General features: G+C 70.1%; 47 protein-coding genes and 2 pseudogenes (1 of these 49 running past the window's edge). 25 read left to right on the top strand and 24 right to left on the bottom strand.

Annotation, left to right across the window (positions count from 1 at the left end):
• From hemC to IPI43_21155, 10 genes are all read right to left on the bottom strand, one after another.
• Nucleotides 1–172: the 5' portion of a hydroxymethylbilane synthase gene (hemC, locus tag IPI43_21200; GenBank protein MBK7776622.1), read on the bottom strand. Its footprint begins 818 nt before the window's first position; the window shows 172 of its 990 coding nt (coding positions 1–172); it begins with the start codon at nt 170–172; the stop codon falls past the left edge of the window.
• Nucleotides 169–1551, bottom strand: coding sequence for a glutamyl-tRNA reductase (locus IPI43_21195; GenBank protein ID MBK7776621.1), 1383 nt, complete (start codon nt 1549–1551; stop codon nt 169–171). Before IPI43_21195 ends, hemC begins: the two co-directional genes overlap by 4 nt.
• Nucleotides 1548–2357, bottom strand: coding sequence for a cytochrome c biogenesis protein CcsA (ccsA, locus tag IPI43_21190; GenBank protein ID MBK7776620.1), 810 nt, complete (start codon nt 2355–2357; stop codon nt 1548–1550). Before ccsA ends, IPI43_21195 begins: the two co-directional genes overlap by 4 nt.
• A 103-nt stretch (nt 2358–2460) precedes the next feature.
• Nucleotides 2461–4131 (bottom strand): hypothetical protein, encoded by a 1671-nt coding sequence (locus IPI43_21185; GenBank protein ID MBK7776619.1) that lies wholly within the window; start codon nt 4129–4131, stop codon nt 2461–2463.
• Nucleotides 4132–4170: 39 nt separating this feature from the next.
• A complete protein-coding gene (locus tag IPI43_21180) occupies nt 4171–4605 on the bottom strand; it encodes a hypothetical protein (protein MBK7776618.1) in 435 nt (144 codons plus the stop codon).
• A gap of 86 nt (nt 4606–4691) precedes the next feature.
• The gene (gene trxA / locus IPI43_21175) at nt 4692–5021 is read right to left on the bottom strand and encodes a thioredoxin (GenBank protein ID MBK7776617.1); all 330 of its coding nucleotides are present in this window, start codon (nt 5019–5021) and stop codon (nt 4692–4694) included.
• A gap of 131 nt (nt 5022–5152) precedes the next feature.
• Nucleotides 5153–5632, bottom strand: coding sequence for a dUTP diphosphatase (gene dut, locus IPI43_21170; GenBank protein ID MBK7776616.1), 480 nt, complete (start codon nt 5630–5632; stop codon nt 5153–5155).
• A 71-nt stretch (nt 5633–5703) separates the two neighbouring features.
• Nucleotides 5704–8121: a polyribonucleotide nucleotidyltransferase gene (gene pnp / locus IPI43_21165; GenBank protein ID MBK7776615.1), complete on the bottom strand. Its 2418-nt coding sequence runs from the start codon at nt 8119–8121 to the stop codon at nt 5704–5706.
• A gap of 194 nt (nt 8122–8315) precedes the next feature.
• Nucleotides 8316–8585, bottom strand: a complete 270-nt coding sequence (gene rpsO, locus IPI43_21160) for a 30S ribosomal protein S15 (protein ID MBK7776614.1) — start codon at nt 8583–8585, stop codon at nt 8316–8318.
• Nucleotides 8586–8720: 135 nt separating this feature from the next.
• Nucleotides 8721–9011, bottom strand: a complete 291-nt coding sequence (locus IPI43_21155; protein MBK7776613.1) for a winged helix-turn-helix transcriptional regulator — start codon at nt 9009–9011, stop codon at nt 8721–8723.
• Between the two features lie 126 nt (nt 9012–9137).
• Between IPI43_21155 and IPI43_21150 the strand changes: the two genes are divergently transcribed.
• The 6 genes from IPI43_21150 to IPI43_21125 all read left to right on the top strand — a co-directional run bounded on the left by IPI43_21150 (nt 9138) and on the right by IPI43_21125 (nt 19869).
• The gene (locus IPI43_21150) at nt 9138–11249 is read left to right on the top strand and encodes an ABC transporter ATP-binding protein (protein MBK7776612.1); all 2112 of its coding nucleotides are present in this window, start codon (nt 9138–9140) and stop codon (nt 11247–11249) included.
• Nucleotides 11246–12580, top strand: coding sequence for an HlyD family efflux transporter periplasmic adaptor subunit (locus IPI43_21145; protein ID MBK7776611.1), 1335 nt, complete (start codon nt 11246–11248; stop codon nt 12578–12580). The genes IPI43_21150 and IPI43_21145 overlap by 4 nt, the downstream gene beginning before the upstream one ends.
• A gap of 56 nt (nt 12581–12636) precedes the next feature.
• Nucleotides 12637–14031: a TolC family protein gene (locus IPI43_21140; protein ID MBK7776610.1), complete on the top strand. Its 1395-nt coding sequence runs from the start codon at nt 12637–12639 to the stop codon at nt 14029–14031.
• Nucleotides 14032–14077: 46 nt separating this feature from the next.
• A complete protein-coding gene (locus IPI43_21135; GenBank protein ID MBK7776609.1) occupies nt 14078–14935 on the top strand; it encodes an NAD(P)H-dependent oxidoreductase in 858 nt (285 codons plus the stop codon).
• Between the two features lie 20 nt (nt 14936–14955).
• Entirely contained in the window at nt 14956–19071 is a 4116-nt protein-coding gene (locus tag IPI43_21130; protein ID MBK7776608.1) for a DEAD/DEAH box helicase, read from the top strand.
• A gap of 114 nt (nt 19072–19185) precedes the next feature.
• The gene (locus IPI43_21125; GenBank protein MBK7776607.1) at nt 19186–19869 is read left to right on the top strand and encodes a hypothetical protein; all 684 of its coding nucleotides are present in this window, start codon (nt 19186–19188) and stop codon (nt 19867–19869) included.
• Here IPI43_21125 and IPI43_21120 read toward each other — a convergent pair.
• Nucleotides 19805–20416, bottom strand: coding sequence for a Crp/Fnr family transcriptional regulator (locus IPI43_21120; protein ID MBK7776606.1), 612 nt, complete (start codon nt 20414–20416; stop codon nt 19805–19807). The two genes, IPI43_21125 and IPI43_21120, sit on opposite strands and share 65 nt — an antisense overlap.
• An 80-nt stretch (nt 20417–20496) precedes the next feature.
• On the opposite strand from IPI43_21120, the gene IPI43_21115 reads away from it, so the two are divergent.
• Complete coding sequence (locus tag IPI43_21115; GenBank protein MBK7776605.1) at nt 20497–23028, top strand: cation-translocating P-type ATPase; 2532 nt, start codon at nt 20497–20499, stop codon at nt 23026–23028.
• 59 nt (nt 23029–23087) lie between these two features.
• On the opposite strand, the gene IPI43_21110 is transcribed toward IPI43_21115, so the two are convergent.
• The 3 genes from IPI43_21110 to IPI43_21100 all read right to left on the bottom strand — a co-directional run bounded on the left by IPI43_21110 (nt 23088) and on the right by IPI43_21100 (nt 25398).
• Nucleotides 23088–23546: a TerB family tellurite resistance protein gene (locus IPI43_21110; protein MBK7776604.1), complete on the bottom strand. Its 459-nt coding sequence runs from the start codon at nt 23544–23546 to the stop codon at nt 23088–23090.
• Between the two features lie 64 nt (nt 23547–23610).
• Nucleotides 23611–24279, bottom strand: coding sequence for a hypothetical protein (locus IPI43_21105; GenBank protein MBK7776603.1), 669 nt, complete (start codon nt 24277–24279; stop codon nt 23611–23613).
• A gap of 144 nt (nt 24280–24423) precedes the next feature.
• A complete protein-coding gene (locus IPI43_21100; protein MBK7776602.1) occupies nt 24424–25398 on the bottom strand; it encodes a universal stress protein in 975 nt (324 codons plus the stop codon).
• Nucleotides 25399–25475: 77 nt separating this feature from the next.
• Between IPI43_21100 and IPI43_21095 the strand changes: the two genes are divergently transcribed.
• Genes IPI43_21095 through IPI43_21085 form a run of 3 tightly spaced genes read left to right on the top strand, consistent with a single transcriptional unit; the run spans nt 25476 to nt 29542 of the window.
• Nucleotides 25476–26180 (top strand): hypothetical protein, encoded by a 705-nt coding sequence (locus IPI43_21095; GenBank protein ID MBK7776601.1) that lies wholly within the window; start codon nt 25476–25478, stop codon nt 26178–26180.
• 21 nt (nt 26181–26201) lie between these two features.
• A complete protein-coding gene (locus IPI43_21090; protein MBK7776600.1) occupies nt 26202–27881 on the top strand; it encodes a hypothetical protein in 1680 nt (559 codons plus the stop codon).
• On the top strand, nt 27878–29542 hold the full coding sequence (locus IPI43_21085) for a hypothetical protein (protein MBK7776599.1): 1665 nt from the start codon (nt 27878–27880) through the stop codon (nt 29540–29542). The genes IPI43_21090 and IPI43_21085 overlap by 4 nt, the downstream gene beginning before the upstream one ends.
• On the opposite strand, the gene argG is transcribed toward IPI43_21085, so the two are convergent.
• Nucleotides 29508–30857 (bottom strand): argininosuccinate synthase, encoded by a 1350-nt coding sequence (gene argG / locus IPI43_21080; protein MBK7776598.1) that lies wholly within the window; start codon nt 30855–30857, stop codon nt 29508–29510. The two genes, IPI43_21085 and argG, sit on opposite strands and share 35 nt — an antisense overlap.
• A 65-nt stretch (nt 30858–30922) precedes the next feature.
• Between argG and IPI43_21075 the strand changes: the two genes are divergently transcribed.
• Nucleotides 30923–31933 carry an ABC transporter ATP-binding protein gene (locus tag IPI43_21075; protein MBK7776597.1) on the top strand — a complete coding sequence of 337 codons (1011 nt, stop codon included), beginning with the start codon at nt 30923–30925 and terminating at the stop codon, nt 31931–31933.
• Nucleotides 31930–32955 (top strand): ABC transporter ATP-binding protein, encoded by a 1026-nt coding sequence (locus IPI43_21070; protein MBK7776596.1) that lies wholly within the window; start codon nt 31930–31932, stop codon nt 32953–32955. Before IPI43_21075 ends, IPI43_21070 begins: the two co-directional genes overlap by 4 nt.
• Before the next feature lie 19 nt (nt 32956–32974).
• Here IPI43_21070 and IPI43_21065 read toward each other — a convergent pair whose 3' ends face one another.
• Entirely contained in the window at nt 32975–33391 is a 417-nt protein-coding gene (locus IPI43_21065) for an SRPBCC domain-containing protein (GenBank protein MBK7776595.1), read from the bottom strand.
• A gap of 49 nt (nt 33392–33440) precedes the next feature.
• On the opposite strand from IPI43_21065, the pseudogene IPI43_21060 reads away from it, so the two are divergent.
• Nucleotides 33441–34431 (top strand): annotated as a pseudogene (locus IPI43_21060) (NAD(P)H-quinone oxidoreductase).
• Nucleotides 34432–34449: 18 nt separating this feature from the next.
• Here the strand turns inward: IPI43_21060 and IPI43_21055 are convergent.
• The 3 genes from IPI43_21055 to IPI43_21045 all read right to left on the bottom strand — a co-directional run bounded on the left by IPI43_21055 (nt 34450) and on the right by IPI43_21045 (nt 36516).
• Nucleotides 34450–35256 (bottom strand): MerR family transcriptional regulator, encoded by an 807-nt coding sequence (locus IPI43_21055; protein ID MBK7776594.1) that lies wholly within the window; start codon nt 35254–35256, stop codon nt 34450–34452.
• Between the two features lie 92 nt (nt 35257–35348).
• Entirely contained in the window at nt 35349–35678 is a 330-nt protein-coding gene (locus IPI43_21050) for a fatty acid desaturase (protein MBK7776593.1), read from the bottom strand.
• On the bottom strand, nt 35671–36516 hold the full coding sequence (locus tag IPI43_21045; GenBank protein MBK7776592.1) for a hypothetical protein: 846 nt from the start codon (nt 36514–36516) through the stop codon (nt 35671–35673). The genes IPI43_21050 and IPI43_21045 overlap by 8 nt, the downstream gene beginning before the upstream one ends.
• A gap of 166 nt (nt 36517–36682) precedes the next feature.
• On the opposite strand from IPI43_21045, the gene IPI43_21040 reads away from it, so the two are divergent.
• Genes IPI43_21040 through IPI43_21030 form a run of 3 tightly spaced genes read left to right on the top strand, consistent with a single transcriptional unit; the run spans nt 36683 to nt 38937 of the window.
• A complete protein-coding gene (locus IPI43_21040; GenBank protein MBK7776591.1) occupies nt 36683–37468 on the top strand; it encodes a hypothetical protein in 786 nt (261 codons plus the stop codon).
• 5 nt (nt 37469–37473) lie between these two features.
• On the top strand, nt 37474–37878 hold the full coding sequence (locus IPI43_21035) for a DoxX family protein (protein ID MBK7776590.1): 405 nt from the start codon (nt 37474–37476) through the stop codon (nt 37876–37878).
• Between the two features lie 3 nt (nt 37879–37881).
• Complete coding sequence (locus tag IPI43_21030; GenBank protein MBK7776589.1) at nt 37882–38937, top strand: metallophosphoesterase; 1056 nt, start codon at nt 37882–37884, stop codon at nt 38935–38937.
• Here the strand turns inward: IPI43_21030 and IPI43_21025 are convergent, their stop codons facing one another.
• A complete protein-coding gene (locus IPI43_21025; protein MBK7776588.1) occupies nt 38938–39249 on the bottom strand; it encodes a hypothetical protein in 312 nt (103 codons plus the stop codon). It abuts the gene before it with no gap.
• A gap of 240 nt (nt 39250–39489) precedes the next feature.
• Here IPI43_21025 and IPI43_21020 point away from each other — a divergent pair, with 240 nt between their 5' ends.
• The 3 genes from IPI43_21020 to ligA are packed head-to-tail and all read left to right on the top strand — an operon-like array spanning nt 39490 to nt 43444.
• Nucleotides 39490–40281: a hypothetical protein gene (locus IPI43_21020; protein ID MBK7776587.1), complete on the top strand. Its 792-nt coding sequence runs from the start codon at nt 39490–39492 to the stop codon at nt 40279–40281.
• Nucleotides 40282–40292: 11 nt separating this feature from the next.
• Entirely contained in the window at nt 40293–41312 is a 1020-nt protein-coding gene (gene corA / locus IPI43_21015; protein ID MBK7776586.1) for a magnesium/cobalt transporter CorA, read from the top strand.
• Nucleotides 41312–43444 (top strand): NAD-dependent DNA ligase LigA, encoded by a 2133-nt coding sequence (ligA, locus tag IPI43_21010; protein ID MBK7776585.1) that lies wholly within the window; start codon nt 41312–41314, stop codon nt 43442–43444. The genes corA and ligA overlap by 1 nt, the downstream gene beginning before the upstream one ends.
• Nucleotides 43445–43464: 20 nt before the next feature.
• On the opposite strand, the gene IPI43_21005 is transcribed toward ligA, so the two are convergent.
• Nucleotides 43465–44619, bottom strand: a complete 1155-nt coding sequence (locus IPI43_21005) for a pyridoxal phosphate-dependent aminotransferase (protein ID MBK7776584.1) — start codon at nt 44617–44619, stop codon at nt 43465–43467.
• Between the two features lie 895 nt (nt 44620–45514).
• Here IPI43_21005 and ltrA point away from each other — a divergent pair.
• Nucleotides 45515–46743 (top strand): annotated as a pseudogene (gene ltrA / locus IPI43_21000) (group II intron reverse transcriptase/maturase).
• A 207-nt stretch (nt 46744–46950) separates the two neighbouring features.
• Nucleotides 46951–48840 (top strand): propionyl-CoA synthetase, encoded by a 1890-nt coding sequence (locus tag IPI43_20995; protein ID MBK7776583.1) that lies wholly within the window; start codon nt 46951–46953, stop codon nt 48838–48840.
• Nucleotides 48841–48865: 25 nt separating this feature from the next.
• Here IPI43_20995 and IPI43_20990 read toward each other — a convergent pair whose 3' ends face one another.
• Nucleotides 48866–51049: a hypothetical protein gene (locus IPI43_20990; protein ID MBK7776582.1), complete on the bottom strand. Its 2184-nt coding sequence runs from the start codon at nt 51047–51049 to the stop codon at nt 48866–48868.
• 212 nt (nt 51050–51261) lie between these two features.
• On the bottom strand, nt 51262–51954 hold the full coding sequence (locus IPI43_20985) for a hypothetical protein (protein ID MBK7776581.1): 693 nt from the start codon (nt 51952–51954) through the stop codon (nt 51262–51264).
• A gap of 386 nt (nt 51955–52340) precedes the next feature.
• On the opposite strand from IPI43_20985, the gene IPI43_20980 reads away from it, so the two are divergent.
• Nucleotides 52341–53186: a hypothetical protein gene (locus IPI43_20980; GenBank protein MBK7776580.1), complete on the top strand. Its 846-nt coding sequence runs from the start codon at nt 52341–52343 to the stop codon at nt 53184–53186.
• Between the two features lie 23 nt (nt 53187–53209).
• Nucleotides 53210–54640, top strand: a complete 1431-nt coding sequence (locus IPI43_20975) for a PQQ-binding-like beta-propeller repeat protein (protein MBK7776579.1) — start codon at nt 53210–53212, stop codon at nt 54638–54640.
• 201 nt (nt 54641–54841) lie between these two features.
• Here the strand turns inward: IPI43_20975 and IPI43_20970 are convergent, their stop codons facing one another.
• Complete coding sequence (locus tag IPI43_20970; GenBank protein MBK7776578.1) at nt 54842–55024, bottom strand: hypothetical protein; 183 nt, start codon at nt 55022–55024, stop codon at nt 54842–54844.
• 329 nt (nt 55025–55353) lie between these two features.
• Between IPI43_20970 and IPI43_20965 the strand changes: the two genes are divergently transcribed.
• Together IPI43_20965 and IPI43_20960 are read left to right on the top strand one after the other, a co-directional pair.
• Nucleotides 55354–56007 carry a hypothetical protein gene (locus IPI43_20965; protein ID MBK7776577.1) on the top strand — a complete coding sequence of 218 codons (654 nt, stop codon included), beginning with the start codon at nt 55354–55356 and terminating at the stop codon, nt 56005–56007.
• A gap of 774 nt (nt 56008–56781) precedes the next feature.
• The gene (locus tag IPI43_20960) at nt 56782–57594 is read left to right on the top strand and encodes a crotonase/enoyl-CoA hydratase family protein (GenBank protein ID MBK7776576.1); all 813 of its coding nucleotides are present in this window, start codon (nt 56782–56784) and stop codon (nt 57592–57594) included.
• The last annotated feature ends 77 nt before the right edge of the window (nt 57595–57671 follow it).

Raw genomic sequence — 57671 nt, 5'->3', positions numbered from 1 at the left:
GCCCCTTGCCACCGATGGCGGCCAGCGGACGGTCGGTGACGCGGTCGCCCAGCGTGGTGACGTGCACCTCCTCGATCTCGACCTCGGGGTGGAGCGCCACGATGCGCGCGGTGAACGCCCGCATCTGCGTGAGCGCGAGGTTGCTGCGGCGGGTCGCCACGCGGAGCTTCATGCGCCGTGGGTCTTTCGAGTGGGGAGCGGTGGGGTGGCGGGCCGTTCGACGGATGTGCCCCGCGGTGCTTCGTGGGCCTTCTTGGGGTCAGCGGCCTCGACCGCAGCCTCCGCGGCTGGGCCGGAGCCCAGCTGAAAGAGCGCGCGCGCCGCGGCGATGAGCTGCTCGCCCTCGGGCTGGGTGGCGCCCGCCTTCAGCGTGGTGAGCGCGGGATGCAGCAGCTTGTTGACGATGGCCTCGCTCATGGCCTTGAGCGCGCGTTCGTCTTCCGCGCTGCTACCGGACAGACGCTGCGCGGTGCGGGCCACTTCCTCACGCACCACCTGCTGGAAGTGACTCCGCAGCTCCACGATGGTGGGCGTGAGCGCCAGCGAGCGGCGCCAGGCCTCGAACTCCGTGACCTCCGCCGTGACGATGGCCTCCGCCGCCTCGGCTTCCTGACGGCGCTGTGCCAGCCCCTCGTCCGCGACCTTCTGGAGGTCGTCCACGTCGTACAGGAAGACGTTGTCCATCTCGGCCACGCGAGGGTCCACGTCGCGCGGGACGGCGATGTCGATGATGAACAGGGGCCGGTGGCGCCGCGAGCGGCACACCTCGCGCATGAGCTCGCGCGTGAGCACGAAGCCCGTGGACGAGGTGGACGAGATGACCACGTCGGCCTGGACCAGCTCGCTGAGCAGCGCCTCGTAGTCGCGTGCCTCGCCGCCGCACGACGTGGCCAGCGCGTCGGCCTTCTCGCGGCTGCGGTTGACCACCACCAGACGGGCGCCGGTGGCGCTGAGGCTGCGGGCCGCCGTCTCGCCCATCTGGCCGGCGCCGAGCAGCAGCGCACGGCGCCCGCGGAGCTCGCCGAAGATCTTCTGCGCCAGCTCCACCGCCACCGAGCTGATGCTGACCGTGCCCTCGGCGATGCGCGTCTCGGTGCGCACCCGCTTGGCCACCGCGAACGCCCGCGTGAAGCAGCGCCCGAGCAGCATGCCCACGGTGCCCGCGTCGTTGGCCAGCTCGAAGGCGGTCTTCACCTGACCGAGGATCTGCGGCTCACCCACCACCAGCGAGTCGAGGCTGGCCGCCACGCGGAAGGCGTGGTGCGTGGCCTCCGCGCCACGGTGGTGATAGAGGCAGCCCTCCACGCCCTCGCCGCCCCGCTCGCGGAAGTGCGCCCGGGCACGCTCGAGCGCCTTGTGGGGCTCTGCGGCGTGGGCATACAGCTCCACGCGGTTGCACGTGGACAGCAGCAGCGCCTCGTGGAGCCCCGCCTCCGAGACCAGGGCCTGCAGCTCGGCGGGCACGTCGGCGTCGCCCGTGGCCAGGCGCTCGCGCAGCTCCACCGGGGCCGTGTGGTGCGACAACCCGATGACGATGAGGTCGCTGTTCACGACAGCGCGCCCCCGGACGCGCGCAGGACATAGAAGGCCAGCACGCTCACCGCGCAGAGGAAGCCCACGATGGTGCCGAGCGCCGCGCGCCGGCCACGCCAGCCGGACATGACACGCAGGCCGAGGATGGACGCGAACACCCACCAGGTGGCGATGCCCATGAGCGGCGCGGGCTCCAGCATGAGCCGCCCCGCGTGCTCGCGCGCCATCCACAACGCGCCCGTGACCACGCCCACGGTCAGCAGGGAGAACCCCACCAGCGAGGCGCGAAAGCTGAGCGAGTCCAGCACGTCCAGCGCGGGCAGCCGCTGGAACAAGCCGCCCAGCTCCTTGCGGCGCAGCATGCGCTCCTGCAGCACGTAGGCCAGCGCCGCCCCGAACGCGAGCGCGAAGGCGCTGACGCCCAGCACGTTCACACCGATGTGGAACGGCAGCAGGCGCGAGCGCACCTCGGGGGGCACCGACGACACGCTGTGGCCGAGCCCCGAAGCCAGGAAGAACAGCAGCGTGACCGGCGTGATGAAGGCCCCCAGCACCGTCACGGGGCGCTGGAGCGTGGTGGCGAGGAAGGCGCTGACGATGGCGAACGAGACCAGCGACAGCACGCGGTGGATGTCGCCCACCAGGCTGCTGCCAGCGGCCACGTCACCCACCAGGTAGGCCACGTGCAGCGCCACCGCCAGGCCCAGCGTGACGTTGGTGGCGCGCGTCAGGCCTTCGCGACCACGCGTCAGGTGCGCGAGGTAGAGCGCGCACGCGATGCCGTAGAGCACGGCGGTGGTGATGAAGAGACCGGGGATGAGCATCGCGGGGCGGGGTGCAGCAGCGGGCCTGTGCGTGCTGACCGATGAGACGAGTGTAGGTCCGAATGTCCGAAGGCGCCCGTTGCCCGCGCCTGGCAGCCCGCGTTCAGGGGGCGCCTTCGGGAGGCACGTGTTCGGGCGCGGGGGGCACATCTCCCGGCGCGGGAGCCAGAGCGGGCGCTTGCCCGGCTACGGGGTCGGCGTCTTGGAGCTGCTCGATGTGCTCGCGCACCCGCTCGTGCTGGTCTTGCTCGATGCGCCACTTCTTGAAGAGCGCGAACGCCAGGCTGGCGGCCACGATGACCACCGCCGCGAACAAGGCCGGGACGATCACATCGCGGCGACGTCGCTGGGCCTTGGGGCGCGCCGCAGCCGGGGCCTCGGCGCCGCTGGGCAGCCGCGTGATCAGCGTGGATGGACCCTGCAGGGTGCGCCGGGCGGGACCCGTGGGCTTGATGTCGGCGAAGGCGATCTTCATCGTGGCTTCGTCGCGCGGGCGCACGAGCGGGACGTCGTCGTCATCGTCATCGTCATCGTCATCGCCGGACGGGGCTGGCGGCGGTGGGGGTTCCGTATCCGCAGTGTCGCTGTCGTCGTCTGGGTCTTGGGCCTGCACGTCAGCGAGCTTCACCTGGCGAGTCTTGGCGTCCTCGTCCAGTTCGGGCAGGGCGTCGTCGGCGGGGTCTTCGTGGTCCACGGTCTGTTCCTCCGGCCCCCCGGTCTCGCTCATGGCGTTCAGGTCGTCGAGCGAGAGCTCGGCCGTCCCGCTCTGGTCACCGTCCGCGGGGCGCCGCGCGCTGCGCGCCTGCGCCGGCCTCGCCGCGAAGGCCCGCGTCGCGCCCGGGGGCTGGCTCGACTTGCTGGGGTGGCGCACCACGGCGGTGGCTTCGGCCACGCGGTCTTCTTCGCCCTCACCCAGCAGCGAAGAGCGCGCGACGTCTGGACGGCTGGGCAGCGCTGTCCCCGCCTGGCGGGCGAGAGCCTCGAGCAGCGGCGTGAGCGAGGGCGGCCGGCGCCGCGGATGGGCGGCGATGAGCTTGGCGATCTCGTCTCCCACGCCGCCGAGGCGCGCCGGCACGGAGGCGCCTGGCTCACAGGCGCGCTCTCCCGTGAGCGCCTGGTACGCGAGCTGGCCGGCCGCGAACAGGTCGGCGGAGTCGCGTGCGACACCCGTGAGGACCTCGGGGGCGAACTCGCGTCGCAGCCGGTCGTGGGCGCGCAGGATGGTGGCCAGCGGCCGCGGCGGTGCAGCGGCGATGAGGAACGCCCCGGTCAGGTGCACCGTGCCCATGCCGTCCACGAACACGCGCTCGAGGCGCACCTCCCCGTGGTGTCGCCCCGCCGGGCAGGCGTCTAGCGCGTCGGCGAGCTGCACCAAGATGGGCAGCAGCTCGTCGGCGTTCATGCGTGCCTCGGTGCGGCTCAACAGCATGGCACTGAGCGACGTGCCTGGGCTCTGGGGCTCCACCACGAAGAGCGTCGATCCCTGGTGCACATCCACGGCGCGCAGCCCCGCCAGGTGCGGCCCGTTCACCCCCACCATGGGCGAGAGCCTGCTGGCATAGGCGCGTGCCGTGTCGGCGTCGGGGGAGAGCGCAGGACTCGCGATGCGCACCCAGACCAGCCGGTCGTCCTCGTGGTCGCGGCACTCGTAAAGGGCGCTCAGGGGGTCTTGGTCGAGCTGACGCATGACCTCGTAGCGCTCGCCGATGACCGCGCCCGTGCGGAACGGTGCGTGGCCTTGCGGGGTGCTCTCTTGCGTGGTGCCGCCGTGCAACTGCGTTGACCTGGGGTGGAGGGTGTTCGTGAGCTGGGCTCAGCCCTTGGAGCTCAGGAAGAACTGCGCCAAGAGGTCGAGCTCTTGGGAAGGGGGGTTCCCGTCGCCGGCGGCAGCGCGCGTGGCGGCGGCCAGGTTGGCGCCGCCGAGGCTGGCCGAGCCGGCGTCGTCGTTCGGGATGGGCAGGCCCAGGAAGCCTTCGACCACCTCGTAGGCGTTGTCGCCCAGGATGACCGAACCCGCGCAGTGCTCACCGCCGAGGGCTACCACCTGGTCCAGCGTCTTGACCTTGCCGACCAGCTCACTCGAGTCACCGCCCTCGGCGACCTCCGACAGGAAGTGGAACGCCGTGTTGAGCTGGAAGCGATGACCGAGGCGCCGGATGGCCATGACGTCACCGTCGACGTCGACTGCGTCGTCGCCGAGCCACTGGTCCAGGGTCGCCTGGGACACGAACATGCGGTGCTCCGCCATGGCTGCGAGCCTACACCACACGCGAATACGGCGCGAGCCCCGAAAGGCCCGCGCCGCGTATGGATAACGGTTTTCGCGTCAGCGGATCAGAGCGAGCGCTCGATCAGCTCGGCGATCTTGCCCTTGGGGGCGGCGCCGACCTGCTGTGCGACCACCTGGCCGCCCTTGAAGACCAGCAGCGTGGGGACGCCTCGGATGCCGAAGCGCGACGCGGTGCCCGGGCTCTCGTCGATGTCCACTTTGGCCACCTTGGCGCGACCCACGTACTCGTCGGCCAGCTGCTCCACCAGGGGGGCGATCATCTTGCAGGGACCGCACCACGTGGCGGCGAAGTCGACGAGCACCGGGGTGTCGCTGTTGAGGACCGCCTCGTCGAAGTTGAGGTCGTTCGCGGCGACGATGTTCTTTCCAGCCATGGTGGGGATTCTCCTAGTGAGGTACTGAAGGGGACGGAGTAGATATCCGCGAGGCTCCTGTCAACTGGCGCGCCGCTCTGGCGCGTGGTCCGTGGGTCTCGGGGGATGTTGTCGTGACGCCCTCCGCGCCATTACGGGCGGTCTGGCCGACTGGCGGTGCCCGTGCTGCCGAAGCCGCCCTCGCCACGCGCCGTGTCGTGCGTCACCACCGTGCCGAGCAGCACCCGGGCGCGGGTCACGGGCGCGACCACCAGCTGGGCGATGCGCATTCCGTCCTCGAGCACGAGCGGCTCGCGGCCGTGATGGACCAGCAAGACCATCAACTCGCCGCGGTAGTCCTCGTCGATGGTGCCCGGCGCGTTCAGCACCGTGACCCCGTGCTTGGCGGCCAGACCCGAGCGCGGGCGCACCTGCCCCTCGTGTCCGGCGGGGAGCGCGATCCGCAAGCCGGTCGGGACCTTGGCGATCTCACCGGGCAGCAGCGTGCGCGGCTGAGCGTCTTCGAAGGCGCAGGCGAGGTCGAGGCCCGCGGCACCCTCGGTGGCATAGGCGGGGAGCTGGGCGTTCGGGCGCAGGCGCTCGACCGTGAGCGTGTGGGACGGGTTCGTCATGCCCCCCAATTGGCACCGGCCGGGCGCTCTCGCATCCCGGCCGGTGTCATCACTCGAAGTCGACGCTGGGCTCAGCCCTCGGAGCCGCCGCCAGCCGGCGTGCCGCCACCCTCGCCACCCTCGCCGCCTTCGCGACGACGACGACGACGGGGCTCGCCGCCTTCACCACCACCCTCGCGGGGCGGACGCTCGCCACCCTCACGGGGCGGACGGTCACCACCCTCGCGGCGCGGGCCACGGTCACCACCCTCGCGGCGCGGGCCACGGTCGCGATCGCCACCACCACGGGGCCCATCGCGGCGCGGGCCACGGTCGCGGTCACCGCCGCGGTCACCACCACGGTCGCGGTCACCACCACGGTCGCCGCGGTCACCACGGTCTTCACGGGGCGGACGCTCCACGTAGCCCTCGGGCTTCTCGAGGAGCTCCTTGCGCGACAGGCGGATGCGCCCCTCGCGGTCGATGGCCGAGATCTTCACCTCGACCTCGTCGCCGAGTTGCATGAGCGCCTCGACGTTGTCGACGTACTCCCACGCCATGTCGGTGATGTGGCAGAGGCCGTCCTTGCCCGGGGCGATCTCGATGAACGCGCCGTAGCGCTCGATGCGCTTGACGATACCCTTGTAGGTGGCGCCGACCTCGGGCTCCGTGGTCAGGCTCTCGATGATCGCGATGGCGCGCTTCACGGCCTCCGGATCGTCCGAAGAGATGTTCACCGTGCCGTCGTCCTCGACGTCGATGGCGACACCGGTCTGCTCGACGATCGCCTTGATCATCTTGCCGCCCGGTCCGATGATCGTGCGGATCTGATCCGGCTTCACCTTCAGCGAGGTGATGCGCGGCGCGTAGCGGCTGAGCTCGGGGCGCGAAGCCGGGAGCACCTTGGCCATCTCGCCCAGGATGTGCAGGCGAGCCTCGCGCGCCTGGTCCATGGCCTCGCTCATGATCTGCGTGGTGAGACCACCGATCTTGATGTCCATCTGGATGGCGGTGATGCCCTTGTCGGTGCCACAGACCTTGAAGTCCATGTCGCCGAGGTGATCCTCGTCACCGAGGATGTCCGTCAACACCGCGTAGTCGTTGTTGATCATGATGAGGCCCATGGCCACACCCGCGACCGGCGTGCGGAGCGGGATGCCCGCGTCCATCATCGCCAGGCTGCCGCCGCAGACGGTGGCCATCGACGACGAGCCGTTCGACTCCGTGATCTCCGACACGATGCGGATGGTGTACGGGAAGTCTTCCTTCGACGGGATGACGCTCTTGAGCGCGCGCTCGGCCAGGTTGCCGTGCCCGATCTCGCGACGACCCGGGCCGCGCATCATCTTCGCTTCGCCCACGGAGTAGGGAGGGAAGTTGTAGTGCAGCAGGAAGTTCTTCCAGACGTCCTCGGTGAGGCCGTCGATGCGCTGCTCGTCGCGGCGCGTGCCCAGCGTGGCGGTCACGATGGACTGCGTCTCGCCGCGGGTGAAGAGCGCGCTGCCGTGGACGCGCGGGAGCAGGGTGGCCTCGATGGAGATCGGACGGACCGTGCGCGTGTCGCGGCCGTCGACGCGGACCTTCTCGTACACCACCTGCTCGCGCATGGTGTTGAACTGGAGCTCCTCGTAGGCGTCCTTGATCTCTTGCTCGCGTCCCTCGAACTCGCTAGCCAGAGCCTTGACGGCGAGCTTCTTGCCAGCCTTGAACGCCGCGTAGCGCGCGAACTTCTCGCGTACGTTGCAGGCAGCCTTGATGGCATCGAGGGCTACATCACGCACGCGGGACGCGACGTTCTGGTCGGCCTCGGGCGCGGTGTACTCCAGCTTGGCCTTACCGACGGCCTCGCGGATGCGCTCCTGCAGCTCGAGCACGCCCTGCACGGAGTCCTTTCCGAACTGCAGCGCCTCGACCATCTCGGCCTCGGTCAGCTCGAGGGCCTCGCCCTCCACCATGACGATGGCGTCCTTGGTGGCCGCCACGATGATGTCGCAGGTGCTCTTCTCGAGGTCCTTGAACGTGGGGTTGGCGATGAGCTTGCCGTCGACCTTGCCGACGCGCACGCCCGCCACGGGGCCGGCCCACGGGATGGGGCTGAGCATCAGCGCGAGCGAGGCGCCGGTGAGGGCCAGCACGTCCGTGGGGTTGATGCGGTCCGCCGACATGACGGTGGCGATGATCTGGATCTCGGCGCGCCAGTGCTCGGGGAAGAGCGGGCGGCACGGGCGGTCGATGATGCGCGACGTCAGCGTCTCGTGGTCGCGCAGGCGGCCCTCGCGCTTGAAGAAGCCACCGGGGATCTTACCGGCGGCGTAGGTCTTCTCGACGTACTCGCAGGTGAGCGGGAGGAACGACACGCCGGGGCGGGCCTCGTCGGTGCCGCACACGGTCACGAGCAGGACGGACTCACCGCACGTTACGAAGACGGCGCCGCCGGCCTGCTTGGCGATACGACCGGTCTCGAACGTGACGGTCTTGTCGCCGATCTTGACGGATTCACGAATTATCACAGGGCACACTCCATCAGGAGCATCCGGGAACGACGAGAGCGGGGCTCGATCCTCGATTCCATGGCTCGACCCGGCTGCGGGAGCTTCGAGCCATCGAAGCGAAGAGCGAACGACCCACGATTCCGGTCGCGGAGATGCTCGGGGACCAAATTGAAAAACGGCGGCTCGGAACCATTCCCGAGCCGCCGCGTAGCTTACTTACGAATGCCGAGCGCGGTAATAATCTTGCGATAGCGCTCGATGTCGTGGCGCTTGACGTAATCAAGCAGGCCGCGACGCTGGGACACCATCTTCAGGAGCCCACGCCGACTGTGGTGGTCCTTCTTATGGGTCTGGAAGTGGTCCGTGAGGTACTGAATGCGGTCCGTGAGGAGCGCGATCTGGACTTCAGGGGAACCGGTGTCGTTTTCATGGGTGCGGAATTTGTTAATGATTTCCGCGCGGCGGTCAGTGGTCGAAGCCATCTTCATCGTCTCTCGGTGGCTTGCTGGCTCTAACAGCAGGGGCCCCCGTATCTGCAACGTAGGAAAAGAGCCGGGGGAGCATGCGAGGGGGGCGAGGGGGAGTCAAGGCAGCCAGCCCAGAAAGCCGAGTATCCGCTAGCCCGCGTCGATCAGCGCCACCAAATCCAGCACGCGGCGGTGCGCCTCGAGCGGATGCCGCAGGTGGGCTCCGCTGCTGATGGCGTAGTGCGTGCGCCGTCCGCGTCGCTCCCGCAGGAGCACCTCGCCGTCCTCGAGCTCCGTGAGGATGCGCTGCACTGCGCGGTCCGTGATCCCCACCTGGTCGGCGATGTCCCGCACCCGAGCGTCGGGGTTGCGAGCCACGCAGAGGAGTACATGGGCGTGATTGCTGAGGAAAGTCCAGCGGGCAGGAGCTTCTGAGGTCATCTCGAAACCCTCTCGGGCATTCAGGGGGCGGTGGGCCGGCAGCATGGCTCATCGATCCGTCCAAGTTTTCATGAAAAATATATCATGCATTGACATTCGTGCAACACATCTCATGATTGTTCGCTCATGAATGAGACCTCGGTGATCGACCCCCTCGTGGACCGGCTTCGCACGCTGCTCGGCCTCCCGCCCCATGCTGGCGAGGCCGTGCTCGCTCGCGAGGTCGCTGCAGCCCCATCGCCGAGCCCTGAGGCAGAGTCGAGCACGACCGAGGGCGAGCCGGTGGTCGACGAGCCGCCGCCACCCGAGCGCTCCGCTTTCGAGCAGCTGGTGGACCGAGTCGCGCGGGCTGGCCTCTCCCTCCAGACCTTCGAGGCGCCTCTGGACGTGGCGCTGCAGGGGGTCCGACGCGGTCGCCCCATGGCCACGGTCGGGCACGATGGCTCGCTCTGCCTTCTGCTGGAGAGGCTGGGGCCGCGGGTGCGCGTCGAGGATGAGCGGGGCCAGCGCGAGTGGCTGGGAGCACCTCAGCTGGCGGCCCGCCTCGGGCTGACCAGCGTCCACAGCGAGCACACCTGGCTCGCCGTGGATTCCCCACGCTCCCTGCCGCTCGAGCTCCACGATGACGAGTCGCCCTGGCGGGTGGCGTACGACCTCGTCCGGGAGGACCGCTCCGACCTGCTCGCCATCGCGGTATACGCCACCGGCGTGGGGTTGCTGTCGCTGGTGCTCCCGCTGACGGTGCAGGTGCTCGTCAACACGGTCGCGTTCGGCACGGTGGTTCAGCCCATCGTGTTGCTCACGCTGTTCCTCGCGGCAGGCCTCGTGTTCTCTGCGGTGCTCCAAGCCACGCAGGCGTTCATGGTGGAGGTCATCCAGCGCCGGCTGGTCGTGCGCGTGGTGTCGCGGCTCTCGGAGCGCTTGCGGCGTGTCAGCGCAGACGCGTTCCAGGCTCATCGGGGGTCGGAGCTGATGAACCGCTTCTTCGATGTCTTCGTGGCGCAGAAGGCCATCGCCTCGCTGGCCCTCGGGGGTATCGAGGCGGTGCTCGCGGTGGTGGCTGGGCTGGTGCTCCTGGCGGTCTACCACCCCCTGCTGCTGGGCTTCGGCGGGCTGATCGTGGCCGGGCTCTTCGTGGTGCTGCGCCTCATGGGGCGGGGCGCCACGTACACCGCCATTTACGAGTCCAAGGCCAAGTACGCGATCGCGGCTTGGCTCGAGGACATGGCCGTCCAGCGCAACCTCCTCAAGCTCGGCGGCGGGGGCGAGTTCGCGCAGCGGCGCCTCGACGCCCTCGCGGCGGCGTGGCTGGGCGCGCGCGATGCTCACTTCCGGATCGTCTTCCGGCAGTACATCGGCACGCTGGGGCTGCAGGTGATGGCGAGCGCCACGCTGTTGGGTCTCGGCGGTTGGTTGGTGGTCCAGCGCGAGCTCTCCGTCGGGCAGCTGGTGGCCGCGGAGCTCGTGGTGAACCTCGTGGTCGTGTCGCTCAGCAAGCTGGGCGGCAAGCTCGAGACCGCCTACGACCTGGTCGCGGCCGCCGACAAGCTGCACTTGCTGCTCGACCTCCCGCTCGAGCGCGAGGGCGGGTCGCTGCCCGCCCGTGCCCGTGGGGCAGCCAAGGTCGAGCTGCGCCGCGTGTCCACGCCTGGCGGCGAGCTCCGCGACCTGAGCCTGGTCCTCGAGCCCGGGCAGCGCCTCGTGGTGCGAGGTGGCGCCGAGCGGACACGCGCCCTGGTGGACCTGCTCTTCGGTCTGCGGGTGCAGGCTTCGGGTGTGGTTCGGCTGGATGGCGACGACGTGCGGGACCTCAGCTTGCAGGGCCTGCGCTCGCGTGTGCTCCTGGTGGCCGAGCCCGAGGTGCTGCCCACGAGCGTATCCGAGAACGTCGCCGCGGTCGGTCGAGCGCTCACGCCCCGCGACGTGTGGGGCATCCTCGAGCGGGTGGGTCTCTCGGAAAGGGTCGAGATGCTTCCCGAAGGACTCCAGACCATCCTCGGGGAAGGCGGCGCGCCCCTCACGCGGGAGGAGGCGCAGCGCTTGGTGATTGCCCGTGCGCTGGCTGCCCATCCCGCGCTGCTGGTGCTCGACGGCGCCCTCGACGGCCTCCCCAGGCGGCTGCAGCGGACGGTGCTCGCGTCCATCGCGCGGGACGTCACGCTGCTGGTCGTGACCCGTACGGACGACCTCGACGCGTACGTGGACGCTCACATCGAGCTGCCGGAGGAATACTCGTGAGAACGTCAGACGCCATCCCGTCGCAGAGCGACGCCAGTGTCACAGCGTTGCTCCCTGCGGCGCGTCTGCTGCCCGGGACGACCATGCCATTCCGGACCGCCAAGCGGCTCGCGGTGGCCTTCGCGGCCTTCTTGTTCTTCGCTGCGCTGGCGCCTTGGCGCCAGAACGTGTCCGGTACGGGTCAGGTCTACGCCTTCTCGCCCGACGAGCGGCCTCAGTCCATCGAGGCGACCATCTCGGGCATCGTCGTGGGGTGGCACGTGGTGGAGGGCCAGATGGTGCGCGAGGGCGATTTGCTCGTGGAGCTGGCCGACAATGACCCCGAGCGCGTGGCTCGGCTCGAGCTGCAGCGCGATGCTGCCGTGGTTCGCGTCGAGGCGTTCCTGGCTCAGGTGGAGGCCTTTCGAGAGCGGATGGACGCGCTGCGGAGGTCACAAGAGGCCCAGCTGAGCGCGGCTCGTGCGGAGGTGCGGGTGGTGCTCGACACCCTGGCCAGTCAGCGGGAACTCCTGGTGGCAGCCGAGGCCCGCGTGACCACCAACGACGTGCAGCAGGCCCGTGTGGCCACCTTGGCTGGCGAGGGGCTCGCGTCGCAGCGCGAGAGCGAGCTGGCGCAGCTGGGGTCCGCCGACGCGCAGGCGTCGTTGCGTGCGGCCCGCGCGCAGGTCAGCGCCACGCAGGCACGCCTGCGGTCCGCGCAGGCCGCGCTCGAGCGCACGCAGGCCACCACCGACGCCGACATCCAAGCAGCCAGCGCGTCGTTGAGCTCGGCGGACACCCAGGTGGCCTCCGCGCGCAGCGAGCTCGCGCAGGTGGAGTCGCGGCTGGCGCAGCAGTCGGCCCAGGCCATCCGAGCCCCACGGGACGGCGTGGTTCAGCGAATCCTCGTGCAGCAGGGCGGCGTTCAGGTGTCGCAGGGGACCGTGCTGGCGGACCTCGTGCCGCTGACCGAGTCGCGCTCCGTTCAGCTCTATGTGGACGGCAACGACGCCGCCCTGGTGACCCCTGGGCGCGAGGTGCGCCTCCAGTTCGAGGGGTGGCCCGCCGTCCAGTTTGCGGGCTGGCCGAGTGTGGCGGTGGGCAGCTTCGCCGGTCGCGTCGCGTTCGTGGACTCGGCGGACGACGGGAATGGAGACTTCCGCGTGGTGGTGGTGCCGGACGAAGGCGCCGAGCCCTGGCCCGCCCCCGTGTTCCTGCGCCAGGGCACGCGCGTGAAGGGCTGGCTCTTGCTGGACGAGGTCACGGTGGGCTTCGAGATCTGGCGGCAGCTCAACGGCTTCCCGCCGCGCTACCGCATGCCGCCCTCGTCGGCACAGGGGGGTGGAGCGTGAGCTCGACGCGCAGAGGAAGCTGTCCGCGGCGACGCGCACCGCTGCGCACGTGGCTCATGTACCTCGGGGTCTGGCTTTCCCTGCCGTCCGAGCAGGTGCTGGCACAAGCCGACGAGCAGCGTGCGCCGGTGATGCTCGAGCACGTGCTGCGCTCGACGGTGGCACACCACCCCAGCGTTCAGGCGGCCCTCGCGCGCGAAGACGTCGCCGAGGCCGAGCTGATGCGGGCTCGTGGTGCGTTCGACCCCGCGCTGAGCGTTCGTGGCGCGCTGCGTCACGGCGGCTACTACGAGCTCCGGCGCGTGGATGCCGAGCTTCGTGCGCCCACACCCTGGCTCGGCGCCGAGTTCTGGGCAGGGTATCGCTACGGGCGCGACGTGGACGACGAGACGCGCTACCCCGGCTACTACAGCGACCAGACGCTCGACCGCGGCGAGCTGCGCGCCGGGGTGCGGGTGCCGCTGTTGCGGGACCGTGCGCTCGACGACCGCCGCGCGGTCCGGGCCCGCGCGGAGCTGGCGGTGGACGGGGCCCAGCAGGTGCGGGCGCTCGCGCTGATCGAGCTCGAGCGGCGCGCGGCGGCCGCCTACTGGTCCTGGGTGGCGGCGGGGCGTGGGCAGCAGGTGTGTGAGGAGCTGCTGGTGCTGGCCGAGGTGCGCCTCGGCGCGGTGCGCGAGCGCGTGGCCTCCGGGATCATCCCCGAGGTCGACACCCTCGAGGCGGAGCGCGCGTGGCTGTCGCGCCAGGACTGCGTCATCCAGGCCCGGCGCAACGTGGAGGCCGCAGCCATCGTCCTCGGGCTCTTCCTGCGCTCGGACACCGGCGCCCCGGCGCCGCCCACGCCCGCGCGCCTGCCGCGCGACCTGCCGTTGCCTCCCGCGCCCGTCATGACCCAGCCTGATGTCGAGCGTGTGCTCGCGTGTCATCCCCGCATCGCGGCCCAGCGTGCCGTGATGGAGAGCCAGCGCGTGGCGCGCGACCTGGCCAGTCAGCGTCGTCAGCCGCGGCTGGACGCGCTCGCCGAGGTGTCTCGCGATCTGGGGCAGGGGGACGCGACACTCCCCGGGACCGTCCTCGAGGTGGGGGTCCAGCTGTCGGTGCCCTTGGCGCTGCGTGACGCCCGCGGGCAACATGCTGCGACCGAGGCTCAGCTGGCCGCCGAGCGCGAGCTGCTGCGCCTCGCCGAGGACGAGGTGCGCGCCGAGCTGAGCGACATCGCGAGCGCGTACCAGGCGGCCCTCGAGCGGCACGCGCTGCTGACGCGCCTCGAGCAGAACGCCGAGCAACTGGCGGCCGCCGAGCGACGGCAGCTCGAGCTCGGCGCCACATCTCTGCTCTTCGTGAACATCCGCGAGCAGGGTGTGGCCGAGGCCTCCCTGGCGCGGGTGCAGGCCGTGCGGGCGCTCTGGGAGCAGGCGCTCCGCTGGCAGGCCGCCACGCGCTGCGAGTGACGCCGCCTCCGTGTCGTCGCGCCCGGCATCTGCGATGCTCTCTGGCATGGCCGTCATCCGGATCGTGAGCATCTCAGGGAGCCTCCAGGCCCGCTCCAGCAACCTGTCGCTCGTGGACTCGCTGTCATCGCTCGCGGGCCCCGAGGTGGAGGTCACCCGCTGGGACGGGCTGCGTGGGCTGCCGCACTTCGACCTCGACGCCAACGAGGCGCCGCCTCCCGAGGTTTGCGCGTGGCGCGACGTGCTGCGAGCCGCGGACGCAGTGCTGATCGCGACGCCCGAGTATGGGCACAGCCTCCCTGGCGCGCTCAAGAACGGCATCGACTGGGTCTTCAGCTCGGGTGAGCTGTACCGGAAGCCGGTCGCGATCACCGCGGCCAGCACGGGCCCGGGGCGCGGGCGGCGCGGGATCGCCGCGCTGCATCAGACGCTGGGCGCCCTCGACGCGCTGGTGCTGGGGGGCGAGCCCATCGCGCGGGGGCCGGGCCCGGAGGAGGCCGCACGCGCGCTGCTGAGCCAGCTGGTGGCGGCGGCGCGGCACGTCCGCGCGGGGCACACGGAGCTGCCACCCGTGGTGCTGCCCGAAGCGATCGAAGCGCTGCTGCGCGGGACGCTGCTGCGCGCGCCCTTGGTGACTCGGCTGTGGGTGGGCGACGAATCGGCTTCAGCGACGGAGGCACAGGCCTGGCAGGCGCTCGCGGGGTTGCTCCATGACAGCCTGCAGGGTGCGCCGGCGAGCGGACCGGGCCTGGTGGTGGCGCGGCTCGATGGCCTGCTGGACGGCGACGCGCGGGTGCCGGGGACGCGGCTGCTCGAGGACCTGCTGGCCCGTGTGGATGCCACCCCCACTCTGGCCGTGCTGCTGGAGCAGCTGGGGCCACGCGCGCTCGCACACCTCGCGTAGCGGGCTATGGTTCGCGGCTCATGGCCACGAACGGAATGCCGGCGGACGATGGCGCGCAGCCCCCAGGCGGCTGGTCCATCGAGCTCCGCGAAGAAGACGTGGAGTTGCTGGCCGCGCTGATGAGCTTCCAATTCTCGCGAAAGAGGCTCTGCGAAGTGGCGCACCTGGTAGGGCTACGCACGGCAGACGGGAAGCGCCTCTCGGTGCAGGACCTGCGCCCGTTCCTCGAGCCCCTCATCTCCCGACGCGTGCTGCACGCCACCGGCATCGATGCTTCGCACATGTCCTTCGATCACGAGCGCACCTGGACGGTGCTGCGCGGCGCGAACGCGCGCGATCGACTGGGACTGCTGGCGAGCGCCATGTCCACGCAGGACACGGGGTACACCTATGCGCCGCGCAACGCGCTCCTCGAGCACCTCTCCGCGGCGGCGCCGGTGCAGGTCGCGCTCGCGCTGGGGAGGCTCGACTCCGCCAAGGAGTTGCTGCACCGCGCACTGCGCTATGAGCAGCGCAACAGCTATGTGGGCCCCTTCGTGCGCCACGTGCTCGGTCGCGAGCCCGAGGCGAGCTGGCTCGGGCTGGTCACGGCGCCCGTGCTCGCATCGTACATGGCCGAGCTGGTGGACGAGTCGCTGCGAACGCTGGTGCCCATCAGCCCTGCGGTGCTCGACGCTGCGCTGCGCTGCGACTCGCCCAGTCTGCGAGCGCGGGCCGCGCGCTTGGCGGTGCTTCGAGATCACCCTTTCGACATCGGAGAGGTGAAGCTCACCAAGCAGGCACGCGCGGACCATGACTTGGTGGAAGCGATGTTGCGCGGGGACCACGCGGGCGCGCTGCGCTTCGCGGACACGGTGAACGGCAAAGATCCCGCGAAGCAGCGCGCGCTCGAGCCGGACGTGCGCGCCGCGCTGATCTTTTGCTGGGTCATCGCCAGCGGCACGGACGGTGGCGCGTGGGCGCGACTGACCACGCGCTTGCTCGCCGAGAAGCAGGAGCGAAACCACGGGGCCATGCACGATGGGGTGGACGCCTTCGTGCACACCATCCAGTTCGGTCAGCCGCCTGCGCGCAGCTATCGGGACGACGCAGACACGCTCGGGCCAGCCTGGGTGGCCGATCTGTGCGCGGCGGTGCTGGGCTTCTGGCGCGCGGAGCTGGGCCCCGAGAACCTGCGGCCGCGGGCCAAGCCGAAGGTGCTCGAGCAGTGGCTCGCGCGCGCCGAACGGCACGGCTTCCCACGCGCCGCGCTGCTGCTCCAGCAGACCCTGCGCGCCGTGACCACGGGCCAGGCAGCCGAGGGGTCGCTCGCGGGGGCCTACCGCACCCGTGCGGGCTGGGAGCTGGCCCTCGAGGCACTGGCCGAGTTTGCGGGCGAAGACACCGCGATCCGAGCCGGTCGCGTGAGCCACGGAGCCGCTGAGCGGCTGCAGTGGCAGCTGCGCCTCGAACCGAAAGAAGGCTGGACCATTGGTGCGCTCTACTTCAAGTCGGGTACCACCCGGGTGGGACGCGAGGTGGCCATCGAGAAGCTGGTGACGGGCAGCCACCCGTACCTGCGTGACATCGACCGCGCCGTGCTGGCCCACGCCGAGGCCGACCCGTACAGCGGCTATGGGCGGCGCTCACGCATGACCCCCATGCTGCTCAAGCCCACGGCGCTGCTGGCGCTGGTGGGTCACGACTCCGTGGTCGACGCGGACGGCAAGCCGCTGCAGGTGCTGCGCGGGGAGGGAGAGCTGCGCGCCGAGGCGCTGGCGAGTGGGTCCACGCGTGTCTCGCTGCATCCGCCCGAGCTCGCGCAGAATGACCTGGTGGCCATCTTCCAGCCGCCGGACCAGGTGGTGATCTACGAGCGCACCCCCGAGCTTTCGCGGCTCGCGCACCTGCTCACCAGTGGCGCGCTCGAGGTGCCCCCGAGTGGCGCGAAGCGGCTCGGCGAGGTGCTGGGCCAAGTGGGGCGGCGCGTGCGCGTGGGCGCCGGCGAGGACGTGCAGCTGTCCGGCGAGCTGGTGCCGGCCGAGACGCGCCTCGCGTTCTTGTGCCGGTGGAGCGGCGAGCGCCTCGAGGTGCGCTTGCGCGCCGTGCCTCTCGGGCTCGAGGGTCCGCAGGCACTGCCGGGGCGCGGCCCGGCACAGATGGTGGCGGTGCTGGACGGGCGGCCGCTGCGCACGGAGCGCCACCTGGACGCCGAGCGGCGTGCGCGCGAGGCGCTCCTCATCGCCGCTCCCGGTGTGGGTGCGCTGCCCTGGGAAGACGACAACGTCACCCTCGAGGGATTGCCGGGCGCCTACGACTTCCTCACGGAGGTGGGCGCGCTTCCCGAGAAGGCGCGGCTGCTGGCCTGGCCCGACGGGAAGCGCTTGCCCGTGCCGCGCAGCGTGGGTGTCGAGGCCCTGCGCGTGCGCGTCAGCGGGTCGGGCGGCAAGCTGCTCTCCAGCATCGACGTCGAGGTGGACACCACGCTGGTGGTCGGCTTCCAGCAGCTGCTCGCGTCGCAAGCCACGGGGCGCTTCGTGCACGTGGACGACCACACCGTGCTGGCGCTCACCGAGGAGCTGCGCCGGCGGGTGGAGGGCTTCAGCGGCCTCGGCAAGCTGGGCAAGCAGGGCCTGGTGTCCGAGCCCGTGCTGCTGCCGCGCCTGATGGAGCTGAGCGAAGACGTGGGCACGCGCACGCTGGATGCGGCCAGCCAGAAGCGCGTGGCGGCGCTCGAGCAGGCGCTGGCCACCAACGTGAGCGTGCCCCGTGGCTTCGCGGCGGAGCTGCGCGACTACCAGCGCGAGGGCTTCGTATGGCTGGCGCGCCTGGGCGAGGCCGAGCTGGGCGCCTGCCTGGCCGACGACATGGGCCTCGGCAAGACGGTGCAGACGCTGGCGCTGCTGGCGCACCGCGCGAAGGCTGGACCGGCGCTGGTGCTCACGCCCACGTCGGTGGTGGGCACGTGGCTGAGTGAGACCCAGCGCTTTGCGCCGCGCTTGAACGTGACGCTGCTGGCCGAGAGTGGCGACCGCGCGGCCGTCATCGCGGCGGCGGGCCCGCACGACGTGCTGGTGGCGAGCTACGGTGTGCTGGTGACCGAGAGCGAGGCGCTCTCTGCGCGGCGCTTCGAGACCGTGGTCTTCGACGAGGCGCACGCCCTCAAGAACGCGGGCACGCAGCGCTCGCAGGCCGCCGCGCAGCTGAACGCGGGCTTTCGCGTGGCGCTCACGGGCACGCCCCTCGAGAACCACCTGGGCGAGCTGTGGAGCCTGATGCGCGCCGTGGTGCCCGGGCTGCTGGGCAGCGAGCGTGAGTTCAACCTCCGCTTCGTGGAGCCCATCGCGGGCGGCAAGCGCGACCGGCTGGCCGAGCTGCGCCTGCGGCTGCGCCCCTTCTTGCTGCGGCGCACCAAGGCCGAGGTGCTGGACGAACTGCCCGAGCGCAGCGAGACCACGCTGCTGGTGACGCCCACGCCGGCGGAGCGCGCCTACTACGAAGCCCTGCGCCGCAAGGTGGAGGAGCGCCTGGCCACGCAGCGTGACGCCCCCACGGGGAGCGCGCGCGTGGAGATCCTGGCCGAGATCATGCGCCTCCGGCAGGTGGCCGTGGACCCGCGCTTGTTGGACCCGAAGCACGGGCCGCCCGGCGCCAAGCTGGACGTGCTGGCCGAGCGCGTGCGCGCGCTGCACGAGGAGGGTCACCAGCCGCTGATCTTCACGCAGTTCCTCGGCAGCCTGGCGCGCATCGAAGAGCGCCTGGTGCAAGAGGGGCTCAAGGTGCTCACACTCGACGGCAGCTTGTCGGCCAAGGAGCGCACCAAGCGCGTGGCCGCATTCCAGGCCGGTGAGGCCGACGCCTTCGTGATGAGCCTGCACGCGGGCGGCACGGGCGTGACGCTCACGGCGGCGGACTACGTGTTCCACGTGGACCCGTGGTGGAACCCCGCCGTGGAAGACCAGGCCACGGGCCGGGCGCATCGCATCGGGCAGAAGCGCCCGGTGCACGTCTATCGGCTGGTCACCGCCGGCACCATCGAGGAGAAGATCCTGGCGCTGCACGGCAGCAAGAAGCGCATGGCGGGGGATCTGCTCGAGGGCCTCGACGACGCGAAGAAGCTGGACCTCGAGACCCTGCGTGGGCTGCTCAGCGCGTAGCGTCCCGTGCACCCGGGGCGTGCGTTCTAAACCTGGGTTCATGCGCTCGCCACGGCGAGCTGCGACCGTGATGCGATGCACGCCTCTCACGCTCCACACGCTGTCCTCCGCCATGTGTCCCTCGCCTCTGCGCTGCTCCTGACGACCCTGTGTGCGCTCACGCTCGCCACCGGCGTCAGCCAGCAGTGGTTCGAGTGGGTGCGCACGCCCGACGCGTACGCCACGCGGCTCCTGCACGACGCCATGACCCTGCGCGCCATCATCGCGCTCGACGACGTGTTCATCGCGGCGTACGTGGCCAGCGCGGTGCTATTCGTGCGCTTCCTGGGCGAGCCGGCGCGCGAGCCGCTGCACGCCGTCGCGGTGGGATTCAGCGTCGCTGCGGGCGTGCTCGACCTGACCGAGAACCACCACCTCCTGTCGTTGCTCACGCTGGTCGAGGCGGGGCTGCCCGTACCGGTCGAGGACATCGTGCTGCGCTCGCAGCTGAGCCAGCTGAAGTGGATGCTGGGGCACGTGGCGTTCGCCTTCCTCGGACTCACGCTCTCCCTCGAAACGCCGCTCGCGCGCCTGCTGCGCGTGGCGTTGGTGTACGTGCAGCTGCCGCTCGGGGCGCTGACCTGGGCGGCACCCTTCGGGCCGTGGCTGCCTGCGCTGGTGTGGCTGCGCTACGGCGCGCTCATCTCGGGCTTCGCGGCGGTGGCGTGGCTCGCGAGCCGGCCACCGCACGCCGTCAGCCCGCCGCGTCCGGCTTCACACGTCGCCGCCGCCGCAGCCGGCTCAGGTGCACCGGCGTGATGCCCAGGTACGACGCCACGTGCTTCGCGGCGACGCGCGCCTCGAGCCCCGGGTAGCGCGCTCGGAACGCGGCGTAGCGGGCGGCGGCGTCGAGGCCCAGCAGCTCGTACTCGCGCTCGGCCTTGATGCGCAGCAGCGCCTCGGTGGCCCGCGCGCGCACCTGTGCCCAGGCGGGGCTCTTGGCCGCCAGCGCCGCGCTCTCGGCGAAGTCCACCACCAGCAAGCGGCAGGGCTCCTCGGCCACGATGTAGGCCCGCGCAGGCGACTCCGAGAGCAGGTCCGCGAGTGACCCGCTGAGCTCGCCTTCGAGCACGAACGCCTTCGTGCGCTCGGAGCCATCGGCCAGCAGGAAGTGCTCGCGCAGGAGCCCCGTGACCACCACGGCGACGTCGCGAGCAGGCTCTCCCGCGCGCAGCAGGTGCTCACCCCGAGCGAGCTCGCGCACCCGCACGAGCACCAGGCCGGCGGCTATCTCGTCGTCCGACAAAGGCGCCACATGGCGCATGGCGCGCGCGTAGAGCTGGGCGTCGCGGGCCGAAGGCTTCATATGGGGACACAGCGTAGTGCAATCTTCTCAGAGGGGCGTACGTTCCGTGGGTGACCTCCCGCCCCGAACCCCGCGACTGGCTGCCTCAGAGCCCCACCACGCCCACCCGCGAGACGGGGCTGACCGCTGCGGAGGCCGCGGGGCGCCTCGCGAGCGACGGGCCCAACGCGCTGCCCACCGACGCCGCCTCTTCTTTCTGGAGCACGGTCTGGCACCTGCTGCGCGAGCCCATGCTGCTGCTGCTGCTCGCGGCGGCGGGCATCTACCTCGTGCTGGGTGACCGCTTCGAGGCGATCATGCTGTCGCTCTCCGTGTGCTTCGTGATCGGCATCGAGCTGGTGCAGGAGCGCAAGACCGCTCGCGCGCTGGATGCGCTGCGCGACCTGGCCAGCCCGCGAGCGCTCGTGCTGCGCGATGGCAAGCCACAGCGCATCGCCGGTCAGGACGTGGTGCGTGGCGACCGCATCCTCATCGCCGAGGGCGACCGTGTGCCGGCCGACGCGCGCTTGGTGGAGGCCTCCGGCATCAGCGTGGACGAGTCGCTGCTCACGGGGGAGTCGGTGCCCGTGCGCAAGCGTGTGGCGCTGTCCACCGACACCGAGGCGCGTCCGGGGGGCGACGACCTGCCCTTCCTCTATTCCGGCACGCTGGTGGTGAAAGGCCGCGGCGCGGCCGAGGTCTTCGCCACCGGTGCCCGCTCGGAGATCGGCCGCATCGGGACGGCGCTCCACGGGGTCACTGGCGAGCGCTCGCCGCTGCAGCTCGAGGTCGGCCGCATCGTGCGCATCATGGCGCTCGCGGCCGCCGTCCTCAGCATCGGGCTCGCCGTGCTCTATGCCGCACAGTCCGAGAGCGTCGTGGACGGTCTGCTGGTGGGGATCGCGCTGGCCATGGGCCTGTTGCCCGAGGAGCTGCCCATCGTGCTGGCGGTCTTCTTCGCGCTCGGCGCCCTGCGGCTCTCGAAGCACCGCGTGCTCACCCGCAACCTGGCCGCGCTCGAGACGCTGGGTGCCACCAGCGTGCTGTGCACGGACAAGACCGGCACGCTCACCGAGAACCGCATGCGCATCGCCGCGCTCTACGCCGCTGGCGAGGTGCACCGCGTGGGCGACGAGACCCTGCCCGAGTTTGTCCACGAGGTGGTGGAGCACGGCATCCTCGCGAGCCAGCGCGATCCGTTCGACCCCATGGAGATCGCGTTCCATCAGCTGGGGCAGACGGCACTGCGCGGGACCGAGCACCTGCACGCCACGTGGACCCTGGTGCGTGAGTACCCTCTGTCGCCCGAGCTCTTGAGCATGGCCCACGTCTGGCGCTCCCCGGACGAGACCAGCCTGATCGTCTCGGCCAAGGGCGCGCCCGAGGCCATCGTGGACCTCTGCCACCTGCCCGAAGCCGAGGTGCAGGCCGCGCGCGCCGCCGTGATGGCGCTCGGCAACGACGGACTGCGCGTGCTCGGCGTGGCCAGCGTGCGCTTCGACGATGGCGAGCTCCCGAGCGCGCAGCACGACTATCCCTTCACCTTCGTGGGCCTCGTGGGTCTCGAGGACCCGGTTCGTGCCTCGGTACCTGCGGCCATCGCCGACTGCCGTGCGGCCGGCATCCGAGTGGTCATGATCACGGGCGACTACCCCGCCACGGCCAGCGCCATCGGCCGGAAGGCGGGCCTGGCGTGCCCTGAAGACGTGCTCACCGGCGCCGACATCGAGCAGCTGGACGACGACGCGCTCGTGACCCGTCTGCGCAGCGCCGACGTGGTGGCGCGCGCCGTGCCCGAGCAGAAGCTCCGCATCGTCCGGGCGCTCGCGCGTGACGGTGGCGTGGTGGCCATGACCGGCGACGGCGTCAACGACGCGCCCGCGCTCGAGGCAGCGCACATCGGTATCGCCATGGGCGGCCGGGGCACGGACGTGGCGCGCGAGGCCGCTGACCTGGTGATCACCGACGACGACTTCGCGTCCATCGTGGCGGGCGTGCGCCTCGGGCGGCGCATCTTCGACAACCTCCAGAAGGCGGTGACGTACATCGTGGCGGTGCACGTGCCCGTCGCTGGGCTGTCGCTCATCCCCGCGCTGCTGGGCTGGCCGCTGGCGTTGCTGCCGCTGCACATCGTGTTCCTCGAGCTGATCATCGACCCGGCGTGCTCCGTGGCCTTCGAGGCCGAGGGCGACGAGGCGGACATCATGTCTCGTCCGCCGCGCCCCGCGACGTCGCGCCTGGCCGACCGCGGGCTCTTCTTGTTGGGGCTGGCGCAGGGCGTCTCGGTGCTCGCGGCCTGTCTGGCGGTGCTCTTCGTGGCGCGGCAGCAAGGGCTGGGCGAGGGCGCCACCCGAGCGCTCGCGTTCACTGCGCTGCTGGGCGGCAACATCGCGCTCATCGCCGTGAACCTCTCGCGGTACGTGCGTGGCGACCGCACGAAGCGGCCCACCAACCGCGTGGCCTTCCTGGTGGCCGGCCTGGCCACGGCGGGGCTCGTCGCGTCGCTCGTGTTCGCGCCGGTGCGGAGCGTCTTCCACTTCGATCCGGTGTTGCCGCTGCATGCCCTTGGCGCGTTCGCCGCCGGGGCCGTGTCGGTGGCCTGGTTCGAGGTCTGGAAGCGGGTGCGTCGGTAGGCTGCTCGAGCCTGCTCAGGCCGGCGCGGTGCGCGGTGCTCGCGCGGAGGCGACCGGCGTCACGCGGCGGCGCACCCGTCCGGGCGAGCCTCTGCGTCGAGGTGTTGCGCCGCGCGAATGAGCGCCTCCAGCTGCGTCCGTGTCGGGCGCCCCGCGGCGACGCGCGCCATGCCGAGCGCGAGGCGCTGGGCGCGCTGCGTGACATCGGGGCTCAGGTCCCAGAAGCCTTCGAAGTGGTTCAGCACCCGGAGCTCGCTCGGGTGAATGTGTCCGTCGACGGCGGCCACCCAGACCGCCAGCGTGTAGGCCACGGCGCGGATGGAGACGGGCGGCAGGGCGTCGTCGAACTCGGACAGAGGCACGCGCGCGATCCGCATCGCGACGTCGTCTACTCCCAAGAGGGAGGCGACCTGGTCGACGGCGCGTACCTGGGCGAACGACATGCGGCCGTCCGCCCAGAGGATGTCCAGCAGGGGTGAGAGCAGGTCGAAGGGGCGCGTGCGAACCGTAGCGGGCATGTTGAATCTCCTGTTCTGCGGATACTCGAGTCGTCGTTCGGGCTCGTCGTCGCCACCGACACTCTCAGAATGTCTCGTCGGCGGCTTCTGTTCCCCTCTGGGATGTCGCCGTCGCGCCGGCCGACGGAGGCGATGGCGCGTCCTCGCAGGCGTCCCGGGCATACTCCGACGCCACGGTGCGCCACACCAAAGGCACCAGCTCCCGCCGCGTGGGATCGTGTCGGAAGCACGTCGGCCCGATGCTCAGCTGGGGGTACCGTGCGGCCAGGTCGTCGACCAGGCGCTCGACCTCGTGCAGCCCCTCTCCCTCCGAGAACACGGGGAGCACACGCACGCGCTCCCGCTGCTCGATGAACCAAGCACCCGCGCCGCCGGCTTGCTTGCCATGGAAGAGGGATTCGAGCAGGTGCTTCCGGCGATGCTCTGCGGTGGCCCGGTGGCGGAGAATCATCATGTCGAAGGAGCAGAGGTTCCAGACTCCACCGAGTCCGACCGACTCCCGCAGGGTGAGCTCACCGCTCGGCCGTACCCCATCTTCGCGGCCCGCGAACGAGAGGTGCACGTCGACATCGTCGCACTCGATCACCCCGAGCACTTCGTCCGCTGGAGAGAGTCGTCGTGGTCGATACGAGAGGAACTCGTTCACCCCGTGGATGGCGCGGCCGAGGTTGACCGAGGTGCGAACGAACAGCAGCGATCCAGCCGTCTGTCGGGCTATCGCGAGAGGTTGCATACACCAGATATATGGGCCGCTCGCGTCGGTTGAAAAATAGATAATATCTAGCGGATCGTTCTGTTTGCGTGATGATCGCGTGCGCTGAGATGGACTCGCTTCCGCTCGTGGAGCACGCCGCTGGCTCCGGTCCCCAGAACCCTCTCAGCCCTCGGGGACGACGAGCACAGGCCGCACCGCGCGCCGGAGGCAGCGCTCGGTGGTGCTGCCCAAGACCAGGTGACCCAGCGCGGAGCGCCGATGAGCGCCGACGACCAGCGCCGACGCGTCTACCCGCCGCGCGAGGCCGGCGAGCTGAGCCTGCACGTCGTCCGTCCCGTCACACACGTGGACTTGTGTCTCGACGCCCGGGAAGCGCGCGGCCAGCTCTTCGAGCCGCGCGTGGGTGCTCCGCACGAGCGCCGTACGCAGCTTCTCGATGTCGTCGCCATAGGCGTCGAGGTCCACGACCGGTGGCGGCAGCACGTGGCCGAGGTGCAGCGTGGCACCTGCCCGAGCCACCAGGCCTGCGGCCAGTGCGAGCGCACGGTCCGCGGCGGGCGAGAAGTCGATACCCACCAACAGCGCCTGGAGCGGGGAGGGCGCGCGTTGGTCCTCGCGCGCGGGCACCACCCACACCGGCTGCGTGGCGTGGCGCACCACGCGGTCGGCGGTGCTGCCGAGCAAGCGCTCCCCCAAGACCCCGAGGGCCGCTTCGACCTCGCCCTGGGCGTGTGGCCCGACCACCACGAAGTCCGCGTCGTGCTCGTTGGCCGTGGACAGCACGCCTTCCCAGACGCGCCCGTCGCGCAGCGTGGCCTCGCACGAGAGCCCGCGCAGCGTGCAGCGCGCGCGCTCGGCTTCGAGGACCAGCGCCTTGTCGTCCGTGCGCTTTTGCAGGCGGGCACGCAGGCGCTCGAGGTAGGGCGCGATGGCGGGGTCCGTGTGCTCGGGCAGCGGCGCCTCGCCCGTCAGGTCCACCACGTGCAGCAGATGCAGCCGGGCGTCCAGCGAACACGCCAGCTCGATGGCGAGGTCCACGGCGGCGCGACCCGCCGGACCGAGATCCGTGGCCACCAGGATGTTCGCGGGCGTGAACTCGTCGCTCGGCATGTCAGCGTCGGGTGTCCATGCGGGCACGGTAGCATGACGTCTTCGCGCTGGCGTCACCCCCGCCGGGTGAGCGATACTCCCGCACGGGGGAACGAGGCCAACGGATGAGCAAGTTCTTGGAATTGATGGAGTCGAGCGCCGGGGGCGCACTGGCCAGGCAGCTGGCACTCGGGGACTACCTCGGGACGCACGAGTGGGAGCTGAACACGCAGACGGGGCGCGTGGACTTCGGCAAGAAGCGCGTGCACCCCATCCAGATCCTGGGCACCGAGAACCAGCGCGACGGCACGTGGATGTGGGCCTGGGCCAACACGGGAAGCGGGCTGCCCGACGCAGTGGTGGAGCTGAGCACCCGCTTGCGGGATCACGGCGCTGCGCAGGGCATCCCCGAGCTCAGCAAGGGCAAGTTCCGCATGGAGCACCTGGACGGCCACGCCATCGCGCTGGCCTGCTCCGCGCTGGTCGGCCGGCTGCCCTACTACCGCGGCCCCTATGACGGCGGCGCAGTGTTCTTCTATGTGCTGGCCACGCCCGCGGCCGTGAGCGCGCCCGTCACCGTGGCGCGCGCGTCCACCGTCATCCAGCAGCTGATCTCCGGCTTCGAGGTGCACCACGAGCGCGCCATCGCGGCGTTCCTGGTGGGAGAGGGCCTCTACGTGGAGGCCAACGAGAGCGGCCTGCTGGGGCGCTGGCCCCACGGGGACGAGATGCGAATCGACTTCGATCAGCAAGGCCGCGTCACACGAATCGACGCTCAGGCTTCGCAGCCGCCGCCCGCGAAGCAGCCCTGGTGGAAGCGCAAGGGCTGACGCATCATCGCATCGACCCATATGAACACTCCTCCTCGCTGCATCACCACGTTCCTGTTCACCGCTGCCTTCTCGGTCTCGTTGCTCCCCACGTTCGCTTGCGGCGGTGGTACCCCGGCTGCCTCCGCGGACGACCCCGAAGGCACGGCGGGTGACGAGGCGGAGGTGGGTCCCAGCGCCTGCGAGGGGTCCACGCTCATGGCCAGCGCGTCTCCCGAGCTCCCTCCAGTGGCCGATCCCCTGCGCTGCGAGGAGCTCAGCCCACCGCCGGTCGCCCCGCTGCCCACGGCGACGGTGTGTCGCGCCCTGGCCGCCGAAGAGCGCCCGGCGTGCACTGACCGTCTTCGGGCGCGCTCGCGCATGGCCCGCCCGCTGGCCGAGGGGCGCGCTGCCGTTCTGGCGTCCAACTGGCCCGAGGCCGTCGCCAAGCTGGAGGCCGCGCTCGCCATCGCCGACGGTGAGCCCGACGTGCTGGCCGAGCTGGGCTGGGCCCGCTTCCGCGCCGGTCAGTGGTGCGCGGCTACCCAGGACACGGAGGCGCTCGATGCGGAGCGGGAGAGCCCGAGTGACGGGGGCGCGCCGTCGCCGGTCGCCGTGCTGTGCACCCGGCAGGTGAGCCCCCATCAAGCGGTCGAAGAGCTCGAGCTGGCTGCAGGCGCCGCGCCGTCCGTCGAGCTGCGCGCCACCTGGGAGCACCAGCGCGCTCAGGTGTCCGCAGCGCTCGGCGAGGAGGCGGATGCCTGGGAGGCTGCGCGCCGGTCGCTGTGCGCGCGCGAGGACGCGGTGGTGCGCGAAGACGCGGCGGCCATGCTGTGGAGGACCGCGAATCACGTCGGGGCCAGCGCGCCCGCCGACGCCGTTGGTCTCTACCGCCAGGCCTTCCTGCTGGCCCCGACCGCCGAGCGCGAGGAGTTCCTCCGTGACCTGCTCGCTGTGCTCCGGCAGCGCTTCTCGCTCGATGCGGCCCCCCCCGTTCAGCCCCAGCAGTTCTTCCCGAGCGTCGAAGCCCTCTGCCAGGCGCTCGTGCTCCGTGACATGACCGAGCCGGTAGATCCGTCGGAGCTGCCCGAAGACCTGTGCGAGGTCAGCGACTGGGACGACGTCGGGCTCGCGCGCGGCGAGGAGGTGGACGTTCTCTTCCGCGCAGCGCGGCTGACGGTGCGCAACCCCGAGCTCTACGACGGCTTCGTGCAGACCAACTACCTCGTCGCTCGCTCGCCACGCGGAGTCAACGTGCTGCTCTACCTGGGGCAGGACCACGGTGACAGCCGGGTTCACAACGCGTTCGTCGGATCGGTGGCTTCTTCGTACAACTACGACAACCCCGACGCGCCGCTGGTGGTGACCTGGGACTCGGGCGAAGCGGAGGCCTACGACTGCGACTTCGTGTCTCGCGCCAGCACGACCGCGGCCGTGTGCGGGCTGGTGGAGGGCGCGCCGCGCTGCTTCGCCACGGCCGACCTCGGCCCCGCCGAGTACACCAGCGACTCGATGCTGCCCACCATTCAGGAGTCGCTCGGGAACTGCGACGAGGGGAGCTACGAGCCTCCGCCGCGCCGGCCCAGCGACTTCCGCGCCAGCTTCCAGCTGGAGGTCACCGAGCAGGAAATCGTCGCCACCCGCGGGAGCGACGGCGCCATGCTCTGCCTGCCCCTGCGCGAGACGCTCAGTCCTCTTCGCCAGCCCGTAGCCGGGCCGTGACGTCGTCGAGGCTGCGCACACGCGCGCTCGCCTCGGTGCTCGCCCTCGCGCTGCTGCCGTCCGCCGGTTGTGGAAGAGGCGGTTCTGCCACCGGTGGCGGGCACCCCGACGACACCGCTGGCAGCGAGGCCTCCGTGGTGCCGAGCGCGTGCGAAGGACAGGTGCTCATGACGAGTGCGGTGGAGGACTCTCCTCCACCCGAGGACCCTCTGCGTTGCGACGACTTCGTGAGCCGCGAGTACGAGGCGCTCCCCACCGCAGCGTGGTGCCGCAGCTTGCCGGCGGCGGCACGCGCGTCTTGCGGTCGACGCGTGCGGACGCGTGCTCGCCTGGCTCTCCCGCTGCGCGAAGCCCGCGAAGCGCGCCTGCTAGAGTCGTGGCCCCTGGCCCTCGACCGGTGGGAGGCAGTGCTCGAGATGGCTCCAGCGGAGCCGGACGTTCTCTACGAACTTGGCGAGTCGCGCTATCGCGCGTGGGAGTGGTGTGCCACGACCCAAGACGCTCCGGATCTCGAGATGCAGTTGGACGACGTGCGTGATGGCGAAGAGCGGCCTCCCATCGCGGTCTTGTGCGTGGAACGGGCGACGCTCGACCAAGCTATCGATGAGGTTCAGGTGGCTGTGGAGGTGGCGCCCACGATCGGTCAACAGGCGGCGTGGGGGCAACGGCTGGCGGAGCTTCTCGTGGCGAGAGGGGACGACAGCGCCGCGCTCGAAGCCGCGAGGGCCTCGCTGTGCGCCGTGGAGCACCCCGAGAGTCGCGAGATGGTCGCCGCGCTCCTCTGGAGAGAGGGTGATCGTGCTGGACCGAGCGCGCCCGAGGAGGCGGTTGGTCTCTACCGCCAAGCCATCCTGGTGGCGCCGACTCCCGCGCGTGAGGCCACCCTCCGCCTGCTCCTCTCCCAGCAGAGGGCGGTCTTCTCGTTGAGCCCGACCTCCGCCGTCACGCCCGAGGAGTTCTTCCCGACTACCCACGCGCTGTGCCAAGCACTCGTGGAGAGGCACGGTGGGCCCTCGGCCCCCAGCGCGCAGCGAGAGGAACCCTGCGAGTTCGGCGACTGGGCTCCGGTGGGGCTGCTACGCGGCGAGGACACGGAAGCGCAGTTTCGCGTCGCGCAGCTCCGGGTGATGACCCCCACCGACTACGACGGGTACTCCGGCGAATACTACCTCGTCGCTCGCTCGCCCCGGGGCGTGAACGTGTTGCTCCACCTCGGCGAGGAACACGGTGAAAGCCGCTCCCACAACGCGTTCGTCGGGATCCCCGCCATCGCCCTCATCGAGAGTGCCGACGCGCCGCTGGTCGTCACCTGGGTGTCTGGGGAGGCGGAAGCCGACGAGTGCGATTGGCAGCCTCGCGCCAGCACCACGGCAGCCATGTGCGGGCTGGTGGAGGGAGCGCCACGCTGCTTCGCCACCGCCGACCTCGGGCCCGCCGAGTACACCAGCGACTCGATGCTCGCCACGATGGAGCAATCGCTGGGAAACTGCGAGGACTGGGTCCCCGAGCCCAACGTCAGCCCAGGCGACTTCCGTCCTCGCTTCGCGCTGAACGTCACAGCGCAGGAGCTGGCGGCCACCCGCGAGAGCGACGGCGCCATGCTCTGCCTGCCCCTGCGCGAGACGCTCAGTCCTCTTCGCCAGCCAGCAGCCGGCCAATGACGTTGTCGGCGGCGGGGGCGCCCAGGCGCTTCACGCTGTCGAGGTGGTGCAGGAGGAACGCGCGGTTGTCCATCAAGCTGAGGTTCTGCATCTCGAGCGCGCCGATGCGGTCTTCCTGCGTGAAGTACGCCTGCTCCACCTTCTCCATGGAGAGCTTGTCCGGGCCGTAGGCCATGTACTCGGCCTGCGTGTCGAGGATCGTGTAGTCGTCGCCGCGGCGCAGCTCCACGGTGACGGTGCCCTTGACGCTGGGCGCGACCCAGCGGGTGAGGGCGTCCTTCAGCATCATGGCCTCGGGGTCGTACCACTTGCCCTCATAGAGCAGACGGCCCAAGCGGCGGCCCGACGTGAAGTACACGTCCAGCGTGTTCTCGTTGTGGATGGCCGAGAGCAGGCGCTCGTAGCCCAGGTGCACCAGCGCCATGCCGGGCGCCTCGTAGATGCCGCGGCTCTTCGCGTCGATCACGCGGTTCTCGATCTGGTCGCTCATGCCGAGACCGTGACGGCCGCCGATGCGGTTGCACTCGAGGAACAGCTCGAAGGTGGTCGCGAAGCGCTTGCCGTTGATGCTGACGGGCACGCCACCATCGAACTCGAGGGTGACGGTCTCGGCCTCGATGGCCACGTCCTTGTTCCAGGGCGCGACACCCATGATGGGCTGCACGATCTTCATGCTGGTGCTCAGCGACTCGAGGTCCTTCGCCTCGTGCGTGGCGCCCAGCACGTTGGCGTCCGTGCTGTAGGCCTTCTCGGTGCCCACGCGGTAGGGCAGGTTGTGCTTGAGCAGGTACTCGGACATCTCGGTGCGCCCGCCCAGCTCGGCCACGAACTTGGGGTCCAGCCACGGCTTGTAGATCTTCAGCGTGGGGTCGATGAAGATGCCGTAGCGGTAGAAGCGCTGGATGTCGTTGCCCTTGTGCGTGCTGCCATCACCGAAGACGTGCACGTCGTCTTCGCGCATGGCGCGCACGATGGCCGTGGTGGTGACGGCGCGCCCGAGCGGCGTGGTGTTGAAGTACTTCTTGCCGCCCACCGCGAGGTGGAACGCGCCGCACTGGATGGCCGTGATGCCCTCACGCACCATGGCGTCGCGGCAGTCCACCAAGCGGGCCGCCACGCAGCCGTGCTGCAGCGCCACGGGCGGGATGTCGTCCACGTTCGACTCGTCCGGCTGGGCGAGGTCCGCCGTGTAGGCGTGCACCGCGAGGCCCTGATGGGTGAGCCAGGCGACGGCGCAGCGCGTGTCGAGCCCGCCCGAGAAGGCGATGCCCAATTTGGTGCCAGGAGGAGGAAGCGTTCGGTAGATGCGGCTCATGATGGGGCGGCAAGATAGTACGAACCGGGCTCCCGCGCCCGGGTTCGGTGATATGGTGCGGGCCCGTGTCCGGTCCCCTGCTCGAGATCCGCGGTCTGACGACCGCCTTCCACACCGACGAAGGCTCGCTGCGCGCCGTGGACGACGTGTCGCTGGTCATCCCACGGGGCGCCACCGTGGGCGTGGTGGGCGAGAGCGGCTGCGGCAAGAGCGTCACGGCGCTGTCGGTCATGCGCTTGGTGCCGGAGCCCCCCGGCAAGCTCGAAGCGGGTGAGATCCTGTTCGAGGGGCGCGACCTCATGAAGCTCTCGGAGCGGGAGATGCGCGGCCTGCGCGGCAACGACATCGCCATGATCTTCCAGGAGCCCATGAGCTCGCTCAACCCGGTCTATCGCGTGGGCGCGCAGATCGGCGAGTCGCTGCGCCTGCACCGGAACATGTCGAAGAAGGACGCCGAGGCGCGCGCCGTCCAGCTCTTGAAGCAGGTGGGCATCCCGGCGCCCGAGCAGCGCGTGCGCGACTACCCACACTCGCTCAGCGGGGGCATGCGTCAGCGCGTCATGATCGCCATGGCGCTGGCGTGCGAGCCCAAGCTGCTCATCGCCGACGAGCCCACCACGGCGCTGGACGTCACCATCCAGGCGCAGATCCTCACGCTGCTGCGCGACCTCCAGCGCGACACTGGCATGTCCGTCATGCTCATCACGCACGACCTGGGCGTGGTGGCCGAGGTGGCGGACTTCGTGGTGGTGATGTACGCCGGCCGTGTGGTCGAGACGGCACGCACCGAGGAGCTCTTCGCCAACCCGCAGCACCCCTACACGCGTGGGCTCATGGGCAGCCTGCCGGGTGTGCGGAAGCGCAGCGAGTCGGCCACCGCCAAGCAGCAAGACGGCTCGCGGCGGCGCCTGGCCACCATCCGCGGCGTGGTGCCGGACCTGCGCGCGCTGCCCGCGGGCTGTCGCTTCCGCGACCGCTGCGACGTGGCCATCGCGGCCTGCGCCGCCGAGGAGCCCAGGCTGCTGGGCAAGGGCGAGCACCGCGCGGCCTGCTTCGTGGCGGAGCTGGGAACATGAGCGCACCTGCACCGAAGCCCGAGGGTGGTCCGGCGTCCGAGCCAGAGCGTGCCGGTCCCCTGGTCAGCGTCTCGCACGTCACCAAGCGCTTCACGGTGGAGCGTGACCTCTTGGGGCGTCCCACGCGTGAGGTGCGGGCCGTGGACGACGTCAGCCTCGAGATCGAGCGCGGCGAGACGCTGGGCCTGGTGGGCGAGAGCGGCTGCGGCAAGAGCACGCTCGGCCGCGTGATGCTCCGGCTGATCGACCCCACCGAGGGGCAGATCCTCTTCGAGGGCCGCGACATCGCGAAGCTGCCCGAGCGCGAGCTGCGGCCGCTGCGCCGCCGGATGCAGATCGTCTTCCAGGACCCGTACAGCTCCCTCAACCCGCGCATGACGGTGCGCGCCACGCTGGCCGAGGCGCTGCGCATCCACGGGCTGGTCAAGAACCGCGGCGAGGAGGAGGCCCGCGTGGCCAGCCTGCTCGAGCGCGTGGGGCTGCGGCCCGAGCACATGCGCCGCTACCCGCACGAGTTCAGCGGCGGGCAGCGGCAGCGCATCGGCATCGCGCGGGCGCTGGCTGTCGAGCCCAGCTTCATCGTGGCCGACGAGCCCATCAGCGCGCTCGACGTGTCCATCCAGGCGCAGGTGGTGAACCTGCTGGGAGACCTGCAGGACGAGCTGGGCCTCAGCTACCTGTTCATCGCTCACGACCTGAGCGTGGTGGAGTTCATCAGCGACCGGGTGGCCGTCATGTACCTCGGGCGCGTGGTGGAGGTGGCCACCTCCGACGAACTCTACGGCGCGCCGCGGCACCCCTACACGCAGGCGCTCCTCGCGTCGGCCCCGGTGCCGGACCCCACGCGCCGTCGCGAGCATCCGCCGCTCAAGGGCGACGTGCCGAGCCCCCTCGACCCGCCGACTGGCTGCACCTTCCACCCGCGCTGTCCGTTGGCCGAGCCGGGGCTCTGCGACAAGTCGCCACCGCCGCTGGTGTCGCTGGGCGCGAAGCACCAGGTGGCGTGCTTCAAGGCGACGTAGCCTCTGACCCCACGGCCCGTCAGCCCTCGGCGCGCAGCTTGAGCGACCGCGCGAACTCGTCGAACGACGGCTGCAGGTCGGGCATGCTGCGCTTGATCAGCCCGAGGAGCGGTCCCGAGAAGACCTCGCGCATGGCGAAGGACGTGGCGCCCCCCGCGGCGGGCGTGAGCGTGAAGGTGCGCACGCCACGGAAGAGGCCGAGGGGCATGCCGCCCTGCCACACCATGCGCTCGCACGGCACCAGCTCGCTCACCGTCACCGGAAACGCGCGCTCGGGGCTCACGGTCGCCACCACCTTGATCTTCTTGCCGAGCGCGATGTCCCCCTCCACGCGCACCACCGTGGGGTTCCAGTCGGGGTACTGGGCGGCGTCGGTCAGCAGGGCCCAGATGGCCTTGGGGGAGGCGTGGATCGTGGCGGCGGCGTGGTACTCCATGGCGCGGCGAGTCTAGCCGATGTGCGGTCCCCCGTGCTAGGCGTGCGCCATGAGCATCGACGCACGTGCGGTCCGTATTCGTGAGCATGGCGGCCCCGAGGTCCTCGAGGTCGGCGACATCGTCGTCCGAGATGCCGGCGCCGGCGAGATCCGCGTGGCCGTGGCGGCGGCGGGGCTCAACCGAGCCGACACGCTCCAGCGGCGTGGCTTCTATCCCGCTCCCCCGGGGGTGGCCGCCGACGTGCCGGGCCTCGAGTTCGCGGGTGAGGTGGAGCAGCTCGGCCCCGGCGTGACCGAGTGGAAGCTGGGGGACCGCGTCATGGGCATCGTGCCCGGAGCGGGCATGGCCACCCACGTGGTGACCCCCGCGCGCGAGGCGCTGCGCGTGCCGGCCTCGCTCTCGTTGACCGACGCGGCGGCCGTGCCCGAGGCGTTCTTGACGGCCTTCGATGCGCTCTTCGAGCTGGGCAGTCTGCGTCAGGGCGAGCTCGCGCTCATCCACTCCGTGGCGAGTGGCGTGGGCACGGCGGCCATCCAGCTCTGCCGGGCGGCGGGCGCGCGCTCCGCCGGCACCTCGCGCACCGCGGACAAGCTCGCGCGCTGCCAGGAGCTTGGCCTCGACCACGCGCTGCACTCACCGGACGGGCGCTTTGCTGCCGAGCTCGAGAAGCTCGCGGGCGGGGGCGCCGACGTCATCCTGGACACGGTGGGCGCGGCCTACCTGAACGAGAACGTGCGCGCGCTGGCCACTGCGCGGGCGGCTCATCGTCATCGGGCTCTTGGGCGGCGCCAAGGGCGAGTTCCCGCTGGGCGCGCTGCTGCCCAAGCGCGCGCGCGTGGAGGGCTCCGTGCTGCGCAGCCGTGCCCCCGAGGAGAAGGCCGCGCTGGCGCAGTCCTTCAGCAAGCACATCCTCGCGGGCTTCGACACGGGCGCGTATCGCCCGGTCATCGACGCCACGCTCCCCATGGCCGACATCGCCGAGGCCCACGCGCGCATGGACCGCAACGAGACCTTCGGGAAGCTGGTGATGGCTTGGTGATGGCCCGCGCCGGCTCGCTCAGCGCCTGCGCGATGGGCTGAACTTGAGCTTCTTCGGGTCCAGCGTGAGCCCCGACTCCACCAGCTTGCGCAGCGCCTCTTGCATGGTGCGCGAGAACAGCAGCGTGACCGCGTCTCGCGCCGGGGCGCGCACGGCGGCCACCGTCTCACGGATGGCGTCCGGCGTGGCCGAAGCCCCAAAGCCCCGGCCGGCGCGCGACACGAACAGCTGCACCAGCTCGCTGGTCAGCGCGCGTGCGTGCTTCTCGATGATGTCGCCGGCTTCCGCCGCTAGCGCAACGTCCACACCGGCGGCGTGCACCTGCTTCAGCACTTGCAGCATGCCAGGGCTCTGCACCAGGAAGCGGTCGCCGCGCCGCTCCACCAGCCCGAACTCGATGGTCAGCGCCAGCGTGCCCGTGGGCAGTCCGGCCAGCGCCTCGTTCAGCTCTTCGCTCGACAGCACCGTGGGCGCGTCCTCGGACCACGGCATGGTCAGCCGCTCCTCGAGGCCCAGCCACTCGCCGAGGTCGAGGTCGCCGCGCTCGATGCGGCTCATCAGGTCACGGATGGCGCGGATGCTCAGCCCGCGGTCCTTCAGCATGCCGATGACCTCGAGGCGGTCCACGTGCGCGGGCCCGTAGAAGGCGGTGCGCCCGCGGATCTCGGGGGCCATCAGCGCGCCCTTCGCCTGGTAGAAGCGGATGGTGCGGCTCGGCACGCGCGTGTGGGCGGCCAGCTCGTCGATGGTCATCCAGCTGGGCTGCGCGCTGTCGGCAGGGCCAGCGTGGGTGTCGGGGTTGGGGGAATCGGACCCAGCGTTCATGAGCTCATCGGCCTCTCTGACGTCGAGGCCGCCTGGGACCCCGAGCCCCCCGAGCAACGCGGGGGACTCGAAGACTACGCTCTCTCCGCGCATCACGCAGCCGCCCGCAGCGTCTCGACCGGCCCGCTCAGGCGGGCGATCTGGGCGAGCGCCTTCTTGAGCGTCCGCGGCCAGCTGTCCGTGTGGTAGCGCACGCCGTGCTCGGCACAGATGGCCTTCACCTCGGGGGCCACCTTGCGCAGGCGCTGCGTGGGCAGCTTGGGGAACAGGTGGTGCTCGATCTGCTTGTCGAGGGCGCCGCAGAACACCGACAGCACGTAGGGCACCTCGAAGTTGTTGCTGGCCTCGACCTGCATCTCGTACCAGTGGCCCTTGCCCTTCGGGCGCGTGCCCTCGGGGTAGGTGGCCGTGTGCTCACCCACGTGGCCGCAGTAGATGGTGGCCGGCGCTGTACACGTCGCGCATCATCTCGCTCAGCCAGTTGCCCAGCATGACCTTCCAGAAGAAGGGCCCCGCCAGCAGCGGGAACAGCACGTACTCCTTCGCGTAGTACGGCACGAACTTGCGCAGCACGCGCTTGGCCACGTCCTTCTTGGTGGCGGCGCTGCGGTCGTGCACGAAGTCGAACTCGCTCTCGCGACCGTTGCCCTGGAGCAGGTCCACCGCTCCCGTGAAGTGCAGGTTCATCAGCGCGCCGAAGTTCGGGAACAGCACGAACAGCGTGTAGAACAGCTGCAGCCGATGGGCGGGCGTCCATGGCGTATCCTCGGTGAGGCGCACGGGTCCGAAGTGGATGTCCGGGTCACGGCCCGCCACGTTGGTGGCCCCGTGGTGCCGGCCGTTGTGGCCGCGGTGCCAGGAGCGCTCGTCGATGGGCGTCTGCCAGGTGTAGCCCTCGGACTTGAAACCGTGGTCGCCCGGGATCTTGTCGAACGCGCCGTGCAGCACGGTGTGGCCCACCTCGGTGGCCTGCAGCTGCTTGTGCACCCAGAGGGCGCCGACCCCGAGGCCGAACGTGATGGGCTCGAAGCTGAAGTGGATGAGGGTGCGGCCGATGACCTCGGCGGTGCGCGAGATACGGTTCACGCGCCGGATGTAGAGGAGGTCTTCGTCGCCGACGGCGGCCTCTTCGCGCTCGCGGATGGCGTCGAGCGCGAGGGCCAGGCTCTCGTAGCGCTCGCGGTCGGTCTCGAACGAGCGGACCGTGCGGCTGTTGGTGGAGAGGGCGACCTGATCGTGGTGGGCCAGGGGAAGGTTCATGGGGACTCCTGTTGGCGGGCCGCGAGGGGCTCCGCTCGGAAGTGGGACGCGAACTGCGTCATCCAGTGATGTAGCAGTTATAAGCGTGACACTAGTTGGTGTCAAGGTTTGTTGTGTCACGTTGTGTTGAATTCGCGTTCGGGGGCTGCGCGGCTACACTGCCCCGATGCGCCGCGCCTCCGTCTTCGGGCTGATCTTCGCGCTCGGGGGAGCCTTCGGGTGCGCCCCGGGTGAGGACGTGCCCCCCCCCGCCATCATCGACACCGGCTTCGAGGGTGGGATCCCGCCGGGCCCAGGGGTGCCGCGTGATGCTGGGGGCGACCTCGGTGGCGATTTGGGTGACGAGGACGGCTGCCTGGCCGACCCCCTCGACGCGCGGGTGCTCTTCGTCATCGACCGCTCGGAGACCATGGGCGAGCTCGCCACGGGAGGCGACGGCCTCGCGTTCAACGTGATCGCGAGCCAAGCGGCCCTCCAGCTGCTCGAGCCGCTGCCGGTGTCATCGAGCGCGGGTCTGCTGCTCTTCCCCAGCCAGTCCTTCGACGACCCCGAGTGCGCTGATGTAGAGGCTCTGGCACAGCAGTTCCCCTTCCGCGACCCCGACATGATGGAGGGGCTGCTGATGGACCTGTGGAGCATGGAGAGCCTGATCCTGGGCAAGCCCCGGGCGCGGGCGCTGCAGCGTGCAGCGGAGGGCCTCGTAGAGATGGACCTCTCCGACGTGCTGGTGGTGCTCTTCACCGACAGCGCGGCCGTTTGTGTGAGCGGCACCGAGACGAACGGCCTGATGTCGCTCGTGACTCGCGGCGCTCGCGTGGAGCAGATCACGCTCGGCGCCACCTCGGTCGCCGCCACGCCGGCCACGCTGGCCATCTACAGCAGCGTGAGCGAGGTGCTGGCAGACCTCGAGCCCGAGCTCGACGCGGTGCGCCGCCGCTGCGAGGCGCCATGAGCAACATGGCCAAGCTCCGTTTGCCGCTCTTGGTCACCCTGGCCGCCGCGATGGTGGGCGTGGGTGTGCTGCACTTCGTCACCCCCGAGCCCTTCATGCGCATCGTCCCGCCTGCGCTCGGTGACGCACGCCTGCTGGTGTACGTGAGCGGCGTGTTCGAAGTGCTGGGCGGCGTGGGCCTCTTGCTGCCGCAGACGCGGCGAGCCGCAGCATGGGGCCTCATCCTGCTCTACCTCGCGGTCTTTCCGGCCAACATCTACATGGCGCTCGAGGGCGTGCAGATCGACCCGGCCAATCCGCTGCCGAGCTGGGCCGCGTGGGCCCGGCTGCCGTTCCAGGCGGTGTTCATCGCGTGGGCCTACTGGTTCACGCGCCCCGAGCCTGCGCCAGCGGCCACCGAAGCGAGCTGAGCGGTGTCACCCAGTCGGCCGATCGCGGCTCGCGTCTTCGCCGACATGCTGGCCGTGCTGCTGATGCTCGGCCTCGGCGCCTGTGGAGTGGACGCGTCGCCCGGCGGCGCCAGCACGCCCGTGGTGCCGGTGGCGCGCGCGGAGTCTGTCCCGGCCGGGGCGGGCGGTCACACCAGCGAGCGGCCAGAACGACGCAACGACCCCCGCCGCGTGGTGGCCATCGGCGACGTGCACGGCGACCTCGCCGCGGGGCTCGCAGCGCTGCGCAGCGCCGCGCTGATTGACCAGCAAGCCCACTGGAGCGGTGGCCAGACCGTCATGGTCCAGGTGGGTGATCTGCTCGACCGCGGCGATGGCGAGGCCGAGCTGATGGACTTGTTCGAGCGGCTGCGCGAGGAAGCCCGCGCAAGTGGTGGCGAGGTGCATCTGCTGCTGGGCAACCACGAGCTGATGAACGCCGCGGGGGACCTCACCTATGTGACGCGCGGCGGCTTCGCTCAGTTCGCCAACACGCCACCGCACCCGAGCCACGAAGCCGATGTGCTGCGCGCACCGCAGCTGGCGCACGGGCGGCTGCGTGCGTTCCTGCCCGGGGGTCCCTTCGCGGTACGACTAGCGACCTACGGGCTGACCTACCGCTCGGCGGACGCGATCTTCGTCCACGGCGGCATCCTCCCACAGCATCTCCGCGAGCTCGAGCGCATGGAGAGCGAGTCTCAGGCGTGGCTGCGCGACGAGCGTCGCATCCCCACCGATGTGGCGCTCCACCCGGACAGCCCTCTCTGGACGCGACGCTACTCGATCTCGCCCGGGGCGCGTGCCTGCGCCGAGGTGGCGCGCACGCTGGACGCCGAGGGCCTCTCGCGCATGGTGGTGGCGCACACGGTGCAGGACGACGGCATCACCTCGTACTGCAGCGGGCGGGTCATCGCCATCGACTGCGGCCTGAGCTCCTACTACGGTGGGCCGGTGCAGGTGCTGGAGCTGCGCGCGGGTGTGGTGCGGGTGCTGTCGGCGCGCGGCGCACCCCGCACGCTCCCTGCGGTCGACGCCCGCTGACTACGCAGCGCCTGCTCGTGTCCGCTGCTCGGCCTCTTTCTTGAGGGCCAGCGCCACGTCGTCGAAGCCGCGCTGCATAGCGCCGCCGAAGAGCCCGATGATGAGCGGCCGCAGCCGCCCCCCGATGTTGTCCTCGCACACGTAGCGGCAGCGGCGCTCGTCGAGGCGCACGATCTCTTGCGTGCGGTGGCCACGCCCCCAGTCGGCCTTGCCCATGTGCATGCCCCACGCCACGCGCCGGCGCAGGGGGCTCAGCTCGCTCACGAACTCACGCTGCCCGCGCGTGTAGTAGGGCATCAGGCGCACGCGCATGTCGATGGGCGCGCCGATCTCGAGCGTGGAGACAGCCCTGGGGGTGAAGGGGTTCCAGCGCGTATAGCCAGGGGAGGTCCGTCAGGATCCGGAACACGAGATCCGCGGGTGCGTCGATCTCGATCTCGCTCCGCACGATGGTTTCTTCGGGCGTCGTGGCCATATGCGATCTGCTATCACGAGCGTGAAGGTTCTCGGGGTAAGATCGTCCGTGCCTGCCAACCCTTCGGACCGCCCATCATGAACCGCCAACGCTTCATCCTCTTGTCTCTGACCCTCGCGAGCGCGCTCACCACTGGCTGCTATGGGTTCCTGCCCGGGCTCGAGGGGACTCAGCAGCAGGCGCCGCCCAGCGCACCGGGTGTCAGCGTGGCCGAGGTGCGCCTCGCGCAGATGCCCGACCGCCGCAAGCTCGGGGCGTACTACTGCGCCGAGCGCCTGGGCCGGTTCCTGTGCGGGTTCATCGGAGAGGTCCCCACGGCCGAGGAGCTCAACTTCCAGTTCGACCTGGAGCTGCTGCTCACCAACCGCAACCCCATCCCGCTGCCGGTGGTCTCCGCGCTGGTGGGCTTCACGGCCTACCCGGGCACCGAGGCCAACCAGACCCTCGGCAGCGTGTGCATGAGCTTCTGCGCCGACCCCAACAACTGCACGCAGTCGCTCGAGGCGTGTGACTCCACCGAGCCCGAGATCCGCACCCGCCAGGACTTCGCCATGGCGGCGGCCAACTTCCTCATCGCCACGGCGCTCGGCGAGCGGAGCTTCAGCGACCTGCGCATCCAGACCATCCCGGCGGGCAGCGAGCTGCGCTTCATCATCCGGCTGAGCCTGGACCCGCGGCAAATGATCGATCTTCTGCGCGAGGCCACTTTGAACTTGATCGAGCTGCTCCGAAACCGGCAAATTCCCGAATTCGTGATCCCCTACTCGATCGAAGGCTCCGTCTGGGTCTCGGTCGAAAACTTCGGACGCTTTGCGGCCAGCTTCGGCCCCTACGGAAACGAATGGCGACTGCGCGACGCCGTAAACTAACACTCTCCAGCTTGGAGATGGGCGGCACGGGCGACGCTCGCGAGAGCATCGTTCCGTCGTCGGTCAGCATCTACGCCATGCGCGAGGGGACGAAGCACCTGCTGCGGCCCCGCGTGGACGAGCTCGCCGCCCTCGTGGCGGACCCCAAGGTGAACCTCTGGGTGGACATCGAGGGCTCCACCGAAGCGCACATGGCCATGCTCCGGGATCTCATGCAGATCCACCCGCTGCTCATCGAAGACGCGTTCAAGGCGCAGGACACCCCGAAGATCGAAGTCCACGACGAGTACGCGTACTTCATCGTGCTCGGTCCCGAGGAGCCCGACCCGGTCCCGGGGGAGGTCACCCTGCGCGACCTCGACGTGTTCATCGCCGAGCGCTTCGTGGTCACGCACCACGAGGGCAACGTCTCCGCGGTGCCGCACGTGCGTCAGATGGTGGAGCGCTTCCCCGACCTGCTGGCGCAAGGGCCCGCCGTGGTCGCGCACCGCATCGTGGACTTCATGGTGGACCGCTTCATGGTGCGGATGAACACCCTCGGCGAACGCGTGGACGGGCTCGAACTGGCTGCCCTGCGCGCCACCACTCCGGCGGTGCTCGAGACCATCTTGGAAGCCAAGCACGACGTGCTGCACCTGGGCCGCTTGGTGCGGCACCAGAAAGAGGTGCTGCGCGCGCTCGCCACCGGCTCGGTGCGCTTCGTGCCCTCGGACGTCCGCCCCTTCTTTCGCGACATCTACGACCACTTCGTGAGCATCGCCGACCAGTCCGAGGCGTTCCGCGACGCCGTGAGCGACGCGCTCGACGCGTACCTCAGCATGCAGTCGCACCGCCTCAACGACGTCATGAAGGCGCTCACCATGATCTCCACGATCATGCTGCCCCTCATGTTCATCACTGGGCTCTACGGCATGAACTTCGACTACATGCCCGGGCTGCACCACGCGTACGGCTACCACGTGGCGCTGACCGTGATGGTCACCACGGCGTCCGGCATCTTCGTCTACTTCAAGCGCAGAAACTGGTGGTGATGGAACCGGGAGGCGTGGCCCAGCAGGCCGAGCAGGAGCTCGCGCTCCTGCGTGATCAGATCGCGCACCACGAGAAGCTCTACCGCAAGGGGACGCCCGAGATCCCGGACGGCGCCTTCGACGAGCTGTTCGACCGCTATCAAGAGCTGGCGGACTCGCTGGGTGTGCCCACGGAGGAGCGCATCGACCGCAGCCCCGGCGTGGACCACACGGACGGCTTCGAGACGGTGGCGCACCGCATGCCCATGCTGTCGCTCGAGAAGCTCACCCCCAACCGGCGCGACGCGGACGGACAGCCCGTGCCGTACGAGGTGCAGCTGGACGCGTGGTACCAGCGCCGCCTGAAGGACCTCGAGCTCGGCCCAGACGGCGCGCTGCCGCTCCTGGTGGAGCCCAAGATCGACGGCATCAGCGTGTCGTTGCTCTATGAGGGCGGCCGGCTGGTGCGGGCCGTGACACGCGGTGATGGACAGCGCGGCGACGTGATCACCGCGCAGGTGCTGGAGGCCAAGGCGGCTCCGGGTGCCCTGCGCGGCGTGACCGGCGGCACGCTCGAGGTGCGTGGCGAGCTGTACTGGCCGCGCGATGCGTTCGACGCGCACAACCAAAGCCTGCGGGACGCCGGCGAGAAGACCATCGCCAACCCGCGCAACGGCTGTGCCGGCATGATGAAGCGCAAAGACCCGGCGGGCCTCGGGGCCGTGGGCATCCGCGCGTTCCTCTACCAGGTCCCGTGGAGCGAGGGGGTGACGCTGCCCGGACGCCAGAGCGAGGTGGTGGCGTGGCTGGCCGACGTGGGCGCTGTGCCAGGCGCCGAGGCGCTGGTGCGGCTGTACCTGGACCAGCTGTTCGTGGCGCCGGACGCGCGCGCCGCCTATGCGTACTGCGCGGGCTACCACGAGCGCCGGCATGGGCTGCCCTTCGAGATCGACGGGATGGTCATCAAGGTGGACGAGCTCGCGCACTACCCGGCGCTCGGCGCCACCGGGCACCACCCCCACTGGGGCATCGCCTACAAGTTCCCGCCCGAGCGGCGCCCCACGCGACTGCGCGCCATCAGCGTGCAGGTGGGCAAGAGCGGCAAGCTCACGCCCGTGGCCGAGCTGGACCCGGTGCCGCTGGCCGGCACCACCGTGAGCCGCGCGTCGCTGCACAACTTCCCCGAGCTCGCCCGCAAAGACGTGCGCGTTGGCGACCTTGTGTTCGTGGAGAAGGCGGGCGACATCATCCCGCAGGTGGTGGGCGTGGACCTCGCGGCCCGTCCCGACGGCACCGTGCCCTTCGTGCCGCCCGCGCAGTGCCCCACCTGTGGGAGCGCGGTGGTCAGCGAGGAGATCTTCGTGTTCTGCCCCAACCCGGCGTGTGCCGACCAGGTGCTCGAGCGCCTCAAGCACTTCGCGGGGCGGCAGGCCATGGACATCGACGGCATGGGCGAGGCGCTGCTGGTGCAGGTCATCCAGCACGCGGGGGTGCACCGCCCGGACGACCTGTTCCGCCTCACAGCGCAGCAGCTGGCGGGCCTCGAGCGCATGGGCGACAAGAGCGCCAAGAACGTGGTGAAGGCGCTCGAGAATGCGAAGGGCCGCGGCCTCGCGCGCGTGCTCATCGGCCTGGCCATCCGGCACGTGGGCGTGACCATGGCGGAGGAGCTCACCAAGCACTGGCGCAGCGCGGAAGAGCTGCTCGCCTTCGCTGCACGCTACGTGGCGGGCGAGCCCGACGCGGTGGCCCACGTGGCCCCCGACAAGTCGAGCGAGCGCGGCGCCGTCGAGGGGCTCGGGCGCAAGTCTGCGGACAGCATCTTCGCTGAGCTCTCCGCGCCCAGCGTGCGCGCGGTGTTCGAGGGCCTCGCGGCCGCGGGGGTGTCCTTGGCCGCGCTCGAGACCGAGACGCGCGCCGTCGAAGGCGTGGCCGGCAAGACCTTCGTGCTCACGGGCACGCTGCCCACGCTCAAGCGCGCCGAGGCCGGGGCGCGCATCAAGGCCGCGGGCGGCAAGGTGGCGGGCTCGGTGTCGGCCAAGACCGACTACGTGGTGGCGGGCGAGGAAGCCGGCAGCAAGCTGGAGGCCGCGCAGAAGCTGGGCGTGGCCGTGCTGGACGAGGCCGGGTTGCTGGCCATGCTCGGCGAGTAGCTCGCGGCAGGCGCGCTCGGTCAGAGCGTGGGCAGCACGCGCGCCAAGCGCTCGAGGGCGCGGGTGATCTGCGTCTCCGACGTGGCGTAGCTGAAGCGCAGGTGGCCCTCCGCGATCACCCCGAAGTCGCGGCCCGGGCCCACCGCCACGTGCGCCTGCTCGAGGATGCGGAACGCGGTGGCGAGCGAGTCCGCGCCCAGGTGCCGTGCGTCGGCCAGGATGTAGAACGCCCCCGTCGGCGCCTGCGGGATGCCCAGCCCCAGCTCGCGCAGGCCCGCCAGCAGCACGTCGCGGCGGCGCTGGTAGATGCCGCGCATGTGCGCCACGTGGGGCGCGCCGTGCTCGAGCGCCGCGATGCCCGCGCTCTGCACGAAGTGCGTGGCGGAGATGAACTGACTCTGCTGCAGGCTCTGCAGGGCGCGCGAGGCCCACTCGGGCGCGATCAGGTAGCCCAGGCGAAAGCCCGTCATGGCGTAGCGCTTCGAGAAGCCGTCCAGCACGAAGGTGTCCGCGCTGAAGCCGAGCGGCGACGTCACGGACTGCCCGTCGAACAAGAGGCCGTCGTAGATCTCGTCGCTCAGGATGGGGAGCCCGAGCGCAGCCAGCGCCTCCACCGTCTCGCGCGGCTGCACGGCCCCCGTGGGGTTGGCCGGCGACGCTAGGAAGATGGCCTTGCTGCGTGGTGTGCGCGCGCGAGCCACGGCGTCCACGTCGATGCGGTAGCCGTCCTCGGCGAAGGTGGGCACGAAGACCGGCACGCCCCCGCAGGCGATCACCATGTTCGGGTAGCACGGGTAGTGCGGCGTGGGGATCAGCACCTCGTCGCCCGGGTTCACCAGCACCTGCAGCGCCATCAAGATGGCGGGCGACGTGCCCAGCGTGACCAACACGCGATCCGGATCCGTGGGCACCCCGCGCCGCGCCTGGGAGTCCCGCGCGATGGCCTCGCGCAGGCTGCGCAGGCCGCGGCTGTCGGTGTAGTGGGTGTCGCCACGACCGAGCGCGTCCATGGCGGCGCGCACGGCCTCGGGCGGCGCGTCGAAGTCCGGCTCGCCCACGCCCAGCTGGATCACGTCGTGGCCTTGTCGCGCGAGGGCCATGCCGCGCTCCATGACCTCCATGGCGAGGAAGGGCGCGATCTGCTGCGTGCGGGCGCTGAGCCGAGGGTCCGTCATGCGGCGCAGCGTGTCAGCGGGCTGCCGGGCGCGCTAGGAGCTGGGCACCCACGGCTTCAGCCTGATGATTCAAAGCATCTTGCTTGGGGCCCGATTCGCCTTGCTGCAAGGCTCTATGGGCACCCCCGGCTGGAAGCCGAGGGCAGCAAACCAGGCCTCGGCGACCTGAAAGTCCGCCCCTGCGGGTCGGACTAACTGAAGGTGAACTTGGGGGCCGTATGACCAAGGGTACCCGGACCCCGGGGCCTTGCTTGGTCAGGACCTGGTGATCGCTCTGCAGCGGGTGGCTTCCGTCCGGCTACCCTGGGTAGAGCAAACCCCGCTTCCAGCCACGTAGTCCCCCTCTCGGGGGACTTTTATGCCGTGCGCCCAGCATGGGCGCTGACCAGGAGGTGAAAGTCCTCCCCTTAGTAGTCCATAACGAAGGAAGTGAAGCGCAAGGGCGGAAGGGCGACCGACCGTCTGGAGGAAGCGTGGAACGCATCTGCGAGCCGATGAACAAGAACCGGATACGAGGCGATGCACCCTGGGGCGAGCAGCCGGCTACCTGCGAAGCCGCGATGGACAATGGGGTGTGGTGTAGATCCGGCGGTTGTGCAGAGAAGGTCAGCGTTCTTACCTGGGGAGATCTCGCCTCATGCCTGAAAGGGCGACGCGTTCACGACGCGGAGCGAGAAGTCAGCCGAGGTCGTAGTAGGCCGCGTCGCGAGACGCTGCCGAAGGGCCGAACGATGGGAAGGGCAGGACGCCCGGGAGTCTCGACGTAGCCATGGTCCAGAAGTCCAAGCAGTTGGAGCTTCCGTTCGAGGGTAGGGGTGAAGCCCCGAGAGCAGAGCGAAGCGGGCAAGCCACGTCGGCGACGACCGGAACCGAAGGCCCAGGAACGGACGCGATGATGGAGCGTGTGCTCGAGCACACGAACTTGCAGCGCGCGTTGAAGAGAGTGAGAGGGAACAAGGGGAGTCCCGGCATCGACGGGATGACGGTGGACAAGCTACCAGAGTGGCTGAGGGAACATTGGCCGCGTGTCCGCGAGGAACTCCTCGCGGGCACGTACCAACCGCATGCGGTGCGCCGCGTGATGATCCCAAAGCCCGGGGGCGGCGAGCGCATGCTCGGCATTCCCACGGTACTCGACCGCCTGATTCAGCAGGCCCTGTTGCAGGTCCTGCAGCCGCCGTTCGACGCGACCTTCTCGGAGCACAGCCACGGATTCCGCCCGAACCGAGGAGCACACGGCGCCATGCGCGAGGTGTGCGCCATCGTCGAGGGCGGGAAACGCTGGGTGGTGGACGTGGATCTGGAGAAGTTCTTCGACCGCGTGAACCACGACGTGCTCATGGGGAAGCTCGCGAAACGGATCGCGGACCGACGCGTGCTGAGGCTCATCCGCCGCTACCTGAACGCTGGCGTGATGGCGAACGGGGTCGTGGTGGAGCGGCGCGAGGGCACACCACAGGTGGCCCGTTGTCGCCCTTACTTGCGAACGTGCTCCTCGACGAAGTCGACAAGGAGTTGGAGCAGCGCGGCCACGCGTTCGTCCGCTATGCGGATGACCTGCGCGTGTTCGTGCGGACGGAGGTAGCCGGCGAGCGCGTCATGCGCTCGCTGGTGATGCTCTTCGGCCGGCTCCATCTCCGCGTCAACGAAGCGAAGAGTGCGGTGGCTCCGGCGGCCTCGCGACCATTCCTCAGCTTTACGCTGTCGATCCGTCACGATGCCAAGACGGAGCCACTGGTGGCGCCGAAGGCCCTTCAGACCATGAAGGATCGGGTGCGTCAGCTCACGCGTCGAACGCGTGGGCGCAGCCTCGCCGAAGTCGTCCAGTCTCTCGCCGTCTATCTGAACGGCTGGCTCGGTTACTTCCGGGTCGCCAGGACGAAGAAGCGGTTTCAGGAGATGGACGGGTGGATCCGCCACCGACTGCGGGCCTACCAGCTCAAACAATGGAAACGCGGCCCAACCGTGTTCCGAGAGCTGCGGGCCCGTGGGCTCAGCGCCACCGCTGCCGCGAGAGTGGCAGGCAACGCTAAGCGGTGGTGGCGGAACTCGGCTATGGCGATCAACGCCGCAATTCCTAATGCATTCTTCGACGGGCTGGGCCTCCCGCGCCTCGCCCCCTGACCTCAACTCATCGAACCGCCTGGTGCGGACCCGCATGCCAGGTGGTGTGGCAGGGGAGCCCGAGTCGACTACTCGGGCCCCCTATGCCGATTATCCAGACCTGGTTTGCTGCCCCCGGCTTCCAGCCGGGGGTGCCCATGTGCCTTGAAACATGTGCGATGGAACCGCTCGCCCTCGAACCCCTCGCAGGCGTGATAGACATCCCCCATGACCGCCACGCACCGCGAGGTCCACCAACGCTCCCTCCAGGACCCAGAGGCCTTCTGGCTCGAGCAGAGCCGCGCCATCACGTGGGTCACCCCGCCCACGCGCGCCCTCGATGCTGCGCGCGCGCCGTTCTACCGCTGGTTCCCGGACGGCGTGCTGAACACGGCCTACAACTGCCTCGACCGGCATGTGGAGGGTGGGCGCGCCGAGCAGCTGGCGCTGATCTACGACAGCCCCGTCACGGGCACGCAGCGCACGCTCACCTACCGCGCGCTGCGCGACGAGGTGGCGCTGTTCGCGGGGGCGCTGCGGGCCAACGGTGTGACGCCCGGCGACCGCGTGATCCTGTACATGCCCATGATCCCCGAGGCGGTGGTGGCCATGCTGGCCTGCGCGCGCCTCGGCGCCGTGCACTCGGTGGTGTTCGGGGGCTTCGCCGCCGCGGAGCTGGCCACGCGCATCGACGACGCGAAGCCCGTGCTGATGGTGTGCGCGTCGTGCGGCATCGAGCCCTCGCGCACGGTGGCCTACAAGCCGCTGCTCGACGAGGCCATCGCGCTGGCCTCGCACAAGCCCGCGCGCTGCATCGTGAAGCAGCGCCCGCAGCTGCTGGCCACGCTCCAGCCGGGGCGCGACGTGAGCTGGGACGACGCCATCGCGGCCCCGGGCGTGACGCCCGCGGAGTGCGTGCCGGTGAGCGCCACCGACCCGCTCTACATCCTCTACACGTCGGGGACCACCGGGAAGCCCAAGGGCGTGGTGCGCGACCAGGGTGGCCACGCGGTGGCGCTGCAGTACTCCATGCAGGCGGTCTATGGCGTGCAGCCGGGCGAGGTGTTCTGGGCGGCGTCCGACGTGGGCTGGGTGGTGGGCCACAGCTACATCGTCTACGGGCCACTGCTGAACGGGAACACCACGCTGCTGTTCGAGGGCAAGCCCGTGGGCACGCCCGACGCGGGCACCTTCTTCCGCGTGATCGCGGAGCACGGCGTGAAGAAGCTGTTCACGGCGCCCACCGCCTTTCGCGCCATCAAGAAGGACGACCCGGACGGCGTGCTGCTGAAGAAGTACGACTTGAGCCACTTCGAGGCGCTGTTCCTGGCGGGCGAGCGCAGCGACTCGGCCACGCTCGAGTGGGCCGAGCAGCACCTCGGGGTCCCGGTGATCGACCACTGGTGGCAGACCGAGACCGGCTGGCCCATCGTCTCCAACTGCCTGGGGATCGAGCGCCTGCCCGTGAAGCACGGCTCGCCCACGCTGCCCGTGCCGGGCTGGGACATTCGCGTGGTGGACGACGCGGCACACGACGTGCCGCCCTTCACCACGGGCGCGCTGGTGGCCAAGCTGCCGCTGCCGCCGGGCGCGCTGCCCACGCTGTGGAACGCCGACGAGCGCTTCGAGGCCGCCTACCTGGCGGACTACCCCGGCTTCTACAAGACCGCCGACGCGGGCTACGTGGACGACGAGGGCTACGTCTACGTGATGGCGCGCACCGACGACATCATCAACGTGGCGGGCCACCGGCTCTCCACGGGCCAGATGGAGGAGGTGCTCTCGCGGCACCCCGCGGTGGCCGAGTGCGCCGTGATCGGCGTGGCCGACGAGCTGAAGGGCGAGCTGCCCCTCGGGCTGCTGGTGCTGAAGGCGGGCGTCACGCTGAGCCACGCCGAGGTGGTGAAGCAGGTGGTCGCCGCCGTGCGCGAGACCATCGGCCCCGTCGCGGCGTTCAAGGATGCCGTGGTGGTGCAGCGCCTGCCCAAGACGCGCTCGGGCAAGATCCTGCGCGGCACCATGAAGAAGATCGCGGAGGGCCGGCCTGCGCCCGTGCCCGCCACCATCGAGGACCCGGCGGTGCTGGACGAGATCCGCGCGGTGCTCGCCTCGCGTTGAGCACCGCGCGGGTCGCAGCAGCCCGTCAGAGCGACATGATCCAGCTGTTGCCGGTGGAGATCTCGTACTCGTACATCTCACCCGCGCGACCCACCAGGTATAGGCGGTCCGGGTTGGTGGGGTGCAGCCCCACGGCGCCGTGGCCCACGTAGTTGCCGTTGCGCAGCGCGCCCGCGTGGCCCTGCTCCTGGCCCACGGGGTACTCGCCGGGCAGGAGGCCACCCGCCGTGATGCGGTAGACCTGATCGCGGTCGCCGTTGGTGAGGTCCACCGCGAAGCCCAGGAAGGGCGCCACCTGGCCCATGACCCACAGCAGGTCGCGCGACTCGTCCCAGAACATGTTGTTCTCGCCCATGGCGTGGTCGCCCTCGCCGAGGGAGCCCGCCACCGACACCGCGGTGCGGTTGCCGCTCACGATGTCGTAGGCCACCAGCGCCTCCTGGAGGATGTGCACCACGTAGACGTTGCCGCCGCGCACGTGCATGCCCGAGAGCGACGTGTACTGTGGGCTGAAGCCCGTCCCGATGTCGGGCAGCTGGGCCGCCCACGTGCGCGACACGATCCGGCAGGTGGAGCCGTCGGCCGCGATCTCCACCACGCCGATGCCGTCCGAGGGGTTGCGGAAGGCCAGGTAGAACTTGCCGGTGGCCTGGTCCATGGCGAACGCGCGGTGCTCGTACTGCACGGGGATGCGCCCGCTCGCGGTGGTGCTGATGGTGCGCGAGCCGTAGCACTGGCCGAAGGGCGACGTCGCACCGTTGCGCTGCTCCACGCGCCACACCAGCGTGCGTGCGCCGGTGGTGGGATGGACGCGAACGATCTCGACGTTCTCGAGCGTGCCGTTGCCATAGGCGTAGAGCATCCCGTCCGAGCCCAGCTCCACGTCTTGCACGTAGTTCAGGGAGGTGGTCTCGCGCGGCACGCCCGACACCATCCGCTGGCTCTGGTAGCCCGAGCCATAGGCCGTGTAGCCGCCCGCGGGCTCGCGGTAGTTGCCGCTCACGATGCGACGCTCACCGGTGGTGTAGTCGTAGGCCACGATCAGGCCGCCCGCGGTGTAGGTCGGGTCGGTGTACTGCATGGTGGCGAACAGCTCGCCGTGCGTGGGGGAGAGCACGCCGCCGTAGACGGTGGGCTGCATGGTGAGGAGGTGCGGCCCATCTCCCCAGCGGAAGCCCTGACCCCAGGCGTCCTCCACGGGCCAGCAGTTCAAGATGGAGCCCTCGCGGCTGGTGGGGTCGCTCTGGATGTCCTTGCGGCAGCGGCAGTCCATGTGCAGGTCGGTCTGTGCGTCGAGGAACATACCGAAGCTGCACGCCTTCAAGTAGAAGGGGCTGGTGGTGTCGGTCATGGAGTTCAGGCACTGGGGAATGCCGCTGCGCGCCGAGCACATCTCGCCGTCCGCGCAGGTCTCGATGATGGTGCTGGTGCGCGCGCCGCACGCGTCGGTCGCTTGGATCAAGCTCTCGCCCGTGAGGTAGGCCGGTGCGTCCACGTTGTTGCACGCCGTGCCGATGGGCTCGTCGCACACGTCCACGCACTGCCCGTTGTTGCAGACGTCCCCCATGGGGCAGGTCACCCCGACGTCGTCGGTGAGCTCGCCGCAGCCGTTGATCCAGCGTGTGGTCGACAGGTCGGCCGGATCGCAGCCGAGCGAAGCGTGGGCGGGCTCGCACGGGTCCACCACCTCGCGGCAGACGTTGGACTCGCAGGTCTCGTCGGCAGCGCACGTGGAGAACACGTCTTCGGTGAGGTTGCCACACCCGTCCACCCACACGCGCGAGCGGGAGTCTGCCGAGCACGCGATGGTGTTGCGCAGCGGGAAGCACGGGTGACGGCACTGCGGGTTGGTGTTGCCCGGGTCGATGGTGCACTGCTCGCCCGCGTTCACGTCGCAGGCCTCGAACACCGTGGTGAAGTCGCCACACGAGTTCACGTAGAACACCGCCGAGAGGTCGTCCTCGTTGCACGCCTTGTCCAGCGTGGTGGTGCAGCCGCCAATCGGCGTGCAGGTGGCCAGCGAGGTGGGCGTGCGCTGCGTGCACTCACGGCCCGTGTCACAGACGCTCCGAACACCCGTGACGTCCCCGCAGGAGTCGATCGCGAAGACCTGGCTGAGGTCGTTCGGGTCGCACCAGGTCGTGGCCGTCCCGTCGCACACGCCGCTGTCGGGGTTGGGGTTGGTGTCACCCGGGGGGGCGCACCCCATGGCCGAGAGCGTGAGCGAGATAAGGACAAGAGCGCGGAAAGTCATGTTCGTTCCCATCGTGCTGGCCGCAATTCGCGGACGCGTGTGGTCGAACCAACGTACGTGGTGGGCCCCAGCCCGGCTCCCTCGGTTGCTGTAGAGGAATTGCTACGCGGGAACGGGGGGCCTATCGGCGGCGGACTATCGCCGAATCCTGGCGCGTTCCCGATGCGCTACCGCAGCGACGCGCCGATCCGCAGCGTGCCAGCCAACGAGCGACTTGCGAGGCTCCATTCTTGTCGCTCGAAGTCCGGGTTGTTCGATTTCTGCGAGTCGAAGGCGAAGTTCGCGACGAGACCTCCACTCACGAACAGCGTGGCTCGTCGGCCACGGAAGAACTCGTAGCCCACGTCGGCGCTGGCTCCCACGCCGCGCGGTTCCCAGTTGTTCAGCATGGGCTTCCCCCTGACCCATGTGGCGCCCGCCCCCACGCGAAAGAACAGACCGGGCGCTGCGAGCGGCCGCAAGACCAGCGCCGGGCCCACCGTGACCGTGTGCAGCTCATGATCAACGCCGTTCCAGTTGGAGCAAGCGCGTGGTCGAGAGAAGTCGTACGTCGCGAAGCCACCGAGTTCCGCACGCCGACCCACGCGGTACCCGATCCCGAGGCGCGTGTTCGTACCCATCGCAGCGGGACAGGTGAGCACGTTGTCGTAGGTCGGAGAACTGGCGCTCTCGATGCGATACTCGGAGCGCCAGGCCGAGATGGAGAGGCCGGTCTCGATCGTGGTTCGGAGCGGGCTGTCTGGCGCGGGCTGAAGCTCGGCGGCCTCCTGTGCGAGGACGGGGATGGTCGAGAGGAGCAGGAGCAGCACGCTGACGCCGGCTGCTGTCGAGAAACGAATGACGGACTCGGTTGTGTTCATGCGGCGGTCGCATGGCAAGGTTCGTGCCGCGACAATCGCGCTCGATTCATGGAGGAAGCGCGCGATCGACTGGACCCCAATGTCGAAGTTGGCAAACGGCCCGGCGCGACACCGGCATTCTGTCAACGCGTCTAACGGCGTCGGCGCGCGGACGAGACGCTCGCGCGCATCTTGTGGTCGTCGTGACGGCCCGCTATTTTGAGGGCCAGCCACACCACCAAACGGGAACGAGACATGGCACCGAAATCGCGGATGATACGAACGGTCGGTGTCGCGCTCGGCGGCTTGCTCGGGCTGGCCGTCGCTTCCTGCGGAGGCTGCAACAGCGGCGGGAGTGACGGCGGCACGGGGGGGGACGGCGGCACGCGGGGGGACGGGACGACCTCGTGCAGTACACGCCCGACCCAGCGAACTGGGAAACGTTCGCCACCAAGCCCTTCGAGGGCGGGGGTAACACCTCCCACGACCCAGACGGAGTTGGCTGGATCTCCGCCGAGGACTGGGCGGAGGCGGAATGGGACGGGACCGTCTACAACCCGTCCCAGATGAGCCCGGAGGAGTTCGCGGAAGCGCTCTGTCCCAGCGTGGACCGGCTGCGAGGGCTACGGGAGGTCTTCTACCAACACAACCCTTTCGCGGACGTCAACAACCCCACGAAGGCGGAGCTCGACGAATGGCACCGCATCGCGATCAATCACCTTCGAGCCCTCATCGGCTACACGAGCGAAGACCGTCAGGTGCAGCCCGACCACTGCATGTTCGCGCGTGCACAATGGGGCCAGGAGCGTTCGCACACCACGATGTGGGACGACGAGTACCCGGGCGAAGTGGGCTCGGCATACGGCCCCTGCCAAGGCAGCAACAACGCTCACTGCGGAGCGACGTTCATTCCCGACCTCGAGGATCAAGCCCCCTACCTGCCTGACGGCCATCCCGGCTGCACCACGGTACCGGGCGCCGAAGGAATCTTCAGTGGTCCGAAGTCGAACATCCCGTGGGCGATCAAGTGGTCGCGCGGCTTCTGCAATACGCTACTCGCCGAGGGCTACTGGGGCGGGCACATCGGGCCCTGGTTCCACCGGGAGCGATTCGGCCTGGCCTTCTGGGACCTCGACCCAAGCAACAACAACAGCAACGCGGGCCTTCGCGCCAAGTGGTCGGGCGAGCTGATGCCGAACCTCTATTGCAACCCTGCAGAGCCGGCTTGCGACCCGGCGAACAGTGGTCCGTAGTGTGGCTCGGTGGCACGCCTCCCATGACTCACACCCACGAATCGCACCCTCGCCGTCTCATCACGCTGCGAACGCTGGCGGTCGTCGTGCTGCTGGCCAACGCGGGCCACGCCGCCGCCCAGCGTCCCGCGGCCCTCAGCCGCGAGGCCGCCCAGCAGCGTCGACAGCTCACCGCCCAAGCCACGCAGCTTCGCCGCAGCGGTGACCACGCGGGCGCCTTGGGCCGCGCGCGTGAGGCGGCTGCGCTCGGAAGCACGCCGGCGCTGCGGCGTCTCATCGCGGAGGAGCTCGAGGCGACCGGCGACCCGGCCTATGCGTACCAGGAGTTCGACGGCTGCATGACGGAGGCCACGGCGGGGCGCGACCGGGCGAGCCTGCGCGCCTGCCGCCTGGGCAAGGAGCGCCTCGCGCCGCAGCTCGAGTGGGTGCGCTTCGCCCCCGTCGACGAGCACCAGGGCACGTTCCGCGTGTTCGCCCACGGCCGGTATCAGGACCCCAGCGCCGTGCCCATCGCGGGTCCGTCCACCGAGATCCGCATCGAGGCTCCCCTACGCAACGTGGAGGTCCCACAGCCGAGCGACGAAGGGCGGGCGCCGAGCGCTCGCAACGCCGCCAGCGGGCCGGAACAGGTGGTCGTGCGGAGGCGCGCGAACCCTGGTCGGCGAAGCTTCCATCTGCTCACCCTGCCTGCCCTCGGGCTCTCGGGGGACCTCTGCCTCGTTCGCGCGACGGGGGACAGCACGTTGGATGTGGTGGGGCGCGTTCGGGTCGACGCCCCCGACGCGACAGCCAGCATCGTGATCCTGGACGGGGCCAGCGGCGCGTTGTTCTGGACGCACGCCGCACCCCGCGAGGTGGTGCTCGTCTGCGAAAACGCGAGCTCGTTCCACCTCAACGTGAGCGGCACCGCCGAGCGCTTCCACTGGGAGGACGGCAACGTGCGCAGCGAGATCACCACGAGCACGGTCGCCACCGACCGAGCGCTGCGCATCCAGGACGCGGGCGGGAGCGTGCGCCCCGCGCTCGTGTCCGGGGCGTGGGTCTATCCCATCGACGCCGCGCTCTCGGTGGTGGTGGAGCCGCAGCGGCAGAGGAGCTTCCACCTGCGACGCTCCGGGCCCAACGGCTACGACGTGGTGGTGCCGTTGGCCTTCGGCGGGTCGGGCAGCGCGGTGCACGACGGCGTCGCCTATGTCGCGGGCGTGGCCCACCCCGAGCAGGTCGCCATGCTCCATGCCGCGGAGGCATCCACCGGGCGAGAGCTCTTCCGCGTACGCCTGCACGGCTTCGGCAACCCGCGGGTGGCCGCTGAAGGGGGCCGCGTGTTCGTGGTCGCGGGCGGCGTCCTGAACGTGCTCGACGCACGGACGGGCGCGGCGCGCTTCGGCTGGGGCCGGGGGTTTTCGTTCCCCGCGAGCCCCAGCGACCCCGCGACCCCCGCGCCGGCTCCCTGACGTCAGGCGCTGGCGCTCAGGGGTCCACTGTCGGTGCGTGAGGGGTAGAGGCCGTCCGCTCGCCAGTCCCGAGCGCAAAGGTCAGGACGACGCGGCGTGCTCTACGCGGCCTCTCGAGAGCGTGCGCTCACGGTAGGTGCGGGCCTTGTCGAGCTTCTCTTGGGTCTCGATGAGTTGCCCCAGACGGGGCAGTCCGCCGCGTCAGTGGGACCTCGTGCCGCCGCCCAGCAGGCCCAACACCTCTCCCGTGCAGTAGCCAGAGTCCGCTTCCGACGCGAAGAACACGAAGGCGGGGGCGATCTCCTCGGGGTGCGCAGGTCGCCCCATCCGCGTGTTCGCGCCGAACTGCGCGACCTTGTCGGCCGACTGGTCCGCGATGTTCAAGGGTGTCCTGGAACTGACCCGAACTCGTGGACGGTTTTCTGACGCTGCCGGAATGACCACGGGCTGCTCGCGCCGTTCGAAATCGGCGGGGCTATGGGCCCGCGTCGGGCACGTTCAGGGTGGCGCTGGCGACGGCGTCCGCGAGCCCTGGGACAAATGCAGTCCCTCCCCTAGCGACGTTCGACATGGGCATGGTGCCTCGCCGGCACTGGCTCTCGCCCTCGGGGCGACAGCTTCAAATCCGGGACGGATCGATTAGTGCCACCATCGATCTCGCGCGGTTTGCGCCGGGTGCTCCGCCGGTCCCTCCACAGCGCGCGCCCATCGTCGTGGATCTCGCCGCCAGCCGGGGAGCCATCGACGAGGTCAACGGTGTTCGATACGAGATCGCCGAGGGCGTGCTTCGTCTGCTTCCCGCGTCCGCGGCCGACCTCCCCGTCGAGATCCCGTTCGGACGAACCATCGCCCACGATCCTTCCGAGCTCATCGAGGCGTACCCGCACTCGGTGCCCGGAATCATGATGGTCAAGTATCGACGGGGACTGATCCTCGTGCGCTTGCGCGACCGGCGAACGCTCGAGCTCGAGGTGCACGCCGGCGTCGACGCGATCGCGCTCGTGCTCGCCGACGGCGACTCGGTCGTCGACGTGTTTCCGGACGACACGCCGCTGTTCCGTGTGCGCGACGCGTCCGGTACGACCGAGAGGAGCCCGCGGAAGCTCCGTCTGGCCGGAGAGCCCGACGTGATTCAGCCGCCCGTCAGCACGAATACCCACGCGTCATCGCGCACACGACCGAACTTCCAGTGCGGTTTCTCGGCGGCGATCCGATGTCGGACGCAGAGGCCAGCCCGCTCGAATGCGTCGATGGGCAGCGGCACCTCGGCCTCGCAGAACAGGGCCGCGTCCGGGCGCAGGACAGTGCGAACGGCACGTGCGAACCGCTCTACCCAGACCGGCTCGAACGGAGGGGCCTCTGCATGAAACAGGCGCATGGCAACAGCAAGATGGATGCTGGCCGGCGCCACGAGGTCCCCGAGGTCGACGACGTCGCCGCGCCGGACGTCGAGTCCACGAGCCCGCCCGAGCTCGGCAAGGTGGGTGCTCTTCTCCACGCCGATGGCGGCGTGACCGCGGGTACCCAGAAAGTCGACGAACAGCCCCACGTGGCATCCGAGGTCGAGCACGGTCAGCGGAGATTGCGATGGGCACGCGGTGACGAGGTAGTGATAGGCAAGCGCGTAGTGAGCTATGCCAGCGGGGCTGCTCCCACCGAGGGGCGCCACGTCCAGCCACGGACGATAGCTCTCGAGTTCAGACCGCGCCCCACGCACGGTGAGTCGTCGACGCGGTCCGCTCGTCATTCGAATTGTCCGCCGGTGCAGCCAGGGCACGGCTGAGCCCGCACGATGTCCCGCTTACTCGAACTCTTCGCGCTGACCTTAGCACTCCTCATGCTGCGTCGCGTGCGAGTGAGAAGAGTACTGCTCCTCGGTTGGAAGGCCTCGGACCGGATCACTTGGCCGGCTGGCCCATAGGAATCACGAATCATTTCAGCCCGTAGTCCTCATGGATCGTCTCATGGACGTACACTAAGAGTCTATCCCATAGGTCGATTACAACGCACGCTTCGCCGTTCCGCCGCTGAGCGAGCACGACGCGTGCATTGGGTGCCGGCGAAGTAGGCGTCTATAGAAAGGTCGGGTCCCATCCTGCCCATGAGCGCCCTGCTTCACGAGAAAATACGGTACAAAGCCCATGACCGACCGCGTCCTCATCGAGCGCCACGGCTCCGTGGCTCACGTCCAGTTCAACCGCCCCGACAAGCGCAACGCCCTCGACGTGGCCATGTTCGAGGGCATCGTCGCCGCGGGCGAGCAGCTGATGGCCGACAGGAGCGTGCGCGCCGTGGTGCTCTCCGGCCTGGGCCAGGCCTTCTGCGCCGGGCTCGACTTCAGCGCGTTCAGCGCCTTCGCCACCGGCGGCGGCAGCTCGCTCCTCGCGCGCGGCGACCACAGCCCGGCCAACCTTGCGCAGCGCGTGGGCTGGGTGTGGCAGGAGCTCGAGGTGCCCGTCATCGCCGCGCTGCACGGCGTGGCGCTGGGCGGCGGCTTCCAGATCGCGGCGGGCGCGGACATCCGCATCGCGCACCCCGAGACGCAGCTCTCCATCATGGAGATCAAGTGGGGCCTCATCCCCGACATGAGCCTCACGGCCACCACGCTGCGCTACGCGCCGCTCGACGTCATCAAGGAGCTCATGTTCACCGGGCGCATCGTGCGCGGCGAAGAAGCCCTGGCGCTCCGGCTGGTGACACGCCTTGCGGAGGACCCGGTGGCCGAGGCGCTGGCGCTCGCCGCCACCATCGCCACCAAGAACCCCGACGCCATCCGCGCGGGCAAGCGCCTCTTGAACCACTCCCTCGACATCCCGGTGGACGCGCGCCTGCGGTTCGAGACCGAGCTCCAGCTCCAGCTCCTGGGCAGCAAGAACCAGATGGAGGCGGTCATGGCCAACATGCAGAAGCGCGAGCCGGTCTTCTCGGACCACTGGGACGATGGCGAAGACTGAGCGCTTCGTCATTACACCGGGTCTCCCCGCTGACCGTTCGCAGACAGAACTTTAACAATGCGCCGCACGCGTGCTGC

Source organism: Sandaracinaceae bacterium (genome assembly GCA_016706685.1).
Taxonomy (GTDB): domain Bacteria; phylum Myxococcota_A; class Polyangia; order Polyangiales; family Houyiibacteriaceae; genus JADJJE01.
The sequence above is the reverse complement of the archived record's forward strand: the minus strand, read 5'-3'. Positions and strand labels throughout refer to the sequence as shown.

What these genes read in the sequence shown, in the direction of transcription:
- IPI43_21005 (MBK7776584.1), bottom strand. Translation starts at nt 44,619, where the DNA reads ATGACGGACCCTCGGCTCAGCGCCCGCACGCAGCAGATCGCGCCCTTC.
- argG (MBK7776598.1), bottom strand. Translation starts at nt 30,857, where the DNA reads ATGAGCCGCATCTACCGAACGCTTCCTCCTCCTGGCACCAAATTGGGC.
- IPI43_21055 (MBK7776594.1), bottom strand. Translation starts at nt 35,256, where the DNA reads ATGAACGCTGGGTCCGATTCCCCCAACCCCGACACCCACGCTGGCCCT.
- IPI43_20960 (MBK7776576.1), top strand. Translation starts at nt 56,782, where the DNA reads ATGACCGACCGCGTCCTCATCGAGCGCCACGGCTCCGTGGCTCACGTC.
- IPI43_21070 (MBK7776596.1), top strand. Translation starts at nt 31,930, where the DNA reads ATGAGCGCACCTGCACCGAAGCCCGAGGGTGGTCCGGCGTCCGAGCCA.
- IPI43_21040 (MBK7776591.1), top strand. Translation starts at nt 36,683, where the DNA reads ATGCGCCGCGCCTCCGTCTTCGGGCTGATCTTCGCGCTCGGGGGAGCC.
- IPI43_21105 (MBK7776603.1), bottom strand. Translation starts at nt 24,279, where the DNA reads ATGCAACCTCTCGCGATAGCCCGACAGACGGCTGGATCGCTGCTGTTC.
- IPI43_21180 (MBK7776618.1), bottom strand. Translation starts at nt 4,605, where the DNA reads ATGGCGGAGCACCGCATGTTCGTGTCCCAGGCGACCCTGGACCAGTGG.
- IPI43_20985 (MBK7776581.1), bottom strand. Translation starts at nt 51,954, where the DNA reads ATGAACACAACCGAGTCCGTCATTCGTTTCTCGACAGCAGCCGGCGTC.
- IPI43_21035 (MBK7776590.1), top strand. Translation starts at nt 37,474, where the DNA reads ATGGCCAAGCTCCGTTTGCCGCTCTTGGTCACCCTGGCCGCCGCGATG.
- IPI43_21120 (MBK7776606.1), bottom strand. Translation starts at nt 20,416, where the DNA reads ATGAAGCCTTCGGCCCGCGACGCCCAGCTCTACGCGCGCGCCATGCGC.
- ccsA (MBK7776620.1), bottom strand. Translation starts at nt 2,357, where the DNA reads ATGCTCATCCCCGGTCTCTTCATCACCACCGCCGTGCTCTACGGCATC.
- IPI43_21045 (MBK7776592.1), bottom strand. Translation starts at nt 36,516, where the DNA reads ATGAACCTTCCCCTGGCCCACCACGATCAGGTCGCCCTCTCCACCAAC.
- IPI43_21020 (MBK7776587.1), top strand. Translation starts at nt 39,490, where the DNA reads ATGAACCGCCAACGCTTCATCCTCTTGTCTCTGACCCTCGCGAGCGCG.
- IPI43_21095 (MBK7776601.1), top strand. Translation starts at nt 25,476, where the DNA reads ATGAGCAAGTTCTTGGAATTGATGGAGTCGAGCGCCGGGGGCGCACTG.
- IPI43_20995 (MBK7776583.1), top strand. Translation starts at nt 46,951, where the DNA reads ATGACCGCCACGCACCGCGAGGTCCACCAACGCTCCCTCCAGGACCCA.
- IPI43_21150 (MBK7776612.1), top strand. Translation starts at nt 9,138, where the DNA reads ATGAATGAGACCTCGGTGATCGACCCCCTCGTGGACCGGCTTCGCACG.
- IPI43_21090 (MBK7776600.1), top strand. Translation starts at nt 26,202, where the DNA reads ATGAACACTCCTCCTCGCTGCATCACCACGTTCCTGTTCACCGCTGCC.
- IPI43_21130 (MBK7776608.1), top strand. Translation starts at nt 14,956, where the DNA reads ATGGCCACGAACGGAATGCCGGCGGACGATGGCGCGCAGCCCCCAGGC.
- rpsO (MBK7776614.1), bottom strand. Translation starts at nt 8,585, where the DNA reads ATGGCTTCGACCACTGACCGCCGCGCGGAAATCATTAACAAATTCCGC.
- IPI43_21110 (MBK7776604.1), bottom strand. Translation starts at nt 23,546, where the DNA reads ATGCCCGCTACGGTTCGCACGCGCCCCTTCGACCTGCTCTCACCCCTG.
- IPI43_21025 (MBK7776588.1), bottom strand. Translation starts at nt 39,249, where the DNA reads ATGCGCGTGCGCCTGATGCCCTACTACACGCGCGGGCAGCGTGAGTTC.
- dut (MBK7776616.1), bottom strand. Translation starts at nt 5,632, where the DNA reads ATGACGAACCCGTCCCACACGCTCACGGTCGAGCGCCTGCGCCCGAAC.
- IPI43_21155 (MBK7776613.1), bottom strand. Translation starts at nt 9,011, where the DNA reads ATGACCTCAGAAGCTCCTGCCCGCTGGACTTTCCTCAGCAATCACGCC.
- IPI43_20975 (MBK7776579.1), top strand. Translation starts at nt 53,210, where the DNA reads ATGACTCACACCCACGAATCGCACCCTCGCCGTCTCATCACGCTGCGA.
- trxA (MBK7776617.1), bottom strand. Translation starts at nt 5,021, where the DNA reads ATGGCTGGAAAGAACATCGTCGCCGCGAACGACCTCAACTTCGACGAG.
- ligA (MBK7776585.1), top strand. Translation starts at nt 41,312, where the DNA reads ATGGAACCGGGAGGCGTGGCCCAGCAGGCCGAGCAGGAGCTCGCGCTC.
- IPI43_21065 (MBK7776595.1), bottom strand. Translation starts at nt 33,391, where the DNA reads ATGGAGTACCACGCCGCCGCCACGATCCACGCCTCCCCCAAGGCCATC.
- IPI43_20990 (MBK7776582.1), bottom strand. Translation starts at nt 51,049, where the DNA reads ATGGGGTGCGCCCCCCCGGGTGACACCAACCCCAACCCCGACAGCGGC.
- IPI43_21135 (MBK7776609.1), top strand. Translation starts at nt 14,078, where the DNA reads ATGGCCGTCATCCGGATCGTGAGCATCTCAGGGAGCCTCCAGGCCCGC.
- IPI43_21140 (MBK7776610.1), top strand. Translation starts at nt 12,637, where the DNA reads ATGTACCTCGGGGTCTGGCTTTCCCTGCCGTCCGAGCAGGTGCTGGCA.